Here is a 57,671-nt window from a genome sequence, read left to right on the forward strand (position 1 = left end):
TAGCCTACACTCGTTTACTCTTTCTGTTTTTACTTCGCATGTGGCAGAAATAGGCCCTGACCGCTTCTATCCATGGCTAGATCCTCTCTCCCATCTAAAAAGAGGGGGTTTTATACATATTAAAAAAAGTGCTAACACAATTATACTAAAATGTGCCAGCACTTTCTTCTTTTTATTCTCCTGTAAATACCGGTGGACGCTTTTCTAAAAATGCCGTAATTCCTTCTTTGTGATCGGCTGTTTGTCTCATCGCGTATTGTCCACGCTTTTCAAGCTGCAATGTTTGTTCTAGACTAGAGCGATTCACTTCGCATAAAATTTGCTTCGTTTGAATCATCGCTTTAATTGGCTTTTGCAACCACTCATTTATTTTTTGTTTCACAGCTCCTTGGAAGTTTTCACCGATTACTTCATCAATTAAACCAATATCTAACGCTTCTGTTGCCGGTAACTTCTTACCTTCCCAAATGATTTGTTTCGCCATATTTTCGCCAAGACGTTTTTGCAGGAAGAAATGACCTCCACCGTCTGGAATTAAAGCGATTCCAATAAAATTCATCGCAATGATGGATGAAATATCAGCCATTACATAATCCGCCGTTAACGCAATGCTTAATCCAAGACCTGCCGTTGGACCATGAATGGCACTAATCACAAGCTTCGGCATTGTATATAATGTAACAACAACTTCAGAAATCGCATTCATGATACCTTCAAATTTGCTTTCATCATTACTTGAAAGCATCGATTTAATATCGCCACCCGCTGAAAAACCACGGCCATTTCCGCATAATACGACAATATGAGCTGAACTTTCAGCAACTTCTTTCAGTTTTTTTGCCAATTCCTTTAACGTAGGCTCATCTAGCGCATTTAATACTTCTGGACGATTTACCATGACAGTTGCCACACGTCCTTCATATTGGACAACTACAGACTCTGCTTTACTTTTTACTTCCATTATATACCCCTCTTTCTTCCCTAAAGATTATACTTATATAATTATAGAAAGAGGTTCAAAAACCCTTCTTTTTTCTTAATTTTCTGTCTAATTATCGTGAAATTTGTATGTAATGCTGTATAAAACATATCATAATGAAGAAAAATAACTGAATTAGTGTACATTCTTCAGCTCTCTTCTTCTATTTACCATTAGAATGAAATGGTGTATTCTTAAATTTGATGTATCAAAATAAATATAGAAATTCATTCGCCTTCCTATATAATGAAGGCTTTTATGAACAGTCTATTCTAGAAATAGCACTGTGATAAAAGAATGAAGAAATGGAGGAAAACATGGTTAACAAGTTGAAACAAACGGATAACTACTTCCCACATTTCCTGTTACTATTCATTGTGTTTCAGCCAATTTTAGATTTGTTAACATCTTTTTCAATCTACATATTACACATGAGTGCGACAGTCGGAATTGTAGTACGTTTTGCCTTTATGCTTCTTATGCTAGTGTATCTTCTTCTCCACTTTAAAGAGCCTGGAACGAAGAAGTACATTCTTTATTTATGCTTACTTGGAATCGTACTTGCAGTGGGTCTTGCAAACAATATGATGGTCAAGTCCCCGGTCTCTTTTAGCGAGGAAGTTAAATTTATTTTAAAAAGTGTATATCCAATTGTGTTGCTGTTTGGATATATTATTGCCTTTAAAGAAATAAAAGATAAACAGTATGCTTATCATAAAGTCGTTACATATTTCTTATACACATCATTGATTTTAAGCATTGTTATGATTGTTTCGATTGCATCTGGAACAGATTTCCCAAGTTATCCTCACTCAAAGCTTGGTTCAAGAGGATGGTTCTTTGCTGGAAATGATTTAAGTGCGATTTTCGCAATTATGTTCCCAATCGTTGTACTGTATTCCATACAAAAAACAACTTCTTTTTCTAAAGTATATTACTGGATTCCAACACTGTTAGCGATGTATGCAAGTATTATGGTAGGAACAAAAGTAGGATATGGAGCCATTGTTTTTACACTAGGTGTTGCACTTCTATTTTCGTTTATTGAATATATCATGCAGCGTAAAAAAGAAGGAAAAGGATTTACGCCTCTTGTAAATGCGATCGTTGCTCTCGTTGTACTAGGGGGCTTAGTGATTGTTACACCGCTCACTCCTATTTCCAAAAATATGGGCATCCATTTACAGATGTATGAATATAAAAAATCAGTACGAGAAGAACAGGAAAGAAAAGAAGGTAAAGTAGTGAAAGAAGATCCTGATGAAGCAAAAAAACATGCTGAAGGTGAACTCACAAATTCTGAAGTAAAAAGTCTAATTTATAGTGACCGGGATAAATTCTTAAAAGTATACAAACAATATTATAAAGAAGCCCCTATGTCACAGAAACTATTTGGTATGGGGTATGCAGGAAACTATACAAAAAAAATTAAGTTAATCGAAATGGATTTCTATGATTTATTCTTCGCATTTGGAATCATCGGTTTTCTGATTTACCTGTTACCACTCCTATATTTTGGTATCCGGTTATGTATCCGCGTCATTTCAAATTTCAAACAAATATTAACCGTGAAATATATGCTACCTGCTAGCACAATCGTGTTATCACTTGGCATTGGCTATATGTCTGGACACGTATTAACAGCACCAGCTGTTAGTATTTTCTTCGCGGTTATACTTGCCTACTTAATTGTTGATTTAAAGGCAGACTGAAAATAAAGTAAAACTTTAATCAGCGGTGGCTTCATCTCCCGCTGATTATTAGCCCGCAAATAGCCCGGGATAAAGGGAATTAACATCTATTTCTATACTAGATGTTAATTCCCTTTATTAACGACAAATACTTATTTACATAACTTATGTGAAAGACTATATAATAGATATATCCTCTTTCACATAAGAGTTCATATAACAAAATCACATAACACAGTACATTTTTCATTTCTAACTGTATTGTACACAAAGTGAGGAGAGTCGCTTGGTATTTAGTAGTTCTATTTTCTTATTTATCTTTTTACCTTTCGTATTATTTTTCTATTTTATTGTACGCGCTGAACTACGTAACTTCGTGTTACTAGCATTTAGTTTAGTCTTCTATGCATGGGGAGAACCACGCTTTGTGTTCTTAATGCTCTTTTCTATCCTATTAAACTACTGCTTTGGTTTACTCGTACATTATTATGATCAACGTAAAAATATGAAAGTCACGTTTTTGATCATGGCTGTACTCGGGAATATTTTACTTCTTTCTTATTTTAAATATATTTCATTTTTCACTGACATTTTAAATCAAGCATTGCATCTATCTATTCATATAGATCCTGTTCCGTTGCCAATTGGAATTTCATTCTATACGTTCCAAGCAATGTCCTATGTCATTGATATATATCGTAAAGATGGAGAAGTGCAAAAAAACCCGCTCGACTTAGCATTATATATATCGATTTTCCCGCAACTTATCGCCGGGCCAATCGTTCGTTATAATATCGTTGCTGAGCAAATTAAAACACGCATTCATTCTTTTGAAAAATTTACAGAAGGCATTCAAATATTCATCCTTGGACTTTCAAAAAAAATCTTAATTGCAAACCAAGTTGGATTTGTCGCTGATAAAATCTTTGCCCTGCCCCCTTCTGAAGTGAGTGTTGGGACGGCATGGATTGGTATTATTGCTTATACACTTCAAATTTATTTTGACTTCTCAGGATACTCTGATATGGCAATTGGACTTGGGAAAATGTTTGGTTTTGATTTCCCTCAAAACTTCCATTACCCGTACATTTCAAAGTCTATTTCTGAGTTTTGGAGAAGATGGCATATTACACTAGGATCTTGGTTCCGCGATTACGTTTATATTCCGCTTGGAGGAAATCGCGTATCAAAACTAGCAAATTATCGAAATTTATTCATCGTTTGGGGACTAACCGGTTTATGGCACGGTGCCAGCTGGACATTCCTCGCTTGGGGATTATATTACGGGGTCATCATCTCTCTTGAAAAAGCGGGCCTTGAAAAACTATTACAAAAATTATGGAAGCCGCTGCAACATATATATGTATTACTAATCGTCATGGTTGGTTGGGTCTTTTTCCGAGCTGATAACTTTACATACTCTTTCCAGTATTTAAAATCAATGTTCGGCCTGCAAAACCACCCGCTTACAGATGACAATACAATGTTATACATACATGAATACGGGATTGTATTTCTGATCGCCTTTATCGCAGCAACGCCAATTTTAGCACGTATTAAAAATGTACTAGAACTCGCACCAAAAATGTATGTGTTTTCAATTCAAATTGTGCGTCCTGTAGTATTACTGACATTATTTATGATTTCGATCATGTATCTGGTCAATTCGACGTATAATCCATTTATTTATTTCAGGTTTTAACTTATGTAGGAAGGAAAAGTTATTATGAAAAAATTGGGGAACTTTGTTCTATTCATCGGTTTTCTCACCATTATCCTTTCATTCGGAATATTATCGTTGCTCAAGACAGATCGAGCGATTTCACCTGTTGAAAATCGCCAACTTGCCCAAAAACCAGCGCTAACAAAAGAATCGATTCGAACAGGCAGTTTCTTTAAAGATTTTGAAGCATACACAAACGATCAATTAATCAGCAGAGATGAGCTCATTAAAAACTATACGCTGGCTCAAATTAAAATGGACAAGTCTCTCATTAACGATATTATCCTTACCGACGATAAATGGCTGTTAAAAAACCCTGCATGGACACCGAAATATAAAGAAATTGACCAGTCCATGCCAGCCGTCAAGGAACTATCTCAGTTTCTAAAAGAACAAAACATTGAGTTTTACTTTGCTTTACCACCATCAAAAACGAATGCATTATCGTTTAAATTGCCTTCTCATATCCACACATATGCGAAGGAAGATGTAAATTACTTTCTCGATAAGCTTCCATCAGATGTAAAGCCAATTAAACTCATGGAACATTTCGAGAAACAGTATACACAACAAGAAATACAAGACATGTATTTTAAAACAGATCATCACTGGAATATGGATGGTGCTTTCCTAGGCTATCAATATATTATGAACACGATTAAACAAGAATCTTCTATATATAAAGGAAAAGAAATCGAAAAAGAAGATTACACACGCACATGTGCCAAAAACAAGCACCTGATCGGAAGCTTTAACAATCAGTTGTATCAACTCATTGATGCTACAGGAGAAAAGCTTTGTTACTACACGCCAAAAGACGGATTTCACTTTACAAATGTAACTGCAAAAGATGTAAATGGCACGATGTATCATTCATTAGATGAAATATACGGTGTAGAGAAACAGAAAGACACAACATCGTATGCAGGTTACTACACAAATGACTATCCTGAAATCGTCTTTGAAAACAACGATGCACCTAACGATGTCCATGCCTTAATTTTAAAAGATTCATTTGCAAATGCCATCGCACCACATTTAGCACAAAACTTTAAGCGAACATCCATCCTGGATCTTCGCCACTACCATGAAAAAGATGTCTACCAATACATAAAAGACAACAATATTAATATGGTCTTGTTTGTATATAGTGACTCGAATTTAAGTGGTGAGATGTTTAAGTTTAAGCAATAATCATAAGGCACGCCCCTTTAGAAATCGCTAAAGGGGCGTGTTTCTTAATGAACAAAAAACAAGCCCCGTGTAAACCATTACACGGGGCTTGTAAATCTAATACAGCAATTCTATTAGATTTCTTCTTTAATTACGTTGATTGTTACAGCTTTTGTACCATACTCAGTTGTTGGTGCAAATCTGTCTTTCACAACTTTAAAGATAATTGTACCTTTATCTCCAAATCCAGTTGTTACACCTTTGAAGACATCGTTTTTCGCATCTTTAGTTTCATCAGTTAAGAAGTTATATAAGTCCCTTCCTACGTTAGATATTGCATCACTTGACTTAACAGCTGTTACATAACCAAGTTCTGCATCACCTGCATCGAATACACCATTATCGTTGCGGTCAAGGTAAAGTTTACCTTGTTCTACATTTTCTGCATCTTTATATTCTCTTAGAGTTACATCATCAATGATACGTACTTTATGTTCTGTTGCGATGTTTAATTTGATGCCTTTTATAATATCATCTTTATCACTCTTCTCAACATTTAACACTCTATCAATGTCGACTTTACGTTTTTCAAATTGTTCAACTTCTACATCTTTAAATTGAACAGATGTAATTTGAATATTTTCTTGTGTAACAGTGATTGTTGCGTGTCCAGCTGTAGCACCATTTTTCGTTAAGATGACGTCTGTAACACCTGCTTTTTTACCTGTTACTTTTAAAGTTTTTCCATCAATTTCAGCTTTAGCAATATCTTCATTTCCTACTCGGAAATCATATCCTTTTAAGTCTGCTGCATCCGCATATACACCTTCTGTAGTGTAGTTAGATAATTGATATAATACTGTATTTCCTGCACCAAGTGTAGTATCTGCTGCTTGGTCTTTTTGGCCAGCTTTAGAAACAAGCTCTAATCTTGGAGCTTCATGACCGATGTTGCTCTTCGTTACTTCAACAAGAAGTGAACCGTATCCTTCACCACTTGCATTTGTATTTGGATTTTGGAAGTGGATTGTACCAGTTCCAACTTTAGCACCTTTAACTTTAATAGCAGATGTACCAATTGAACCTTCATTCGTTGTAGTAACATCTAAAGCTGTTACCACACCTGTTTGTGGGAATACTTCTTTAATAGCCCCAGAATTCGCACCAAATGGATCGCCGTATTGGTCAGTTGTTACAAATGTTACTGGTAACTCTTTACCTTCTACAACTTTTAATTGATCTGGGCTTGCTTTTACATTTGTTAATTTACGTGGATCCGTTTTTACAACAAAGTTAAACGTTTTTGTGACATCGCCCACTTTAACAGTAAGTGTTGCAGAACCAGCTGCTTCTGCTTTAATAATTTTCTGCTCATTATTATTAACAGAGATAACGCCTGGATTAGATGATTTGATGCTAATCGCATTACGATCAACAACTTTGTTCTCATTATTAATTTGAGCAACAACTTTCTGAATACCTGCTTTTTCACCAGCAACTAATGTTTTGCTGTTTAATGCAAAGTCTTGTCCTTTAAGAGCAGAATTATAACTTACACCATCACCAGCTGTGTCTACTGCAAATACAACGTCTTTAATTGCTGCTGCTTCTGCATCAAGGTTTTTCACTTCAATCGTGTTAGTGTTTGAAATTGTAATACCGCCGCGTTTTGTAACTTGTACTTCAACTTTATATTTTGCTTTTCCAATACCAACAGCTAGTTTACCAGTTTTTGACTCTGCAGTTTGGACTCCGTCTTCTCCTTCAAAAATTGAAGCTGGCGTACCATTTAAATTAGTTGCAACAAACTTCACATCATAACCAGCAAGATCTAAATATTCGATGTCAGCGTTACCTTTTTCTTCATTTAATTTAAATACAACTGATTGATCTGCACGATCATCATCAAATGTAAGTGCCTCTACGCGTAGTTTTTGCACTTCGTATACATACTTCACATTGAATGATTCGCCTTTAACTTTTACAGTAAGGTCTTTATTTGGAGCAACTTTACCACCAAGTGTTACAGTTGCAGTTTTTCCATCTTTACTTGCCTCAATCGCAATCGCTTTATTACCTTCAAGTGTAATATCTTCAGCAGAAAGATTGTTCAATCCTGTACCAGTTAATGTTAATTGTGCTGGACCAGAAACAGAAACGTCTGTTACTTTTGCAACACTATTATCTGGTTTCGCATATTTGCTATCTGCTTGCGCAATAAAATGAACTGCTTCTGCACGCGTTACAGATTTATCTGGCGCCCAGCCCTTATCAGTTCCTTTAGAAAGGCCTAATGCGATTAAAATATTTGCTTTTTCTTCACCCCAATGGCCTCTTAAATCATCAAATTTTGTTTCTAATGTGCCATTTACTTTATCTTTCAAGTCGTAAGCCCTTACGATCATTGCAGCCATAGAAGCACGGTTAATTTTACCATCTGGATAGAAGTTGTCTTTTCCGTCCCCTTCAATGACACCTGCTTTTTCAACTGCTGCAATGTATGGAGCTGCCCAACTGCCTTTTGCATCTTTAAAAGATGGTTTTGCATTTTCATCAATCGGTAAACCTAAAACAAGCGCCATAATTTTTGCAGCTGAAGCACGGTCTACCTCTTCCGTAGGAGAGAATGTACCATCTGGTTTTCCGTTAAGTGCACCTTTCGCTACTAAATAATCAATAGATTCAGCAGCCCAATGATCTGCTGGAACATCCGGGAATGTTTTACCTGCCGCTGCAACTGGAGATACAACCCCTGCCACCATTGCTGCCGTCATTGTACCTGCGATTACTTTTTTATAAGAGTTACTCTTTGCCATTTTGTTTAGTTCCCCCTTTAGGATTATCCTACTAGTTTCATCATATGTAATTTGAAAACTAGTTACTCACAACCTATTAAGTAATAAAACTTCAAGCAAAATGATATGAATTCTCTTGAACGATGATTTACATGATAAATTGCAATAAAAATTTAAACGAAAATTAGATGTAAAATTAAGGTTTTTTTACCATTTTGTTGAAACACGTTTATAGTACTACATCTACACAATTGTTTTCAATAATTTTTCTCAAAAGAAAGTTCGACATGTTTTTGCTATTCTGATAATTATAAATGTTATTCTACAATAAAATTCACTACACATCATTACGATGTATATAGCTTGATCATTAAAATGGACATTCAATTGTATATTGTATATAACTACCAACAAATCCAATAATACCATAAAGATTTACTTACAACCGACTTAAATTATTCCAAAAAAATCAATATTCAGACTTTATATTACATATCACCTTATTTATCGACATTTTTTTACATTTTTTCGATAAAAATCGATTTAAAATTTACAAAATTTTAACACAAAAAATTATAATATGACGCAGACATTCACTACTATTTCCCTAAAAAACTACTAATATGTTATTTATTCCCTAAAAATAACTATATTTATATATTATAATTAATACAACTAACTATATATCCATTTTGATTTTCCAACATATAAGTCGCGGCTATGAAGAACAAAAAGTGACCGCTACTTATTTTCTCTCTTTGTTTTCACTTGGCATGAGGCAGGAAAAGGATCTGACCGTTTCTATGCATGGCCAGGTGCTCTCTCCCATCTAAAAAGAAGGGGTTTATGTCAGGTTTTTAATTGATGTATACATTTATACTTATAAAGAAAGAGAGAGTTTATCTAGAAGATAAACTCTCTCTTGTATATACAAAGAAGTAATAAATCTCAAATTCCTTCTCTATTATCGAATTGCATTTACAACATCAAATTTCTTAAATGTAGCTGCTTTATTACCAACTAGATCTGATACTTCATAATCAGCAGTTGGTTTAATAGTAATTGTCTTCGCTACTTGATCACTATTTAATTCATCTGTTAAAGTAAGTTTAATTTGGTTATTTTTTTCCATTGCTTCCGTCACTTTCGCCGCATCAACTTGTACACCGTCAACGCATACTGCATAATCAGCTACTGGTGCTTTCTCTACAACAGATGCTGGAAGTAAATCTTCACTGAACGTTAATACAATATCTTTTCCACTTACTAATTCTGCTTTTTGTATAACTGGTGCAATATTCTCGTCTAGTTGTACAGATTCTGTTACTTTCTCTACATCAACGCCTGCCGCTGATTTCATTCCAGATACCGTTAGTTGATAGTCACCTGTTGCTTTAACAGATCCCTCTTTAAGTGTTAGCTCAACAGCTGCAAATGTTTCTTCATTTAACTTTAATACAGCTTTCTCAACTGCAGCACCTTCAAGTTTATAGTTCTCAGCGTTTGTCGCTAATTTCCCATCTACTTTACCGTTAAACGCTACAGTAATCACGTTTTTATCTTCACTCACGCTAGTTGTCAGCTTTGTTGGCGCTACTTCATCACCACTGCGCAGGAATTCAACTTCTTTTTCAGCACTTTGATTTTGTGCTTGTGATTGATCAGTTACAAATCCTTTTGGCAATTTAATTGTCCAATTCCCTTTGATTGCTTCTGTTAGAGGAATTTTTACAACTTTATTATCTTTGCTATCAATAACTGGTGTAGCTTGGAAAGAGCCATCTGCTGTTACATAATCTTTCACATAAGTGCCATGGAAACGTTGTTCTTTACTGTTACTTAATGTTACTGGTTCAGAATATGTTACTACTAAAACTTCTTTCCCATCTTCTGTAACAATTTTCTGATTCACTACAGTTGGAGCCACTTTATCAGTAGATACAACAAATTGTTTTGAATAGTCGTTTCCTTTATTTCCAACTAAGTCTGTTAAACTAGTAATATCAATTTTGTTCACACCATCTGTAAAGTTTTCTGTATATGTGTAAACAAGTCCCTCTGCATCCGGTGTTCCTGCTACTATCTTTCCATTAATTTTCACAGTAGACGCTTTTATTTTTTCAGAATATGTTACTTTTACTTGTGTATCCGAAATAACTTGAATACCCTTTACTTCTGGAGCAACTTTATCTTCTTTCTTTTCTACTGGTACTTCAACTGGATTTGGCGTAATAAAGTTACCTGTAAAGTCTTTTGCACCAACAAATGTAACTTTTACAGGAGTTGTACCTTCACCTGTTACTTTTGATAAATCAACTGTCGCAAAATCATTGCCTTCTTTAAACGTAACATCTGTAGCCGTTACGTTAGGATTATCTGTTGTTACTGTTCCAATTTCTTTTAAAGGCTCAGAGAATTTAATTTTTGCAGTATTGTTATCTGTGTAATCTACACCAGTCACAACAGGACGAGTTGTATCATTTGCTGTAAAGAAGCCGGCATGTGAAGTTACTTCTTTACCATCTAGCGTTTTCACACCAATAATTGTCGCTGCATACTTACCTGCAAAGATTTCATCTTCTCCAGCAGTAACTAGTAACGTTTTACCGTCTTCACTTAATTTTGCTGTTGCTTTTTCTAGATTGATAGCTTTCGCATCACCAACTGCGCTAAATACAACTGTATCTTTTAATGTTTCATTTTCTTTTGCCACGGTTTGCACATCAACTGGCTGTGTAAATTTCACTTCCACTTGCTTCGCATTTAATACATTTACAGCTTCAACTTTCGCTTCTTTTACTTCTTTTTTACCGTATTTCACATCAGTTTTTGCAATAAATTGCGCTGCTTCAGCACGAGTTACAGCTTTATCAGGAGCCCAGCCATTGTCAGTTCCGTTAGAGATTTCTAATGCAACTAAAATGTTCGCATCTTTCTCTCCCCAATGTCCTTTCAGATCATCGAATTTCGTTTCTGGATTCACAACTTTCGCGTCTAATTTGTAAGCTTTAACAAGCATAGACGCCATAGAAGCACGGTTAATTTTGTCTGATGGATTGAATGCACCCGCACCGTTACCTTTGATCACACCAGCTTTTTCAACTGCAGCGATGTAAGGGGCTGCCCAGTTGTCTTTTGAATCTTCAAAAGATGGTTTTGCATCTTTGTCAATTTCTAAACCTAAAGTAATTGCCATGACTTTCGCAGCAGAAGCACGGTCGATGTTTTCAGTTGGAGCAAAAGTGCCATCGGGTTTACCGTTAAGAGCACCTTTTTCTACTAAGTAGTTAATAGATTCAACACCCCAGTGACCTGCTGGTACGTCTGGGAATGATTTACCTGCTGCTGCAGCTGGAGTTACTACACCTGCTACCATTGCTGTTGCCATTGTACCGGCAAGTACTTTATTGAAAGTTTTTTTGTTCGTCATCTTATGTATGTCTCCTCTAGAAAGAATATTTTTTGAAAATTATGGATTTTATGTAGCGTAAAGGAAAAGCCCCGTAAAGCTATTTGCTTTTCAGGGCTTTTCAATAATATCTTTCAAGCTTATGAAATAACGTCTCGTTTAATTATTTAACAAGATTTGCTGCTGCTGCTGCTGCTGCGTCTGCTTTTGCTACTTCAGCCTTAACAGCTTCTACAGTTGTAGCTCCATGAGCTGCTCTGTCTGCATCTGCTACTTTGTCAAGTTCAGCTTGAACTTTAGTTACTACTGCTTCTGCAGCATGTAGGTTTGCTTCTAAAGCTGTTGTATCAGCATTAGCATCCTTTGCTAATGCCTCTTGTATAGCAGCATCAATTGCTGCTGCTTTATCATGTGCTGCTCTCATTGAAGTTTGTACTGCATTTCCAGCTGCGTCAATTTTAGTTTGTGCTGCTAATTTTGCATCTTCTAAAGCTTTTGCTGCTTCTGCTGCGTCCGCCTCTTGTTTTTCTTTTGCATAGCTAGCATCGTATTTGTACGCTGTAGCTTGAGTTGAAGAACCTTCTTTAGCTTTGTTATCAGCTAGGTCAAGTACTGCAATTACTTTGTCAGTACCTTTTTGGTCTTCTTCAGGAACAACAGTAATTGTAGCTGCTTGTGATACGTTAACGTTTTGAGCTAATGTTAATACAAGTTTACGTTCTGCGTTAGTACCAGTAGAAACTGTCTCAACTTTGTCAACTTTTACATCTGAACCGTTAACTTGAATAGCGAAGTCGTTCTTAGCTGCTGTAGCACCATCAGCTGAGAATTTAACATTTTCATTGAAAGTTAATTCTAACTTCTTAGTAGTTGTATTGTTTTGTACATCTTCAGTTCCTACATAGTAAATAGCAGAAGCTAATTCTGGTTTCACGTTATCTTTTACGTCAAATACTAACTCAGCTGGTGCTTTTGTTTGTAATGAACCTACAATTTTTGAACCAGATTGTGTTTTAACGTTTGTAGTGATACCAAATTTGTACTTAGTAGAGTTTTTGAATGTACCCTCTGGGAATGTTACACGTACAGTTTGACGGTCACCAACGAAGTCCGCTGTTGTACCTGCTGGTAATGCTTTACCATCAAGTGTGTAGTTTGCAACATCACGAGCTGAATCATCCATTTTTGTATTATATTTGAATGTGATTGTGTTTTTATCAATTACTGTGTTACCAGTAGTTGCTGTTTTATCAAATGTAAATTCAGTGTACTCGAAGTTAGCAGCATCTTTCTTACCAACTTTTACTGAGATTGCATCATTTTTGATAGTGTTTGCAAGGTAAGTTGCTACATTAGCACGCTCTTCTTTGTTTTTAAACTTGCCTGCTTTGAAGTCTACTGTGTATGGAGCAGCCTTCGCATCGAATTTAGGACCACTAATTGTTACAGTTTTACCATTAACTGTAGCAGTTAAGCCTTCGATAACAATACCTTCGTTATCACGAACAACGAAGTCACCTGCATTAAGAGCTGTTAATGGATTACCATCAAGATCTACTAAATTATTAGTGAATGTTACTAATAATTGTCCGTTATCTGCCATAGTGCTTTCAACTACTGGTTTAGTGTTTGATTTTCCTAATGTTACAGATTGAGTAGATTTTTTACCAATTAGACCATCTGCTGTGAAGTTTTCAACTGTTACGTTTAAGTTAGCAGATGTTTCACCGTTACGGTATAATGGGTTTTCGTCATTACCTTCTTCGTCATCAGTAACTGTTACCCAAATACCTGGTTTAGATTTGTATGTTCCTACAACTGCATCTACTAGAGTATCAGGTGTGCTAACTGTGCCATCATACTTACGAGTATCCATAGCGAATTCATGGTTACCTTTGTTTACAGTAACTTTAGAGTTTTGGTTTAACTCTACAGTTGTATTTGTGTAAAGGAAGAAACGGTTAGCGTTTACTGCTTCTACACCTGTTACTTCTGGAGTTGCTACTGCATCAGTAATTGTGTAAGTGCCTGATACAACGCTAGCTACTTTTGCATAATCTTTAGCAGTTTCAGCTACGTCAAAGATTACAACTTCATGGCTACCTTTTGTCTTAGCTGATTTTTCTTCGTCAGCATTTAGTGCAACTGTATATTTGTAGCTACCAGCTTTACCTAAGTATTCTGCATTGTCTTTTTTAGCATCAACAGGTTTTAAATCTGTAGCAGCTAAAGCAACGCCATCAACTTTAACTAAAGTTACATCTTTGTCTGCTTTGTAAGAGTTTACTGGGCGATCAAATGTAAGCTCTAAGTTGTTACCTTTTTTAGCTACAGATACTAAAGCAGGTGCTGCAGTTTCAGAGAAAGTCATTTCATTTGAAACAAATTTAGCAACGTTCTTTCCGTCTTTTGTTTTAATGTCATCATTTATTTGGATAACATATTTGTCACCATTTTGGAATGCAACTTTTGTTTGGTCAAGTAATAAAGTTGCAGATTTTCCATCTTCTGAAACAGTGATATTTTGAATATCTGTGATTTCATTGTTGTTAACTTTTAGTTGATAGTTTGCTGCTTTTTCAGCAGAATCTTTATCGACAGCTGTGTTGAATGTTACTTTAATTTCAGAAGCGTTAATCGCGCTTACAGATTCAACTTTAGCTTCTTTCGCTTGTTCTTTAGCGTATTTTGCATCAGTTTTTGCAATGAATTGAGCAGTTTCTGCACGAGTTACAGCTTTGTTAGGAGCCCAACCGTTGTCAGTTCCGTTAGAGATTCCTAATGCTACTAAGATGTTAGCATCTTTCTCTCCCCAATGTCCTTTAAGGTCATCGAATTTAGTTTCTGCATTCGGAGCGTCTAATTTGTAAGCTTTTACAAGCATAGATGCCATAGAAGCACGGTTGACTTTGTCGTCTGGCTTGAATGAACCTTGACCGTCACCGATGATTACGCCAGCTTTTTCAACTGCAGCGATGTAAGGAGCAGCCCAGTGGTTTTTTGCATCTTCGAAAGATGGTTTTGCATCTTTGTTAACTTCTAAACCTAAAGTAACTGCCATGATTTTCGCAGCAGAAGCACGATCGATTTCTTCAGTTGGACCGAAAGTGCCGTCTGGTTTACCGTTGATAGCACCTTTGTCTACTAAGTAGTTAATAGAGTCAGCTGCCCAGTGATCTGCTGGTACGTCTGGGAACGATTTACCTGCTGCTGCAGCTGGAGTTACTACACCTGCTACCATTGCTGCTGTCATTGTTCCAGCGATGATTTTGTTGTAAGACTTGTTCTTTGCCATTTTATGTATTTCCTCCTTTGGGAATTTAATACTAATTTCACAAATTGTGAAATTAGTAGACATCATGTGGTAAAAAATTTCTTTAACGGAAAATAAAAACTGCATTACCAAAATATGATTCACATACATAATACACCATTTTTGGACTTTTTCAAACATTTTTCAACATCAAAATTCGACAAAAAGGGTGTGATTCGTTCATCATATTTATCTATAACTCTATTTTCCTGTTCAAAAATATATTAAGAATTGGATTCGATTACATCCAACATTCTAACATTCTAAATATATCTATATGGTATTATATCAAACATACGCTTCCAATTGCAATATCTAATTATAAATATAATCCGACACGGTTCGACATAATGATATCTTATTTCGACATTTTACGATTTTATTATCACGTAAACCCTTTCATTTTCGACAAATTTCCTTCTTCTGTAAATTTTAAATACAGTTACGTAGTTTCTTAAAAAGATACGATGTTTTAAAACTTGTTTCGGCCTGTTTTACAGGTTCTTTTTTATTTATATATATCTATTTTATTTTCCAGCATATAAGTCGCAGCTATGAAGAACAAAAAGTGCCCTTCACTCGTTTGTTCGTTCTGTTTTTACTCCGCATGTGGCAGAAATAGGCCCTGACCGCTTCTATGCATCGCCAGATCCTCTCTCCCACCCAAAAAGGTTTTATGCTGATTTTTCAATTTGTACTTATATAGCTAAAGAGGCAGTTTCGTTGAAGAGGATATAATGAATCTGCTTATACGAAGGGGGAATCATTGTTTTGAGTGAAAAATGTATTAGATTTTACGAGTTCGGCAGTCCTATGTAAAAAGTAACCTACACTCGGTTGCTCTTTCTGTTTTTACTTCGCATGTGGCAGAAATAGGCCCTGTGACCGCTTCTATGCATCGCCAGATCCTCTCTCCCACCTAAAAAGAGGGGTTTTATGTCGATTTTTCAATTTGTACTTATATAGCTAAAGAGGCAGTTTCGCTGAAGAGGGTATAATGAATCTGCTTATACGAAGGGGGAATCATTGTTTTGGGCGGAAAATGTATTAGATTTTACGAGTTCGGCAGTCCTATGTAAAAAGTAACCTACACTCGTTTGCTCTTTCTGTTTTTACTTCGCATGTGGCAGAAATAGGCCCTGACCGCTTCTATGCATGGCCAGATCCTCTCTCCCACCTAAAAAGAGGGGTTTTAATTGATGTATATATAGAAGTGAAGAATAAATCGTGGCATCCTCAGAACCTAGAGTTCGTAAAAAAAAAGAGGGTGCCCTCTAAAAGCTCGATTTACTCTCACTTTTACGACACTCTCTTTTTTTTAAATCTTGGATAATATATTTTGATGCCTTTGAAATTTGCAGGCGCAGTTCATTTACTCGCTGTCCTAATCCATACTGCACATTTTCTGTTTGCTGAAGTTGTTTGATTGCCATATTATATAGCGTTTCAGCGGTCCAATCCCCATCTACATTTCCTATGATGGGCTGATTCACCTGTTGTAAAAATGAATCAATCTTTGGATCATATGAAATGCCGATCATTGGTGTATTTGCAACAGCGGATAAAATAAGGGCGTGAAGACGCATCCCTATTAGAAGAGAACACTCTGACAAAATAGATATTTTCTCATAAATATCCATTTGGTACGGGAGCATATGTGCTTCTTCTCCCATTAGATTGATAATGTCTCTCGATGCACTTTGGTCAAAAGGACCATGCATCGGTACAAAGAGAATGTGATACCCTTCTCTCTTCAGCTTTTTTAATGTTTCAGCCAGCTTTCTTAAGTAATCTTCTTTTGCATCCCAATACCGCACACTAACAGCAATTACTTTTCCTTGCACAGAATGTTTTTGTAACCAATTTGTTGTTCCTTCAGGCTGACACGCTAGTACTGGATCTGGAACAAGTTCAATATCTTTTTTTATACCAATTTCTTTTAAGTATAAAAAAGAATCTTCGTCACGAACTGATACATATTCCGCTTTCGATACATGCCACTTCACCAATAGACGATTTTGTCTCTTTGTAATCGGGCCGATCCCTTGCGCATAAATGTAATATGGCTTCTTCAAAAAACGTGCCAGGCGCATAATACCAGTATAGTATAAAATACTTTTAATGCTTGTCTTATCTTGCAGGAGGCTGCCACCGCCGCTAATTAAACCATCACTTTTTTTAATCTCTCGATAAATTGCTTTTATATCCCATCGATTTACTGCTTCTACACCGTACATTTTCCTCGTATAATCAGGGTCATTTGAAAGTACAACAAGTTCAAGAGTTGGTTCCTCTTCATGCAACGCTTTAATAATTGAATGCAAAATCGCTTCGTCCCCAACATTATAAAAACCATAGTATCCTGATAAAACTAACCGCACTCTTAATCTCCTCCAACATTCCGCAATCAACTCTTTTTATACTTGAACAAATTGCCATCAACTCCTCATCCGAAAAGGTTTGATAACGTAAGATTATTTTCTCGCTCAAACTATATAAATCCATTTTCATTTTTCGACATCTAAATCCTTGCGATGCAGAATAAATAGTACCCTACACTCGTTTGCTCTTTCTGTCTTTACTTCGCACGTGGCAGAAAAAGGCACTGACCGCTTCTATGCATCGCCAGATCCTCTCTCCCACCTAAAAAGAGGGTTTTTTGATGTATATATGAAACTCAGTAATATCCTTTACTAAAACTTTCTACACATTTTCGTTTATTATACTATTTGTAAGCAATAATACTCCCACCTCAAGATTCAGAGAAACAAGAAAAGTAGGTGGGAGCTAACTGCCTGCAAAAGCCCAATTGGCAAAATCCCCATCACGAATGGAAGCCTCTATATAAATCCCTGTATGCAGAATAAAAGGTAACCTATACTCGTTCGCTCTTTCTGTTTTTACTTCGCATGTGGCAGAAATAGGCCCTGACCGCTCCTATGCATGGCCAGATCCTCTCTCCCACCTAAAAAGAGGGGGTTTATGTCATTTTTTAATTTGATGTATATATCATTTACGCCAAAATGGGATTTGTTCTTTCGTTATCCATCTTAATTTCAAAGCACAAATTACATATAACAATGAAACAACACCCATTGCTAGGGCGCTAAATAACAACGCAACCAATCGTGAAGTTGTTACATTTACTATAGTAGATATCTCATATATCCCCGCTCCAAGAATACAAGATATAATAATTACAGATAAAAATTCCTTCATTTCAATTGAATAAGTAAGGTATTTTCGTATATAGATATAATTTACAATACAGATTACCATATATGTGACAAATGTACTATACGCCGCTCCATCTATTCCAAACTTTCCAACAAACGCTATATTTAATAATACTTTCATACAGCTTGCCCCAATAACAATCCATGCGGCTTGCATCGAGCGATTGATTCCTTGCAAAATTCCTGTTGATAATACCATAAATGATGTGAAATACGAACTACCAATCATGATAGCTAACATGCCGCTTCCTTTTGCATCTGTAAACAATCCAATATTTAATGGAACTGTTAATGCAATGAGCCATATTGTAAGTGGCGCAGTAATAACATGTGCGAATTGATTTGTACGCTGCACAGTCATCTTCGCTAGCTCAATATCCTTTTTTGCTAAAGCTGATGTTAATAACGGAATGAGTGGAAATACGATTGCACTTGCAAAGACGACAATTAGTTGCATAAACGCAAACCCGCGGCTATATATACCAAATTGCGCTTGCATTGTGATTGATGATTCATCTAACACATGTGGAATTGTTATAGAATCAATTAAATTTAAAAGAGGCATGGATAATGCACCAATCGCAATTGGAATCGATACGCGCAGTATCTTTTTCCCATCCCTCTTGAAGTCTTGAAATGAGTATGCTTTTGTCTTGTAACGATACGAACTTTTCACATATGTCCATCTTAAATAAAAGAGTGAAGAAAGAACACCTAGAAATGAGCCAACCATCGCTCCGCCCGTTATAACACTGCTGCTTTCCTTCATCATGACAAGTGCATAAGCGATTGTTAACATGAAAATCACGCGAACAAATTGCTCAATCACTTGTGATGAACCGGTTGGTACCATATCACCAAACCCTTGAAAGTACCCGCGATATACCGCCATATACGGTGCAAGTAAAAGCGCAAATGATGTAATCACTAATGAAAGCCTAGTCTCTTGTCCCCCAAGCATTTCCGCGATTTGATTAGACCATATGATGATAATGCTAAACCCTAACGTTCCACATACAATACCTATAATAGAAGCGGAAGTAAATAATTTAGCGATTCCTTCTTGATCATTTTTTTCGTGCAGCTCTGCAACCAATTTTGATATCGCAAGGGGAACCCCTGCTACTGATAAAGTTAAAGCTATCATATACACCGGAAAAACGAGGCGAAAAATTCCAAGAACCTCATCTCCTGCAATATTTTGTAACGGTATTTGAAAGAAACTTCCCAGCAGCTTCGATAAAAAGGTTGTAATTGTTAAAATGGCTGCTCCTTTTACGAACTTTTTATTCATTTTCCTTCTCTTTTCTTTCTATATATATTCCCAATCCATGCAGCTTCATCACAACATACCCTATATGTACAAGATGATAATCCTAAAGTACCACATGGTTTTTTCTTATAAGTTAGGAAGTAAAATTCACACTATTTTCGTTCCAATCGAACAAAGATAACTACCTATAAAGAACCTTATTGACGTATTCTTCCGTCATCAGGAATAAAGTCTTTTCATAAATAGAAGCTTCACCTTACCTCATTAAGTTATCATAACAAATTTCTTATATGTTGAATACTCTCTTTCTTTTTTTCCATTTAAAAAATCCAAATGACATAACCGCTGCAACATGGTCTTTTATATTTTTGCAATCTATATTTTTGTCCATTTTTCAACATATGAGTCGGTGATAGGCAAGATAAAACATGACATGCAACTTACATTTCCCCTTTGTTTTCACCTTTATATGCGGCAGGAAACGGCCCTGAACGCTTCTATGCATGGCTAGCCCCTTATTTTCTATGCCGGTCTTTCAACTTGTATTTATGTACTGTTCCATGATCGACATGTGCTATAATGAAGCTATTGTTGTTAGTAAGAGGAGTGTTACAAAGCATGCTAAAGTCAGTAAAAAAGCTATTAGGCGATTCGCAACATCGGAAAATAAAAAAATATGAACAACTTGTCGATGAGATTAATAAATTAGAAAAACAAATTGAATCATTGTCAGATGAAGAGCTGCGTCAAAAAACCACTGCATTTAAGGATATGCTTACAAGTGGAAAAACAGTTGACGATATAAAAGTAGAAGCATTTGCTGTTGTTCGTGAAGCTGCAAAACGTGTACTAGGGTTACGTCACTACGATGTACAGTTAATGGCAGGACTTGTATTATTAGAAGGAAATATCGCTGAAATGCCAACTGGGGAAGGAAAAACACTCGTATCTTCCTTACCAACTTACGTTCGTGCCTTAGAAGGAAAAGGCGTACACGTTATTACAGTCAACGACTATTTAGCAAAACGTGATAAAGAATTAATCGGTCAGGTTCATGAATTTCTCGGCCTACAAGTTGGATTAAACATCCCTAAAATTGAACCAGATGAAAAGAAACGCGCCTATGAAGCTGATATTACATACGGCATAGGAACAGAATTCGGATTCGATTATCTTCGCGATAATATGGAAGCTTCATCATCATATCAGGTGCAGCGCCCGTACCATTTTGCAATTATTGATGAAATTGATAGCGTCTTAATTGATGAAGCGAAAACGCCTCTCATTATTGCCGGCAAAAAATCGAGCAGTTCCGAATTACATTATTTATGTGCCAAAGTTATTAAATCCTTTCAAGACACACTTCATTATACATATGATGCTGAGACAAAATCGTCCAGTTTTACAGAGGAAGGGATTACAAAGATTGAAGATTTGTTTGACATCGAGAACTTATATGAACTTGAACATCAAACATTGTATCATTATATGATTCAAGCATTGCGTGCATATGTTACATTCCAACGGGACGTTGACTATATCGTACATGATGACAAAATTATGCTTGTTGACATTTTCACTGGGCGTGTTATGGATGGACGCTCGTTAAGTGATGGTTTACATCAAGCAATTGAAGCAAAAGAAGGCTTAAAAATTACAGAAGAAAACCAAACACAAGCATCCATTACGATCCAAAACTTTTTCCGTATGTACCCTGCATTATCTGGAATGACTGGTACAGCAAAAACAGAGGAAAAAGAATTTAATCGCGTATATAATATGGAGGTTATTCCAGTTCCAACGAACCGTCCTGTTATTCGTGAAGATAAAAAAGACTCGGTGTACATGACAGCTGATAGTAAATATAAAGCTGTACGTGAAGAGGTTACAAAGCATCATAAAACCGGACAGCCTGTATTAATTGGAACGATGTCCATCTTGCAATCTGAAATGGTCGCTCGTTATTTAGATGAAGCAAACATACCTTATCAATTATTAAATGCGAAGAGTGCTGAGCAAGAAGCAGACTTGATTGCAACAGCTGGACAAAAAGGACAGATCACAATTGCTACAAACATGGCAGGACGCGGAACTGATATTTTGTTAGGTGAAGGTGTTCACGAACTTGGTGGATTACATGTAATTGGTACAGAGCGTCATGAATCACGCCGCGTTGATAATCAGTTAAAAGGAAGAGCTGGTCGCCAAGGTGATCCTGGAAGTTCCCAATTTTTCCTTTCATTAGAAGACGATTTAATCCAGCGCTTTGCACAGGAAGAAATAGACAAACTAAAAAAATCATTAAAAGCAGATGATACAGGACTCATCCTTACACCAAAAGTCCATGATTTTATCAATCGTACACAATTAATTTGTGAAGGCAGCCACTTCGCTATTCGTGAATACAATTTAAAATTAGATGATGTGATTAATGATCAACGTAATGTCGTCTATAAACTTCGTAATCATTTCTTAAACGAAGAAACAAATATGATAGAAATCGCAACACCAATGATCGAGCATACAATCGATGCTATCGCAAAGAACTACCTTCTAGAAGGTATGGTGCCAGAAGAATGGGATTTCGATGCGTTAACAAACGAATTACAGGCTGTTATGTCAACAGCAGAGCTGCCGCTATTATCAGCAAACACGATTAACTCGATTGAAGAGTTACATAGTGTATTAGAAGTTTCACTTGCGAGTCACCGTGATAAAATACAAGCACTTGACGGTCACACAGAATTTGAGCACGCGTTACGTCAAGTTGGATTACATTTTCTTGATCAAAACTGGATGAACCATTTAGAAGCGATGAATCATTTAAAAGAAGGAATTGGTCTAAGACAATACCAGCAAGAAGAGCCAACACGTATTTATCAAAAAGAAGGTCTCGATATTTTCTTATACACATATGGCAATTTCGAAAAGGAAATGTGTTTATATATTGCACGGCATTTAACCGCTTCGCAAAACACATATTGAGGTGAATTTTTATGTTATCATTCTTAAAAAGAGCAAATAAAAAAGGAAAAGATACAACCGTTTCTAGTCATCAATTATTAGGACAAGAAGAAACTGCTTCTCAAAATAAAAACGTAAAACCTACGTTATATTTCCACCCTACTTGGGGAGAAGTTGCACAAGAACAAAAGTATATTTATCAATTCTTACATAAAGAGCTACCACAGTTACAAGAAAGTCAAATTTCTTTATCTGGAATTGAAATAGAGAAACAAGACAATGCATACAATGTAATCACCTTTATTCGCAGCAGTGTCTCAGAACCTATTCATTTAAAAAAATTCACATTACTTCTATTAAATAAAGAAGAGCAATTGTGCGCACGTAAAACATTCGATTTTTCTGTATTAGGCAATATTCCTTCAAATGTAAATATGCCATGGGTATTTACATTCGAACAAGAGACAATGACAACTGCGGCTCTCTCCCAAACTGACTGGGAACTAGCATTTGAACTAGAAACGCCGCATCGCTTAGATTTAGACCCGACATGGGAATCACAATTACCTGCAGAAAGTAAAGAAGCACTACAAAAATTAGTAGCGGACTTAGCACCTCTTAAAGAAGATGAAATTAACTTTTTAGGACTACAGGCAAAGCAAGCTGAAAATGGTGATCTTCATACAACCATTTTAATTCGTAACGGATGTAAGCAAACCATTCAGCTTGAACAGCTCCCGCTACAAATTTTTGATGCTTCAAAACAAGTTGTTGCAAACGGTGCATTTACATTGCCAAACCTTGAAATAAAGGCAAACACAACAAAACCGTGGTCTTTCATTTTCCCTGCCTCATTAGTAACGCAAGAAGATATGGACCTATCTACTTGGAGAGCAGTCGTACCACAAGAATAATGAAACAAGGCATGCTAGGAATCTCGTATTTCCTAGCATGCCTTTTATTAAGTGAAGCTTCCATCACCAATCGGGCTTTTACGGGCGGTTGATTAGAAATCGAAAATTTCATAAAAAAACACCATCCTTTCCTATTTCTACAGAAAGAATAGCGTTTTGTCAGTAGTATCCATGCTTATCCAGCTAATATTTTGAGATATCCCTAAAAAAATTTTATATCTCTATAGTTTTTTTTCGTTTTAGGGACAACCGGTTCTGTTAGCTTGATGGGCCCCTATTATTGTACACGTGCTCGTACACTTCGTTTTCTTATAATAATTTTCCATCGCGAAGTGTTAAAATCCGATCACATACATCAAGCATTTTTTCATCATGTGTAATCATAATCGCTGCTTTTTTATTTTTTTTCACTTCTTGTTTCATTAATTCAACGACTTCTCTTGCACGTTTTGAATCAAGACTAGCAGTAGGTTCATCAGCTAAGATTAAGTCTGGGTTATTCATGAACGCACGAGCGATAGCTACACGTTGTTTTTCCCCGCCTGAAAGTTGATTTGGATAATGATTGATTCGATGTGATAATCCAAATGTTTTCAGTAATTGTTCTGCAAACTTACTCGCTTCTTTTTTACCTTCTCCCTTTAACTTAGCGATATACAGAAGTTGTTCTTTCACCGTTAAGAAAGGTACGAGGTTTGCGAATTGGAATATAAATCCGATTTTTCTTAAGCGAATATCTGTCATCTCTTTTTCTGGTAATTTTGTTATGTCTTGATTAGAAATATAAATGTTTCCTGTTGAAGGAGAGAGCAGTGCACCTGCAATGGAAAGTAATGTACTTTTTCCTGAACCAGATGGACCAACAATGCCAATGAATTCTCCTTCCTTTACATCCAATGTAATTGGGTGTAAAGCTGTTACTTCCGCATCTCCTTCTCCGTATATCTTACTTACTTGATCAAGCTTTAATAATGAGGATGTATTTTCCCCTTTCACTTCCGTTACCATTACATGCCACCTCCAATTGCTTCTAATGCATCTACTTTCAATACATGATATAGAGAGAACAATGTACCTAATATACTAATTACAATAAAAACACCCGAAAATTTCGCGATTGTTGTTGCTGTTAATAAAAACGGCATACTAGCTGGTAAAACGGTCTGTACTGCAAGGACTAGACTGATGCTGACTACAAGGGCAATACTAGATACAAATACAGCTTGTATAACTAAAGCATTTGCTAAATATGAATTTTTTGTTCCAATTGCTTTTAATACACCTAGTTGGTGTGTTTTTTGTAATGTAATGACATAGAAAAAAACGCCAATTAATAATGCTGCAATGACAATTAAAAACGAAACAATCATCGTTAATGTCCTTTGTTGTTCTTTATGACCTGGAATACTTTGCAATACTTCTTTTTTATCCACAACTTTTGCATTCTTAATTTCTTTATCCGTATTTAAAGCGATTACACTATAATCTTTTTGATGTGGCTGTGCAATGCTACCCCATACCTCTTCATTCATGTAAACAACAGGTGTATGACTAAACATTTGATTTTCTGTAAATCCGACAACTTTGAACACTTTTTTGGAAATAGGGTCTACAAGTTCGTCTTCAAGATTTACTCCTTTTTCTTTAATAGATTCATCCACAACGATTTCATTGTTTTCTAAAGAGTTATTTTTCCCTTCAATTACTTTTGGAGCAATAAATGAATCTGGTTTACTTGAAAAAATAGTAACATCAACTTTTTTTGAACTTCCTTCTTTTTCAAATGTTGAAACTTTAATATGCATTGGAACTGCATCTTTTTCATCAACCTGTACCAATACATTATCAACATCCTCTTTTTTAATTTGAGAACGCAACAATTTACCCTCAGCATCATCTGATAATATAAATTTGTCTGCCTTCATTTCAATAATAGAAGAAGCACTGTCATGAGACAAACCATTTGCTAAACCTGATATCATAAGTACAAGAAATGATAACAATATCATAATGGTACCAATTAATCCGTATCGTAATTTCGATTGTTTTAATTCTTTAAGTGCTAAAAACATTAGTTTCGTTCCTCCTTGTTTCCCATCCCACTATGTTCTTTTCATAAAGAGGGCGCCGAAATATATAGGAACAAAAAAATAGCCCACGATTCAGCGCGAATTTGGTGGGAATTTGATATATTAAAGTTCGTTCCTTTACATATGATGTTCTTTTGAAAACGCGATAATTATGCTGAAACCTAAAAAGATAAAAATTGAACAGTCATTAGCAGGATTATAATCTTTTTATCATATCCTCCTTTATTTTTATTATAAAAAACACATATGACTAAAACGTTATATAATTATACTATCGATTTATTAAAACCTTTACAAGCGATATAATACAATTGAAACAAATTATGCATAATATAAAACGAAGTGAATTTTTTAAGTATTCTTTATCCTCTATTGCTCTTTTTTCTTTGAATTTTGAAGTTAGGAGTGTTTCCTCAAATTAAAACCGTATAACCAACAATATTGTATGAACTTTAAGATTACTGTAGAAATGAATAAAAAGAGCCTGCCCAAAAATAAAGTACATTATTTTTGAGGCAGGCTCTTTTATTATAAAAGGAATGTAGTTTCACTATTCCTACTAATATATATTGTTCATACGATACAAATTCAGCTCAAATTTATTTTACTAGTAAACGATCAATATGATATTGAGCTTCTAATTTACATAAGTCATCTATCTGTTTAACTTTGTTCTTCTTTAATATTTCTAGTTGTTCTTCTGTCGGTTCTTCATTAATGATTTCGTTAATTTTCTCATTTACTTTCGTTGCTAACGCTTGATGGAAATCTGGATGTTCTTTTAGTTCACCATCTACTTTATTAATCCAAGTCGATTTTGTGTATAAGTATTGTTTCCACTGTTCAACAAATTGTTGCATATCAAATTTTTCTTCGTTCCACTCAATCTCTTTCATATACTTTTCAAAAGAAGCAACAATTGAGCGCGTAATCCCAATTTTCACACCGTGTGGTAACTGTTTGTACATCAAATATTCCCTCCAGCTTAAAGCTCTTCCTTCCGAATAGAAAAGGAATCGTAAATTCGTATACTCTTTTATGATAGCACATTGCTAGTCTAAGATGTTACTATACTGCTTACAAAATCAATTGTCAACTTACATAAGCAATCATAATATAGTAATATCTCTATCCTATTGAAGGCCATACTAAAGGCTACACTTCTTGCTTTATTTATATAAATCTATTTTAATTTTTCGACATCTAAATCCCTGTTACGCATAATAAAACGTAACCTACACTCGTTTGCTCTTTCTGTTTTTACTTCGCATGTGGCCAGAAAAGGCCCTGACCGCTTCTATGCATGGCCAGATCCTCTCCCCCACCTAAAAAGAGGGGTTTTATGTCGTTTTTTTAATTAATATATATATAAATAAAGCAACGATCTTCACCCTGCTAAATTTGTTTATTTTTCCCATTTATATAATTCTATTATACTATATTATACTACGCTTGTACCATGTGTAATTTTTTCCTTTGCTCATCACTTGCCATCGTAAGCAGCGTCTTTTCAATGCGGGGCTGTATGTGCTCAAGTGTTATACTCGCTCCTGTTTTCTCCGTCTGATCCATAAAGTTTAATAATGCCATCGCTCCAGATGCATCTATATAATGTACATCATTCAGACGTAACGTCATATGAGACTTCACTTCTTGTAACGAAGAAAAAATATGATCCGCTGATAAGAAAGAAAGCGGCCCTCGAATCCTATATGTCGCTTCTTCCCCTTCTTCTTTGACAATACAAGCTTTCCGCTCTTTACACTGCAACATATATATAATAAAGGAAAGGATTATACCAAATGCCACAGCAATCATTAAATCAAACTTCACCGTAACAATCATTGTTACTAACATCACGATCGCATCACCTTTTGGTGCTACATGTATTTTCTTCATGCTATCCCAATCAAACATTCCGATGCCTGTTAAAATTAAAATACCTGATAATACTGCAAGGGGAATATATTGCACCACTGCACCGAGTCCCATAATGAAAATAAATAAAATCACGCTATGCACGCAGGCAGATAACGCTGTTTTCCCGCCGCTTCTTATATTCACAATCGATCTCACCGTTGCACCCGCACCTGCTAATCCTCCAAATAACCCGCTCACGATATTACCAATTCCTTGTCCGATCAACTCTTTATTACTTTTATGACGCATACCTGTTACATTATCCATCACAACGGATGTTAATAACGAGTCAATTGATCCTAATAACGCAATACTAAGTGCCGGTAAAATCATTTCCAGTACGACCGATCCGCTAAAAGCTGTTAAATGAAGTGACGGCATTGCTTCTGGAATTGTTCCAATCTTTTCAATGACTTTATTTAAAGAAATCGTTCCCAAAAAAGGTAACTGCACCGTAAGTCCTTGTAATACATGTGCAAATAATGGCAATGTTGCTGTAACGCCTACTAATGCAATTAGACTTGCTGGGATCGCTTTAATCCACTTTCCTGCAAGAATCATAACAAGGATCGTTAACAAAACAAGTAAAAAGCTATTTTTTACGTGCTTCATTTCACCTAAAATAATCAGAAGCGCAATTCCATTCATAAATCCTGAAACGACAGAATATGGAATGTAACGAATATACGAACCGAGCTTACATACCCCAAATAAAATTTGAAATAGCCCAGCCATCATGAACGCGATAAAACTCGCTTCCAATCCGTGAGTGGCAATAATCCCTGTCGCAATAACTGTAATTGGGCCTGTGGGACCTGTTACTTGTCCTGCTGTACCACCAAATAGTGCTGCAAATAATCCAGCAAAAATGGCACCGTACAATCCGACTAACGCCCCTTCAGACGTTCCTGTCGCTGCAATCCCAAATGCAATCGCAAGTGGCAGTGCAACAATCGCAACAGTAAACCCCGCTAAACATTCTTTTGCTATTTTTTGAATCATAAAAAATCACCCCTATATAATGTCCACGCTCCATTGTACATTGTAAAAGATTCATTCGTCAGGGGCTTTCAGCATAAATTCTTTACAGTCTCGTGAAGTAACCGCCTTCATCTTTCACTCTCTCCTCTTTTACATAAATCCATTTTCATTTTCCGACATCTAAATCCCTGATATGCAGAACAAAAAGTAACCTACACTCGTTTTCTCTTTCTGTTTTCACTTTGCATGTGGCAGAAACAGGCCTTGACCGCTTCTATGTATGGCCAGATCCTCTCTCCCACCTAAATGTCGGTTTTTTAATTGATGTATATATAGAAGATACATGACATCTCGCTCTTTCTATCTTTGGAAATATAAGTGACTGTGCTATAATGAACGGATTAAATCTTTTACTATATACTTGGAGGCACTAATGCTAACTTTTGAAGAAAAATTATCGATTATTGAATCTTTCCCGCAATTAGAAAGAAAGAACGTATCTTTAAAACGTGTAAACTTTCACTTTGAAGAAAGTCGCTTAGACAAAAAGAATGTGGTGTATCATTTACACCCAAATGGAAACGGATTTGTATATGCTAGTGGCATTAACGGATATAAAACAGACGATAAAGGTATGGTTAACATCCGTGAATTTTCAGCAGACGAACTACGTTCATTAATTCAAAAATCAATTGAACTGTTGTCTCAAGACCATGAAGAAGTAGTAGTGCAGGCTGCACCTGCTAAAGAAGAAGAATGGCACAATGAAGACGGCCATATTCTCACTCTTATCCAAGAAGATGATATGTGGAACGTGTACGCTGGGGTAAACTTAGACGGTACATTTAACTCTTATCCAGAAGCTGCAGAATACCTTGATGAAGAAGGTTTCTCACGCAAATAAAAAATGCCTTTCCGATTTGGAAAGGCATTTTTTTATTTTGTAACACCTTTTAACGATTCTCTCAGTACAAACTTTTGCAGCTTTCCACTTGCATTACGCGGAAGTTCATCTGCAAATACGTAGTGGCGCGGGCGTTTATAGTCAGCTAATTCATCACTTTCTTTGCAATATGTTTCTAAGTCAGCTTCTGTAATACTTTCATCTTTTTTAACAACGACCGCTACAACACGCTCCCCCCATAATTCATCTGGTTCACCAAGTACAGCAACATCTAATATACCAGGATGACTATGCAAGAAATCTTCAATTTCACGCGGATAAATATTTACCCCGCCGCTTATAACCATATCGTCAACGCGATCTGCTACAAATAAATAACCATCCTTATCGAAATAGCCTAAATCACCCGAATGGTACCATCCTTTATACATAGACTTTGCTGTCGCTTCTTCACGATTATGATATCCTGCCATCATAGTTGGTCCACGTGAAATAATTTCTCCTACTTCATATGGCGGCAGTACATCATCTGGTTCTGCTGGTCCCTCTTCATTTGGTTTTACAATACGAATTTCATGACTAAAGCAAGGCGTTCCTGCTGAACCAGCTTTCGTAATTTGATCTTCTTCTACTAAGAATGCGATAACTGGACCCATTTCTGTCATTCCATAAATTTGGACAAGATCGATATGCAGGCGCTCTTTACATTCTTTCACAAGTGCTGGTGCCATCGGAGCTCCGCCATATACGCCAACTTTCATCGACTGTAATTCATATTGTGATAAATCGTCTTGTAACAGCATATTCCACATCGTTGGCGCAGCGAAGAATGTTGTAATCTTTTCCTTTTGAATTGTATGTAACACCGTCTTTGTATCAAATTGATGTAAAATAATGTTTTTCCCGCCAACTTGAATACGTGGTATAATCCCAGCATTTAATTCCCCGCAATGATATAACGGCGCCACAACAAGTCCAATACTATCCCTGTTATATTTCAAGAAATACGTACTAATCATACTATGTTCAGCCATATCGCGATGACGGTGCATCACCCCTTTTGGTTGACCCGTTGTACCGCTTGTATACAGCATCGAACAATAATCTGTTTCCTCAACAACAATATCCACAGCCTCAGGTGAAGCCGCATTTACTTTTTCATGATAAGAAGCAGCGTAGGAAGGTGCATCATCTTCTATGTACCAAAAAGAACTGTTTGGGAAATCTCGTTCAATAGCTGCAATTGTCGGTTCAACAGCCTTTTCAAAGACAACGACTTTTGAGGATGCGTCACGGAGGATGTAAGCTACTTCTTTTGCCTTTAAGCGGAAATTAATCGGATTGAATATTGCACCAATCTTTGCACAAGCTAGGTAAACGTTCACAAATTCACGGCAATTGTATAAATAAACCGATACACAATCCCCTTTTTTCACGCCTTCCGCTAACAGGGCATGCGCCGTTTTATTCACCTGTTCATCCCACTCTTTATATGTCCAGCGAATATTCTTTTCTGGTTCCACTAACGCTTCTTTATTCGGATACTTGCCAACTGCTAATTCGAAAATTCTCCCAATCGTCATATACATGTCAAAATCTGCCCCCTTTTCACTTTCATAAATCTATCATTTCGTGCATAAGTTGACATTTCCCTCTACATTTTTACCTTCTTTTTCTGATCATTCTCGACATAGTTTTACAAACACAAAAAAAGACTGACACATAAAGACCCACAATATGTGGACCTTTAGGCCAGCCTCTTCCCCCGCTATTTGCGGACAGTAACACCTCCACTGATGGAAGTTTCATTTTATGAGAATAATTCTTCTAAAATTTTAAGCTTATCTTCTGTATATTTAATATAACCATCGTTATATGACTTTGGATCTTTCGGATTTGCAAAGTGCGTGATAGCCCCTGTTTGCGGATGAACAAATTTACTTGATGCACCGCAACCAAGTCCGATAATAGATTGTACTTCTTCCATAATTACAATATTATATATGCTTTCTTGAGATGGCATTGCATAACCGACATTTTCTAAGTTACCTAAAATATTCTTTTGACGGTATAAATAATACGGTACGTAATTATGATTCTTCGTCCACTCTTCTGCTTCATGCATCATCGCCGTAATCTCTTCGCGACCTGCCACTTTATACTTACGCTTATTTTGCGTCATTTCAGAAGCACGTTTAAATGATAACGTATGAACGGTTAATGATTCTGGCATTAACTTTTCTGTTTCATCTAACGTATGCTTAAATATTTCTAATCCTTCACCAGGAAGACCAATAATTAAATCCATATTAATATTGTTCATTCCCATTTCACGTGCTAAATGATACTTCTCAATCGTTTCTTCCACCGTATGATGGCGTCCAATTGCCTTTAGCGTTTCTTGATGGTATGACTGCGGGTTAATACTAATGCGGTCAATATTCCATTTATTTAACACTTCTAGTTTTTCCGGTGTAATCGTATCTGGACGACCTGCCTCAACAGTTACTTCACGTACCTCTTTCACATCCGGGAACGACTCATACATCTCTTCATACAACATGTCCATCTCTTCTGCTGTAATACTTGTCGGTGTACCACCGCCGTAATAAATCGTTGTAACCTTAACGCCTTTCTCTTTTAAGAACTTACCAATTTCACGAACTTCGTAGTGTAAGCCGCCTAAGAAAGAATCTACAGAGCCTTGACGCCCATTGATCGCATAAGCTGGGAATGTGCAATATGCACATTTTGTTGGACAGAACGGGATACCGATATAAATACTCACTTCTTCTTTCAAACGATATAAATCTGGAATAACCGCTAATTGGCAATCAACAATGCGCTGCAGAAGTTCGATTTTTTCTTCATGAATTAAATAGCTTTCACGAAGTTCTTTATGCGCCTCTTCCTTTGACATACCATTTTGAAGCATTTTGTGCAGAAGCTTTGTTGGTCTTACCCCCGTTAAAATGCCCCAGCTCTGTTCAATTCCTGTTAACTGCTGAAGAACAGAAAGATACACATAAGAAACAACATGCTTTACTTGCTTCATACGTTCTTTTTCTTCTGTAAAGGAAGATAAATCTTTCGAGAACGTTTCTTCATATACATTTCCTGTTTGGACGTCTGTTAAACGAGCTGACGCTGTCACATTTCCTTCTATTTGTATATCAACAATAAGGTTTGCTTCCTCTTTCTCAAATCCGATTGTGCTTTCTTCAAAAAATAAGCCGCTAATATTTTGCAGCGGACGTAAAAAACGATCATCTTGTAATGTTTTAATTGAAATTAACAACAATTATCACCTTTTCATTTGTAAACTCTCTTTAGTTTACTTGAAGGGTGACTACAGGTCAATACAGAAGGTTTTACCTCATTTTCCTGAAAAAAAAATCATAAAGCTTCTAGGTAAAAAACATTTTCTTTTTGTTGGGAGAGAGCATCTAGCCATGCGTAGAAGCGGTCAGGGCCTGTTTCTGCCACATGCGAAGTAAAAACAGAATGAGTAAACGAGTGTAGGTTACTTTTTATTCTGCATCGCAGGGAGTTAGATGGCGAAAAATGAAAATGGATTTATATATCAATGCATTTTGAAAAACCGGCATAAAAACCTCTTTCTTTTAGGCAGGAGAGAGCATCTGGCCTTGCGTAGAATCGGTTAGGGCCTGTTTCTGCCACATGCGAAGTAAAAACAGAATGAGCAAACGAGTGTAGGTTACTTTTATTCTGCATCGCAGAGAGTTAGATGGCGAAAAATGAAAATGGATTTATATATCAATACAAATTGAAAAACCAGCATAAAAAACACTTTCTTTTGGGTGGGCGAGAGCATCTGGCCATGCGTAGAAGCGGTCAGGGCTTTTTTCTGCCACATGCGAAGTAAAAACAGAATGAGCAAACGAGTGTAGATTACTTTTATTCTGCATAGCAGGGAGTTAGATGGCGAAAAATGAAAATGGATTTATATATCAATGCATTTTGAAAAACCGGCATAAACACCACCTTCTTTTAGGCGAGAGCATCTGGCCTTGCATAGATGCGGTCAGGGCCTTTTTCTGCCACATGCCATGGTTAAAACAAAGGGAGAATGCGAGTGCAGGTCATGCTTTGTTCTACATAGCAGCAACTTATATGTTGAACAATAAAAAAATACGAAACATAGCTACTAAGCCACATTTCGTATTTGTCTTGTCACCATTTAGGCGCCTGCTTATGATTTTTTAAAAATGGAAGTGGAAATTGTTTACGAAAATGTTCTTTAATCATATATTGTACTCCGTTTTCACTATTGGAACGTGTAATCCAGTCTGCTGCTTGTTTTAATGGCAGCGGCGCATTTCCCATTGCCACTCCCAATCCAACATTTTCAATCACCCCTAGATCATCTAAACTATCTCCAATCGCTACCATTTCATTCAAATGTATTCCGAGGTGTTCTCCTAACAACTGTAACCCGCGTAATTTTGATACATGCAGTGGCAGAATTTCTATTCTTCTTGTATCACATTCTATATATGCTATGTCCGTAAATGCTTTCTGCAAAGTTTTAAGCGCACGTTCTTTTTCGCCTCTACTCTGAAAGACAATATCAATTTTTGGCGCTGCAACAGGTTGATCACGTAATATATCCCCTAATGAATCGACAAACTGAACAGGATAAAATAGTGGATCCGTACTTGTTAATACGGTACGCGCAATTAAGTTTGGTGTATTTCGTTCACGGTTTCCGATAGAGAAACGTTCGTGGGAAATACGAATATTACATTCAAAATGTTCTAGCACTTGCACAATATTAAATGTTTTTTCTTCTGATAATCGCTTTTGGACAAGCGGTTTATCTAATGATGCTGAAATAAAAGCACCGCTGTGCGTAACTAATAGAGAATCTAGTTTCAATGATTTTGCTATTTTATGGGCAGATTGAAAATTACGATTCGTAAACAGTGTCACATATACATCTTTTCGTTTTACAAAATCAATAGCTTCTCTTGTTCCTTTCGGTATTCTCCCATTATTCTGCAAAAGCGTTCCATCTATATTAAGAGCCAATAAGCGATAAATCATGTCGCACTCCTCCTCTTAGCTGCTTTACTCTATCCATAATTTATGAAATACATTTGTTAAATAGAACGAGTTCGAATCACCGCTGTAAATTTGGTTTAATATATGTATATCATCAGTAAAGGAGCTACCCATATGAAAGCACCTCCATCTTTTTATGAAGGCGATACATTAGAAGTTGCGAAAAATTTACTTGGTCATAAACTTGTACATATAGTCGACGGGATAAAACGCAGCGGGTTCATTGTAGAAGTAGAAGCGTATAAAGGACCAGATGATAAAGCTGCACATAGTTACGGAGGAAGACGCACGGATCGGACTGAAGTTATGTTTGGCGCACCAGGGCATGCTTATGTCTATCTCATTTACGGCATGTATCATTGTTTTAATGTCATTACTGCTCCAATTGGTATTCCCCAAGGAGTTCTCATCCGTGCATTAGAGCCCGCCGATGGAATCGAAGAAATGAAAATTGCACGTTATGGTAAAGTCGACATTACAAAAGCACAATATAAAAATTTAACAAACGGACCAGGAAAACTATGCCGTGCCCTTGGCATCACTTTAGAAGAACGGGGATTATCATTACAAAGTAACAAATTATATATCGAATTAGTTCCAGAAACAGAACATCTCTCTTCACAATATGAAATTGCAAAAGGCCCTCGCATCAATATCGATTATGCAGAAGAAGCTGTTCATTATCCTTGGCGTTTTTATTTCCAAAAACACCGATTTATTTCTAAGTAAAAAAGAAGCCGAATTGGCTTCTTTTTTTACTCCGCACCTTCTGCAGTTGCAATATCATTTTCAAGATTTTCTCTCGACAAGTCTGCTGCCATAAAGTCAGCTGTTTCTGGAAGTGCTAAATGCATATGTGCTTTTTGACAAATTTGGATCGTACAGTTTTCTATAGTAAAATCAAAAACATGTCCGCCTCCGCTTCGTTCATCATCAATATAATGTAGATGGAAACCGGCTACTCCAATACCTTGCGCATAATCTGGTGTCCAAAATCCTGCCATCGTTCCTTTCGTATGAGAGAAAGAAAAAATCGGCTGTGATTTTGTCACCTCTACAAGCGGTGTATATGGTTTTTCTTGACGCGGAACGGTTCTTGTTCTTACTTCACAGAATGTTCCATCCATACGAATCGCATAAAATAAGTTTTTACTTGGCATTAATTCATGTAATAAAGATTCTACTTCTTCACGATTCATTGGACGATCAATTGTATAACTCATTTCTTTTTCAAAAAATGTTACAGTGGCAAACGGTGTTGTTTCTTCCGATGCTACCATTTCTGCAGAACCGTCAGAACGCAAATGATAAAATTCCCCATCAAAAGCAATCATTTCACCATCTAGTTGATCAAACGTACCGATGCCAAAATCGCCATGCTCTTTTAATTTATCAAAGTTGATAATGCCATCATATATACCATCCAATAAAGCTAGCATTGTTGATGTTTGATATACTTCATTATTCGTTTTCATCTTTTTCGCATCAATATCTAATAATTGTGCAATACTCATGTCTATTCTACTCCTTTACCACTAGTTCAATTGGTTTGGTAGTAATTTTTCACTTAATTTAATGTTATCGCGATAATCAATTGGAATATCTACAATTACAGGACCTTCTGCTTTCATTGCTTCTTGTAATACCCCTTCTAACTCTTCTGGAGAATTCACACGAAGTCCAATAGCACCGAAGCTTTCTGCATATTTTACAATATCAACATCACCAAATTCTGTCGCTGATGTTCTACCGTATTTCATCATTTGTTGGAAAGCAACCATGTCATATGTACCATCTCTCCATACAAGATGTACAATTGGAGAATTAAGGCGCACTGCTGTTTCTAGTTCCATTGCTGAGAATAAGAAACCACCATCTCCAGAAACAGAAACAACCTTTTTACCTGGTTCTACCAATGTCGCTGCAATTGCCCAAGGAAGTGCAACACCTAACGTTTGCATACCGTTACTAAACAATAAACGGCGTGGCTCATAAGAACGGAAGCATCTTGCCATCCAAATGTAATGGGAACCGATGTCACATGCAACTGTTGTTTCATCATCAATTAAAGAGCGAAGTGTACGAATGACTTGCAGTGGATGTGTAAGCCCTTGTGAATCACGAATTGGCACTTCCGCTTGCTCTGATAATTTCGCACGTAATTGATCTAAGATAGCTTCTGATTTTGTTGACAAGATAAGTCTTGGTAATTGCTCTGCAATACTATCTACAGTTAATGCAATATCACCAATTAATTCACAATTTGGTTGATAGTCATGATCGATATCAGCTTGATGGTCATCAAGATGAATAATCGTTCTGTCCCCTAACTTATTCCAAAACTTCGGATCATACTCAATTGGGTCATAACCAATTGATAGAACAAAATCAGCTTCTTCTAATAAAATATCGCCTGGTTGATTGCGGAATAATCCAACGCGTCCAAAGAAATGATCTTCTAATTCACGCGAAATTGCTCCGGCTGCTTGGTACGTTTCAACAACTGGCAATTGTGTATCAGCAATTAACTTACGAACTGCACTTGTTACTTCGTTTGTGCTTGCTCTCATACCAAGTAAGATGACTGGTAATTTTGCGGATTTAATTTGTTCTACAACTGCTGCAATTTTATGTATGGGAGCGATACCAAGATGCGGCTGAGAAAGCGCACCAATAGACGATACTGTCGTTTCAGCAGTCATAACATCTTGCGGAAGACTCACAAGCGTTGCTCCCGGATGAATAGAAGTTGCACTACGGAATGCATTTGTAAGTGCTTCTGGCACATTATCTGGATGCTCTACTTCTACGCTATATTTTGTGATTGGTTCGAATAATGCAGCATTATCCATAGATTGATGCGTACGTTTTAAACGATCTGTACGTGGCACTGCACCTGCCAAAGCAACAACGGGATCACTCTCTGCCGTAGCAGTAACAAGACCTGTCGCTAAATTTGATGTTCCTGGCCCTGATGTAACAAGACATACACCTGGTTTTCCTGTCAATCTTCCAACAGCGGCTGCCATAAATGCTGCGTTTTGTTCATGACGACAAACGATTAACTCTGGTCCACGCTCCTTTAGCACATCAAACACAGAATCAATTTTTGCACCCGGAATACCGAAAACATGTGTAACTCCTTGTTCGATTAAACAATCGACAACAAGGTCGGCTCCTTTTGTTGTTTTTGTTTTCACGTTGCTTGCTTTTACTTCTGTACTCAAACTAATCATCCCTTTATGTCAAAATCGTGTACAATAAAGCTATTTATGTAAATCGCACAATATATTACACCTTATTAATTAATGTAGTGTAATATATCTGATTATTATTATATTATAAATGTATTGCTTTTCCAACAATATGAATTTGACATTATTTTTACAACATAAAATGAAAACCCTTACATCTAATTTATTATATAAGAATAATATTATCTATAAATATTTTCATCCGTATTACATATTTTTAGGCATATTCTCCCTGCCTATAATTTTCTACAAGTAATAAAAAAGACGCTTCCCTCATATTCAGGAAACGCCTTTCTCATTACGCTTGTGTATATGTACTATATAATTCTTCAAGCGGCTTCATAATAATTTTGTTCACATCGCCAATTACAACGTTTAAGCGTTGTTCTGCTTCCATTAACTTTGTGATTTTTGGATTTTGTTGAATAAGCATTACTACTTCTTGTGCTTTTTTGTTATCTTCTTCTGTAATTTCTTGGCCTTGCATCATCTTTTGTTGTAAGCCAAGTTGCATTGTACGGAATTGATCAAATAATTGTTTTGAAGCCGCATCCGCTTGCACTTCCGCATAGCTTGCTTTTAACGCTTGGAAATCTGTATGTTCTGCAATTGCTTTTTGTAGTTCATATGCAACATCATGAATGTTTTTTGTCATTTTATTTTTCCTCCTTTAGCAGGCTAGCGTTTTTATTCACACTGACCCTTTTGAGTACCTGTTAGATACGCACATTCTTACAATATCAAACTATGCAAGAGATGTGAAGAAATTTCACTTTATTTATTAATTGATAAATAAAATGAAAACCTCTCTTTTTTGGGTGGGCAAGAGCATCCGGCCTTGCATAGATGCGGTCAGTTCCTTTTTTAGCCCCATGCCATGGAAAAACAGAATGAGGAAGCAAGAGTAGGGCTTCTTTTGTTTTCATAGCCATAACTGGGATGGGGAGAAACCCATATATATTGAAAACCTCTCTTTTTTGAGTGGGCGAGAGCATCCGGCCTTGCATAGATGCGGTCAGTTCCTTTTTTAGCCCCATGCCATGGAAAAACAGAATGAGGAAGCAAGAGTAGGGCTTTTTTTATTTCATAGCCATAACTGGGATGGGGAAAAAGCAACATAAATCATTCCTTACATAAGAAAAAGCAATATTACACCTTGAATAAGTCCAATTGTTCCTCCTAATAAAGCTCCTAAATATGTAATCATCTTCAGTTCACTTTTCGTAATGGATAATACAAGGTCTTCCAATCGCTCCGTTGAGAATGTCGATACTTCTTGTTGTACAATTTCCGCCAAGTGTAAATTTTTTAGAATATGTTCGACATTGTTTACACCCCATGCTAAACCTTTTTGGACTAAATTAGGAATAATTGTTTGTACAATATTTTCCCGGACTGGTTCACACACCTTTTGAACGGACTGATTTAGAAATCCTCCGACCATTTCCTCTATTTTAACTGTTGATAATATTGACTTTACAACCGTTTCTTTCGCTATAAAGGACTCCAGCTCCTTTACTTCTCTTCCCTTTAATTTCTGCCACTCTTTTTGCAGAACATCACTTAAAAGCTGCTTCGTCCCTTCTTGTCCTAGAAACTTAATCACTTCCGGCTGCAGGCGATCCACTACACTTACATTTCCTAAAAACATGCCTACTAAATTTAACAATGCACCTCGCGAAGCAAAAAAGTCATCAATCATTTTTGCAAGACGCTCTTTTCCCTCTTCGCTTTCAAAAAAGGCTTTCCCTCGTTCTAAAATAAATGATGCTACAGTTGGAATCATTTGTTTCACTTTCTCATGAACCGAGCTAGGCAAAGCTTGTTCCCATGTATATGTATAATATTGCGTTAAAAACATATCAACCTTTTCTGCAACAACACCTTCAATTTTTTTTGTTGCCTGCTCCTCCGCATGCTCCAATCCCCATTTTGCTAACACATCCCGTAATGACTGTTCATTCATCAACATTTTCTCTACTTCAACTTGTACCCACTTTATAAGCTCCTGCTGGAATTCTTTATTCGTTAATTTCTTCCCTATTCCTTCTGGGGTTAACAAGTGATCCACAACCATTTTTCCTAGTTGAACGGCAAGTTCATCACGGCGCTTCGGAATCAGACCTGGTGTAAATGGTACTCGAAACTTCCCAATATACACAGGTCGATGAGGGCGAAATAACATTTTTATCGCTAGATGGTTCGTATATCCGCCAATCACAGCACCTAATCCTGTTGTCGTTAACATATTCAACCAGACATTCATCACAATCAACCTTCCGTTTCTCCAAGTATATACACATCTTACTACATATGAGGACACTATCTCATCCTATCGCATTGCACATGAAAAAATAGCATATCATCATACGGACAACAGTATAATAATATAAAAACATATTTGCAATGTATATCTATCCATTTTGACTTTCCAACATATAAGTCACGGCTATGAAGAACAAAAGGTGATCGCTACTTATTTTCTCTCTTTATTTTCACTTGGCATGGGACTAAAAAAGGACCTGACCGCTTCTATGCATGGCCGGATTCTCTCTCCCACCTAAAGCTTTTTCAATTTGTACTTATATATAGTGCTACAAAAGCTTCAACGCTTTACGTATATTACACAAAGGAGTGTTTTCGTTGGTTCTTGGACTCTTAACATCTCACTTACACCATGAGCGAACTTATTACACCGAAATCGCTAAGCGAGCTCGTTTATATCACAACATCGTTGCTCAATTTACTCCGTCTTGCATCGATGCTAAAACCGATCTTGTTACAGGTCTTCTCTATGACACAGATACAGGGAATTGGGCCCAACAAACCTTCCCCATTCCTTCCTATATATATGACCGTTGTCAATTCCCAGAAGGCACGGAATTTCAACAGGCCAAGTCCATCATCCATTCACTGCACAAACGCTCTTCCACTATATTTTTAAATGGCCCACTTATTGATTCCAATGAAATCCGTGAGCATCTACTTACGAATAAAAGGCTGGCTCCTTACATGGCACACATAAAAAAAGGAAGTGTAAAAACAATTCTAAAACTGCTTCAAGAAGAAAAAGATGTGATTATAAAACCAGTAGATATACATTCTAATAGAACAACGTATCGAATTACCTATAAAGATAAAGCTTTTCATATAGAAGCATTACATGATCAAACCCGTTCACCGCTCATGTTCAAACACAAAAACGAGTTTTTATCATGGTGCAATCCATTCGTTCAATCAGATCATTACATCATTCATCTTATGTTATATCCCCCAGATCAATTAAAATACCCAGTTCACATTCGCTGTCTCTTGCAAAAAAACAAAGAAAAGACCTGGAAAGTAATCGAACAATGTATCCAAACAAGTAAACTTCCCTTACAATTCTTACTTCCTGCTATAAAGAACGCTACACTACATCCATTTACCAAAATACACTATTTGCTGTCACCTATTGGGGTTCAATTATTACAAGAAGCCTTACATGATATTACAACAGAAGTACCTAAAACACTTGATCCATTCTATCCTTCTCTTTTTGAATTAGAATTGTCTATCGTAATGGACAAAACAGGAGCTATTTGGCTTATGCATGTTGATACAAAACCGTCTTATACACCTTTTATGGAGCATAATCAAACACTAGCCGAAGAAATTTTTCACGGTCCGCTTCGGTTTAGTCGCTTTACACCATAATGAAGAGAGGAGGAACGATATTGGAAGATCATATGTACACATTACAAATTTCAACGGATCATCCAAACGCTATAACATTACCTTATATATTTTCTAACACGCCGTCCCTTCAATCGCTATCCTTTGGAACGCGCTCTATCGCATGTAAAGATATTACCATTCATTATACGTATACTCATGAAATTACAATTGGGGAGCAACTCGCAAAAAAACTTTTGCTTCCTCCCTCAGCTACTATTCATGCCTTCATTCAAAATCAAACACTTATATTCGGTCCATTAATTGGGATTTTCACAACTTGTTTTAGTGAATCAGCTTCTGAACCTCTCGGCGATCGTTCAATTGCTTTCAGCGATTTACTCACTCCACCATTCTCATTACGGCCATTCGTATTTTTATTTGGTGCCCAGCATATAAATTGGGAGGAAGAAACAATTGAAGGCTATTTCTTTAAAGAGGGAAAGTGGCTGCAATATCACATCCCTTTTCCAAACGTTATTTATGATCGATTACCAAATCGACAAGCTGAAACTTATAAACCGATTGCAAGAGCCAAAAAGCGATTACAAGTAGAATACACCATCCCATGGTTTAACCCAGGATTTTTTAATAAGTGGGATATCCATCAACTTCTTATAAATGAAAAATCCATATCTTCCTTGTTACCTAAAACAGAAGCGTTCCAGCATTTCGAACAAGTAGAAAGGTTCTTATCATCATACAAACACGTTTATATGAAACCAACGCATGGTAGCCTTGGACGAAACATTTATCAAATTTTTTATTCGCCTACAGACAACAAATACTATTGCCGTTATCGTGAGAACGAACAAAATAAATTTCGAAAGTACGATTCCTTAGAAACGCTTATTAACCATGTTTTAAAAGGACATGATTTGAAGAAATTTATTGTTCAGCAAGGCATTTCCTTGCTACATTTCGATGGGCAGCCCGTAGATTTTCGCGTTCATACAAACAAAAATCATTTTGGCACTTGGAGAGTCAGTGCCATCGCTGCAAAAATCGCTGGAAAAGGCAGCATGACAACTCATATGAATAGCGGCGGAGAAGTAAAACTTCTGCAAGAAATTTTTTCCGATGCAACGGAACAGATCCGAATTCTAAATAAATTAGCACATGTCGCTTTAAAACTGAGTTCCCTTTTAGATCAACATATAGCAGGAAATGTTGGAGAAATTGGCTTTGATATCGGTTTAGACAAATCTGAAAATCCATGGCTATTTGAAGCCAACTCAAAACCAGGTAGAAGTATATTTCAACACGAAAAATTGAAAGAACAAGACGAACGAACAAGACAATTATTTTATGAATATGCCATCTATTTAACAGTACACTCTCTCCACCATCCTCAAGAATTAGCACAAGAAAAGAAAACAAAACTTCCGTCAGTGAATTCTCTTTCCACTCCGCTGCTCGTTAACCCGCACGTAGCGGAATAAAACTTCCACCCTGCTGTAGGTGGAAGTTTTTCTTCTTATACAAGTTTCACTGTTATATCAGTTTCTGTATTACACGCTGCGCAATAGAAAACGTGGATACAATAGTGCTGAGAATTCCGCTCTGTTAAACCATCTACTTGAAGTAATAAATCTTGATCCAAATATGCGCTGTAAGTATCTAAGTAATCCACAATTTTTCCATAATCTTGGAGTAGACTCGCGCAAGTTGGACAAGAATATGTTTGAGCATCCAATGCATTACAAAGTGGACATATCGCCATCATCATTCCTCCATACATCATTTGCTTCTCGCTTTATAAACCCAAAAGCTTTAGAACTCAAATGATGTGTCACTTTCTATATATAAATCAATTAAAAAATCGACATAAAACCCCTCTTTTTAGATGGGAGAGAGCATCTATTCATGCATAGAAGTGGTCAGTTCCTTTTTCTGCCACATGCGAAGTAAAAACAGAATGAGCAAACAAGTGTAGGTTACTTTGTATTCTGCATAGCAGGGATTTAGGTGTCGAAAAATGAAAATGGATTTATATAGTTACAATTAGTGTGACCTTCTTTCACAAAAATACAACGTTTACTCGTTTTTCATACCTTTCTATTTTTTACAAAATTTACAAATTATTAATCCGCATATCTTTCTAGGTAACATCCATACTATGAATACACTCCTCATAAACGATGGATTAGCGCCAAAAGGGCAATCATCTGGTTCAAATCCAGCTAATCCAACCAAAAAATTTTCCATACTCTAAGGAGGATATATTCCTATGGCAAACCAAAATTCTTCAAATCAATTAGTAGTACCAGGAGCAACAGCTGCAATCGATCAAATGAAATACGAAATCGCTCAAGAATTTGGTGTACAATTAGGAGCAGATTCTACAGCTCGTGCAAACGGTTCTGTTGGCGGAGAAATTACAAAGCGTTTAGTAGCAATGGCTGAGCAAAGCCTTGGCGGATTCCACAAATAAATATATATGGCAAAAAAGGTCTCAGGGCATTCGCCCTGAGACCTTTCTTTCTATCCTAGCATTTGTAAAAATTTCTTTGTTCGTTCTTCTTTCGGATTTGTAAATACCTCTTCTGGTGTACCTTGTTCTACAATGACACCGCCATCCATAAAAATAACACGATTCGCGATTTGATGAGCAAAGCGCATCTCATGCGTTACAATTACCATCGTCATCCCTTCCTGTGCAAGTTCCTTCATTACCTTTAAAACCTCTTGCACAAGTTCTGGATCTAATGCTGACGTTGGTTCATCAAATAATAAAACTTGTGGTTCCATCGCAAGTGCACGAGCAATTCCTACACGTTGCTGTTGACCACCTGACAGTTGGAACGGGTATAAATCCATCTTATCACCAAGTCCAACTTTCTCAAGGAAATATGTCGCTTTTTTCTTCGCTTCTTCTTTCCCCATCTTTTTCACTGTAACAAGCCCTTCCATCACATTTTGAAGTGCTGTTAAGTGCGGGAACAAGTTATGATGCTGGAACACCATTCCTGTTTGAATACGAAGATTCACAATATCAGTTTTCGTTACTTTTTTCGAGAAATCTAATTCTTTCTCTCCAATGCGAATGTTACCAGCGTTCGGTGTTTCTAATACATTTAAGCAACGTAGAAATGTCGTTTTACCAGATCCAGACGGTCCAATAATAACAACAACTTCGCCTTTCTCAACCGATAAATCTATATGTTTTAGTACGGTATTATCTCCGAAACTCTTTTGTAAATGTTGAATTGAAATCATAAAAACAAAAACTCCTTTTATGAAAGGATTATTATTTTAGAGTATAACGTTCTGAACGTTTTTCTAATATTTGCTGCACAATAGATAATAAGAAACAAATCACCCAGTAAATAAGGCCTGCTTCAAAATAAACAATTAAGAATTCATAGTTCATCGCTGCGATTTCCTGCGCTTTTCGGAACATCTCCGTTACTAAAATTAACGATGCTAATGAAGTATCCTTCACTAAACTGATAAATGTATTGGAAAGCGGCGGAATTGATACACGTGTTGCTTGTGGTAAAATGATGCGTTTTAACGCTTGTGGATATGTCATCCCAATTGTATACGCTGCTTCCCATTGCCCTTTCGGAATAGATAAAATGGATGCGCGAATAATTTCAGATGCATATGCACCAACATTTAATGAAAATCCAATAATAGCTGCTGTATATGGGTCAATCTCAATTTTTAAAGTTGGAAGCCCATAGAAAAGAATAAACAATTGTACAAGAAGTGGCGTTCCGCGAATAATAGATACATAGATACGAGCGATCCATTGTAAAACGCGACTATTTGAAATACGCGCTAGCGCCGTCAATGTCGCTAATATAAGACCGATTACAAATGTGATAAGCGTTAATGGAATCGTTGCGAACAGAGCACCCTCCAAGAGAGGCTTGAAGGATGTCTGCATAATATCTCCCCATGTAGATAATCGATCTGCAATGAGTGCACTACTTAGATACATCTTCACCGAACCATTTTTTCGCTATTTTGTCATACGTACCATCTTTTTTCATATCTTCTAACGCTTTATCTACTTCTTGTACTAACTTATCGCTTCCTTTACGGAATAAGAACCCACTTTGTGATGCCTCTTTTTCTGTATCTGCAATTTTAATGTTTGCATCTTTTTTCGTTTGTAAATAGTTTAATACTGATAATTTGTCATTAATTGTGAAATCAACGCGTCCTGAATTAATGAGTTCCACTGCTTGACTAAACCCTTCTACTCCTTGAATCTTCGCACCATTTTTCTTTGCAAGATCAGCATAGTTACTTGTTAAAGACTGCGCTGCTGTTAAACCTTTTACATCAGTAAAGGAAGCTGGCTTATCTTTATCCTTTGCAACGACAAGAGCTGCCGAAGAAGAAATATACGGTTTAGAGAAATCATATTTCTTTTGACGATCTTCACGAATTCCAACTTCATTTGCAACCATATCAAAACGTTTTGCATCTAGTCCAGCAAGTAAGCTGTCCCATTGTGTTTCTTTAAATACTGGTTTCACACCTAGACGTTTTGCAACTTCTTCTGTTAACTCAACGTCAAATCCAGTTAATTTTCCACTTCCATCGTGGAATGTAAACGGCGGGTATGTACCTTCTGTACCAACAACGATTTCACCGCTTTGTTTTATTTGTTGTAATGCATCTTGACTAGCTGTATCTTTTTTTTCTGCTTTTCCACAGCCTGCTACAATACCAACTGTTAATGTAGCTACTGCAAGCACTGAAAATAATTTCTTCATCACGTTACTCCTCCAAGTATTCTGATAGGAATTTAAGAACTATATTGATTGTATGCAATCTCGGACAATTTTTCAATGAAAATGTTCGTCATTAGTGTATCCTTTTTCTTCATAATCAAACAGGATGATACAAAATCATTACATACAAAAAATAAGTAGCATTTTTTAATATAGCACTTATGAAGGAAAAGGTAAAACAATACTTCTTGTCTGTAGCAAAAAAGAACTTGCTGCCTCAGCAAGTTCTTTCAAGAATCTAATACACAATACCCAATCATCGTACACAATAATAAAAAGAAAGTAATATTAAACGTCACTGATAATTCTTCCATCCCTATTCCCCCTTTCCTCCAACATATCATATGGACAAGGAAAGGGATGGGAGCATTTGTAAACATTACTTTAAAATTTTCTGAACATTCTATGAATATTAAGCGCTTTGGCTTCCTTCCATCTGCGTTTTATACATGTCATAATAGCGTCCCTTTTTCCTCATTAATTCATCATGAGACCCTTTTTCAAGAATTGTACCTCGGTCGAGTACAATAATTTGATCTGCACTCTTAATCGTTGAAAGACGATGGGCGATAATAAACGTTGTTCTTCCTTTCTTCACAACTTCTAATGCCCCCTGAATCATCGCTTCTGTCTCGGTATCAATACTTGAAGTCGCTTCATCTAAAATTAAAATGGCTGGATCAAACGCTAACGCGCGTGCAAATGATATGAGCTGACGCTCTCCTGTTGAAAGTGTGCTTCCCTTTTCTGTAATTTCTTCATTTATATTGTTCGCAAAGCGCTCAGCCCCTACATCATGCAGCGCTTTTATAATTTTAGCTTTTGAAATGTTTGGATTTTCTAAACTTACATTTGAGGCAACTGTCCCGCTAAATAAAAATGGATCCTGCAAGACAATTCCCATATGCTCACGAATTGCCTGCTTTGGAATATGCTTTACATCATGCCCGTCAATCGTAAGTCTTCCTTTTTGAAACTCGTAAAACTGAAAAAGTACATTCATAATCGAACTTTTTCCAGATCCAGTATGACCAACGAGTGCAACTGTCTCCCCTGTTTTCGCCTCAAAAGAAATATTTTTTAATACTTCGTCTTTTCCGTTATAAGAGAATGAAACATTATCAAACCGAACATTCCCGCTAAGACGTGGTATACGCTCTTCTTGCAATACCTCTCCCTTTTCATCTAGCAATTCAAATACACGCTCTGATGCAACTCGCGCTTGTTCTAAATTTGCTAGTTGGTTCACCATGTTCGTAATAGGCGAAAAGAGTCTTGTTAAATAATCGACAAAAGCATACAGTACCCCTAAAGAAATAAAGCCTGCACCGCTTAATGAAGCACCGCCAAAGTACCAAATCACTCCTGTAAAAGCAATATTTCGTAAGACCCCTACTAAATTATGCGATGTTGCCGAATTTAAATTTAAAATCTTATTTTGATATTTAAAGTAATCTCCGTTTAATTCCTCAAATTCTCGCTTTGTTTCACGTTCTTGACGAAACGCCTGAATAATTGGCATCCCTTGAATGGATTCATTTACTGTTCCATTAATATCTGATAAACGAGAACGCATTTTATGATTGTATCCGGAAGCATATTTCCTATATAAAATAGCCCAAACGATTAAAATTGGTATAATAAGCAAACAAAACAACGCTAATTTCACATCGAGTAAAAATAAAGCAACAAAAATCCCAATAATGTAAATGAAACTAGAAGCAAATGTTGCAAGCACCGTGACGTATAAATCACGAATTGCCTCTGTATCATTCGTTACGCGCGATACAATTTTCCCCGCTGGCAAATGGTCAAAGTAACGAATCGGTAATGTTTGAATATGAGAGAAAACATCTTCACGCATAATTTGAATAATTTTATTCGATGCTTTCTGTAAGAAAAACTGCTTTCCATATGCAAATAAAGATACGACTACTAATAACGCAAAATAACCTCCGCCAAGCAGTAGTAATCGTTTTATTTCCGGCTTATAAAATGCATATATTTCTTGTGTTGTTAACCGCTTCGCTTTATACACTTGCGCAGCTTTCCCGCCTTGAATTGTAATCATATCTCCCTTTACAGAACGCGTTCCTTCAAGATTGATCTTATGAGGCACAAAGTAATATTGGAAGCCAGCTTGAATAACCCGAACTTCTTTCCCCTTTGTCTCTCCTTTTTCAAAGCGATCGCTTCGCTTATACCAAGTGCCGTTATACTTAACAGCATCTTCTCCTTCCGCCGTTTCATACCAAGGTTTCTCTATTCCAACAATATGATCATCTATCATCGTTTTCGCTACAAACGGACCTGCCAGCTCTGCAATAACGAAAATAAATAGCATAGCAAGTGCTGTAAAGATCGGCCCTTTTACCTTCATTGCATATTGAAATAATCTTTTTGGGGTGCTCATACGTTCACCTCACCTTCTACATTTTCACCTTGCTGTCTTTCAAACTGCTCTCTATACCATCCTGCATTTTGAACAAGTTCTTCATGTGTTCCTTCTTCGATAACCTCACCGTTATCCATAACAAGAATCCAGTCCGCATGTTGTACGGCTGATAAGCGGTGCGTTGTTATAATTGTTGTTTTTCCGCTTCTTTCCGTCCGTATATTTTCAATAATCGCTGCTTCAGTACGAGCATCAACAGCCGATAAAGAGTCATCTAAAATTAAAATTTCTGGATTTTGAATGACAGCTCTTGCGATTGAAATACGTTGTTTTTGTCCACCAGATAGGGAAACACCCTTTTCTCCAACAAGCGTCTCTAATCCATCTGGCAAAAACTCTAGATCCTTTTTGAACGCCGCAATTTCAATTGCCCTTTGAAGCTCTTCTTCACTTGCTTCTCTATTTCCAAATAGAATATTTTCCTTTGCTGTTTTTGAAAATAAAATATGTTCTTGTGGTACATATCCAATCCAGCTTAGTACGTTTTCAGCCGGAATTTTATCTAGAGCAACATCGGAAACTGTAATTTCTCCTTCTCCAAGTGGATACTGGCGAAGAAGTTGACGAACAAGGGTTGTTTTCCCGCTTCCTGTTTTCCCAACAATCCCAAGCGTCTCTCCTTGCTTTAATGAAAAAGAAACATTTTTTAAATTTGACTCAGCGGATCCAGGATACGAAAAAGAAACATTATCAAAATCAATATATTCCGGTTCCTGTACAGGCTTTGGCTGTTTCGCATTTTTCACATCTGGTTCATAAGCCAGCGTTTCATTTACACGATCTAGTGAAGCATTTCCGCGCTGCATTACATTGATTAATTCACCAATTGCAAACATCGGCCAAATCATCATTCCTAAATATACGTTAAAGGAAACAAGCTCTCCTAGCGTAATTTTTGATTGGAATACAAGAAAAGCTCCATACACTAAGCCAATTAAATAACTAAGGCCAACAAGCATTTTAACTGTCGGTTGAAATAATGCATCGATTCTTGCTACTTTCATATTTTTCTCGTATACATCATCTCCTAAATGATGAAACCTTGCTTCATCGGCGTTCTCTTGTACATACGCCCGAATTACACGTACGCCCGCAATCGATTCAAGTACTTTATCGTTCATATCTCCGAAAGCATCTTGCGCAACCGTAAATCGTTCATGTAACTTCTTCCCATATATATTCATCGCATACGCCATAATCGGCAGCGGGATAAGCGCAGCAAATGTAAGTTGCCAACTAATTGAAAAACCCATCATACAAACAATGGTAAGCATGTATAAACTGGAATCAACTAGTGTCAAAATTCCAAAACCAGCAGTCATAGCAATCGCTTTTAAATCATTTGTCGCTCTTGCCATTAAATCTCCTGTACGATTTTTATGATAAAAGGTCGGTGTCATCTTAAGTAAGTGCCCCATAAACTTTGAACGCATTGTTTTTTCAAGTACAAATGCACCGCCGAATAATTGACGCTGCCATATAAAGGTGAGCACATACCCGCCTATTGTTGCCCCAAATAAAATCCAAATATATTGCATAATTACTCCGCTTGTTAAAGATCCAGTCTTAATACGATCAATTGTTAAGCCTAGTACTTTCGGAGGGACTATTTCAATTATATTTACAATTAAAAGTGCTCCAATTGCGATACTATACCTTTTCCAATGTTCTTTAAAAAACCATGTTAACTTTTGTAATACTGAAAACAATATAACCTCTCCCTTCTCGTTCTCGTTTGACTCCCATTTCTTTATCCGCTATCTAAAATCATCTCGTTTACATTTCGAAACCAATACCATTTCATCACATTTTTTCACCTTCCAAATTTTTTTATTGAAACCATACAAAGTATGGAAACAAGCAAAGATAAAGTGAAACTTTAATCCGTGGGGGTTTTCTTCATCCCCCACGGATTATTAGCCCTCACCAATCGGGCTTTTACGGGCAGTTTATCTCCCGCCTTACTTCTTTAGAAAAGCGGAAGCGGCTCGCTCAGAATCGCAGGACGTTGGAGTCCCCGACAGAGAGGCGCTTTTTGCCTCGTACGAGGGGGCGAAACGACCGGAGATTCTAGCCGCTAGAGCTGAACAATACTTCCATCGAATTTCGAGGTGGGAGTATTACTGCCCGCAAATAGCGGGGTAGAGACAAAAAAACGCATACCGCCGCTTGACGATATGCGAAAAACGCATAAAAGCGTACGTTACGATATACGCAACGTACGCTTTTTGTAAGACAAAAAGAGTCTACCTCTCCGTACGGGTTGCGTAATGATATGAATGTTTTTCACCGTATACCACAGCTGAATCCATCACATTTACGATTACAATCATCACGCGCACCCCCTTCATTTATTTTCCATTTTTAATTTTATAACTTTATAGACTTTTCTGTCAATTGTTTTTTTCATTATTGTATAAAACAAACTTTTATCACAAAAAATGAAAGAAATACAATCAAGTTGCAATACGCTAATCTAACCTAAAAAATTGTTTATTGATACGATGCAAATTACCCTATATTTCACTTGTAAATACGGTTAACCGCCGTAAGAAAGGGCCTACAAAATAAAAATTATATACGAAATCGTTGTCATAAAAATTTCATTTGAAAAATATTTTCGAACGCCCTACAATCACCATATACTCACTCTTACAAGTTGCTATTTTGGGAGGACAAATCATGACAACTAGCAATACGTACAAATTTTATTTAAACGGAGAATGGAGAGAAAGCTCCTCTGGACAAACAATCGATATTCCATCTCCGTATTTACATGAAGTAATTGGTCAAGTCCAAGCAATTACTCGCGAAGAAGTTGATGAAGCAATTGCATCCGCAAAAGAAGCTCAAAAAGAATGGGCTGAATTGTCTCTTCAAGATCGCGCAAAATATTTATATACATGGGCTGATGAGCTTGTAAATATGCAAGATGAAATTGCCGATATTATTATGAAAGAAGTCGGTAAAGGTTATAAAGATGCGAAAAAAGAAGTTGTTCGTACAGCCGATTTAATCCGTTACACTGTAGATGAAGCACTTCATATGCATGGTGAAAGCATGATGGGTGATAGCTTCCCTGGTGGATCTAAATCCAAACTTGCAATTATTCAACGCGCACCACTTGGTGTCATTTTAGCAATTGCACCATTTAACTACCCTGTAAACTTATCTGCTGCAAAACTTGCACCAGCTCTTATTATGGGGAACGCTGTTATCTTCAAACCAGCAACACAAGGCGCAATTAGTGGTATTAAAATGGTGGAAGCACTTCATAAAGCAGGACTTCCGAAAGGACTTGTAAACGTAGCAACAGGACGCGGTTCTGTAATTGGTGACTACTTAGTAGAGCATTCTGGCATCAATATGGTATCGTTCACAGGTGGTACACATACAGGTACTCACTTAGCGAAAAAAGCAGCTATGATCCCGCTTGTTTTAGAACTTGGCGGTAAAGACCCTGGTATCGTTCGTGAAGATGCTGATTTACAAGAGGCAGCAAAACATATCGTGAGTGGTGCATTCTCATATTCTGGTCAACGTTGTACAGCAATTAAGCGCGTGCTTGTACATGAAAATGTAGCGGACGAGCTTGTTAGCTTACTAAAAGATCAAGTGGCTGCCTTATCTGTTGGTTCTCCTGAACAAGACAGTACAATCGTTCCATTAATCGACGATAAATCTGCTGATTTCGTTCAAGGATTAATTGATAATGCGGCAGAAAAAGGCGCGACAATTGTAATTGGTAACAAACGTGAGCGCAACTTAATTTACCCAACATTAATTGACCACGTAACAGAAGAAATGAAAGTTGCTTGGGAAGAGCCATTTGGCCCAATCCTGCCAATTATCCGTGTTTCTTCTGACGAACAAGCAATTGAAATTGCGAACAAATCAGAGTTCGGTCTGCAAGCAAGTGTCTTCACAAAAGATATTAATAAAGCATTTGCAATTGCTAACAAAATTGACACTGGTTCCGTTCAAATTAACGGACGTACAGAGCGCGGCCCTGACCACTTCCCATTCATCGGTGTAAAAGGTTCTGGTCTGGGAGCACAAGGTATTCGTAAGAGCCTTGAGTCTATGACACGTGAAAAAGTAACTGTATTAAACTTAGTATAATATTTCATTTTCGAAGCTGATCTACAAGGCCTCTTCTCTTTGCCTCTGTAGATTTAGCTTCTTTTTTATGTCTAAAATGAAATTTCTCCTCCCCGCTCTTAATGACAAATTGTTCACCATAGTCTGATTATTACTATAGCCATTGACGGATAAAAACACATTTGTTACCCTTAAATATGTTAATTTGATATATAAATCCTCATTCGTATCTCGGTGAGGTAGAGGTTGCAATCATTAAGAGTATCATTTCAGGAGATGTAGTGGCATCGATGAATGAATGAGAAAGGAATGATTGCCGAAGTAAGAACTGTCCACTGTACATTCTTGCTGGGTCTGTATTGAATAAGTGCAGAACTGTCACAAACAACTTGTTTGTGGAGAGCTATCGAGAGATATGTCGTGGGTTTCCTATAAGATAGAAAGCACGTAGCGACAATGACACGTGCTTTTTTTGTTTTGTATGAAGCTTACCATTCTTCCCTTGTTGGAAGACATACATATCTCCTCGCTTGACTTGGTTATACTAACTTTGGAGGTATTTTCTATGCAACAAAAAAAATGGGGCTTTTGGGTACTAACAGCATTTGTTGTCGGCAATATGGTTGGCGCTGGTATTTTCATGGTGCCAAGTACATTAGCACAAACAGCTAGCCCTCTTGGTGTTACTTTAGCTTGGTTAACAACAGGATTCGGTGTTTTAATGCTAGCTCTTGTTTTCGGTAATTTAGCAATTCGTCGTCCTGATTTAACAACAGGACCACAAAGTCATGCATATGCTTTATTTTCATCACCAAAAAAGAAAAAAATGGCTGGATTCAGTATGGTTTGGGGCTACTGGGTCGCAAACTGGGCCAGTAATGTTGCCATTATTACATCTTTTGCAGGTTACTTATCACTCTTCTTCCCAATTATGAAAGATACACGTCTCTTATTTTCAATCGGCTCTTTCAATGTGGAAGTGGGAAAATTGATTACATTCTCCATCTGTTCTTGCTTACTATGGGGAACACATATGATTTTAACAAATGGTGTAAACGGAGCTGGAAAATTAAACTTCTTAGCAACAACAACGAAAGTAACTGGATTCCTTCTATTTATTGTTGTTACTTTATTTGCATTTCAAGCTTCAAAATTTGGACAATGGTATACACCAATCATTGATAAAGAAGGCGTATCACACGGACTGTTTTCACAAATAAATTTAGCTGCTCTTACAACACTTTGGGCATTTATCGGTATTGAATCAGCCGTTCTTTTATCAAACCGTGCTAAATCTCCAAAAACGGTAAAACATGCAACTGTAGTTGGCTTATTAATAACTGTTGCCATTTATTTAGGAATTACGATTTTAACAATGGGTGTTCTTCACATTGATAAATTACAAGCTTCGGAACGTCCGTTAGCTGATGCATTAAATGCCGCAATGGGTCACGGCGGCGGGAAATTAATGGCACTGCTTGCTCTTACTTCCCTATTTGGCTCAATCTTAGGCTGGATTTTACTAAGTTCAGAAGTACCATATCAAGCAGCAAAAGAAGGCTTCTTCCCTTCCTTCTTTGCAAAAACAAACAAAAAGGGAAGCCCGATTCATTCACTAAGACTGACAAACATTATGTCACAAGTATTCTTGTTCTCAACGTTATCAGGAACAATCGCTGAAGCCTATACATTCGTGATCACTGTATCAACGTTAGCTTATTTAATTCCATATCTTGTCTCACCAATCTTCCAATTAAAACTCGTCGTAACTGGTGAAACGTATGAAAATGAACGTGGTTCAAGAATTATGGATGGAACGATTGCAGTCATTGCAATTTGCTATTCACTGTGGGTGATTAAAACTGGGGCATCTGATTTAAAAACATTCCTTCTTGGGATTGGATTATTTGTAATCGGCTTTGCCTTCTATCCATTAATGAATCGTGATCAGAAAAAAAATAACAAAAATAAAAACGGGCAAGTTGCTTAAAGCAATTTGCTCGTTTTTATTTAAATCCAAATTCAAAAACTGACTAAAACCCTTTCTTTTTAGGTGGGAGAGAGAATCCGGCCGTGCATAGAATCCTTTTTCTGCCCCATGCCAAGTGAAAACAAAGGGAGAAAAAAGAGAGGAAGTCTTCTTTTGTTTTCGAAGCAACAACTTGTACGCTGAAAAATATTTATGTATACATATCAATTCAAAAATTAACTAAACTCTTGTTTTTTAAGCGGAGGATGAAAAAAATCCACTGATTAAAGTTTCACTTTATATATTTTGGTATAAACGAGAAACCTTTATAATGGAAAATAGAGGTGAAAAACATGTCAATTGAAACACTATGGAGCTCTCGCTTTCAAAAACATCTTCAAAACGTTATCATGTACTTTGCGCGCATGATTAGCGGTCTACTATACAGTTTTATCTTTATCTCCTGTATTGGTGCATATTATTACGCAAAGTTTCTTAAAACAGCTCCTTCTAAAGGCATCTCATTATTCATCATTACAGCTCTGCTTACAATCATTATAACGAGATGCCGGGTTCGTACGTTTATTCAAAAGCCGGATGCTGTGTATTTACTGGCACTTGAAGAGAAATTAGCGTCATACTTTAAACAATCTCTTCTATATAATTATGTCATTCAGCTTTTTCCATTGCTATTCATATTTCTAATTCTCACACCGCTAGCAATGCAAACGCTACATACAAACATTCCTTTTTTATGTACGATCTTTTTTATACTCATGCTCATCAAAGGATGGAATATATACATACATTGGATATGGCGTGATCAACATAACGGCCAACTCTGGTTTATCGTTCGATTAACTTGTAATGCTCTTATTATTTACATGCTCTTTCAGTCCGTATCCATCGTTCTATTAAGTGCAATGCTATTACTCCTTACTTTTATACTTATGTATACAATAAAACAACCAACAAAACGAATTGGATGGGACTATATCATTCAGCAAGAAGAAAAAATGGACATGCACTTTTACCAATTTGCAAACTTTTTCACCGATGTTCCGCAGCTAAAAAAACAAGTGAAACAAAGAAAGTGGCTCACAAGTTGGATAGAACCTATATTACATAAAAAACAAGCTACCTTCTTCTATTTAAATACTTTATCATTTCTACGTGCTAATGATTATTTTGGTATATATATAGGGTTGACCATCATCGGTTCCTTCACTTTATATTTCATACCGAATGTATATGTAAAAGGCGCTATTACTTGCTGCCTCTTATATATGAGCTCTATGCAGCTTCGTTCTTTATGGAAATATTTTTCGGGAAATAATATTGTAACATTGTATCCTATCCCAACCGATGAAAGAATACGTCAATTTCTTACTCTTGTGTTTTCATTAGCAATCGTTCAGTTAACAATATTTACCGTTATCCTGCTTGTTTGTATCCCAGAGCTCTTACACGTTCTTACCATCGTTTTAATCGGTATACTCTTTATTAAATTTATTATTGTACCAAAAACAAAGAAAAGAATTTCCGCTTCATAGCGTATAACTTTCATCAATGACATTTTACGAAACAAATCATATCTATATAAATACAAATTGAAAAATCGACATAAAACCTTTCTTTTTAGATGGGAGAGAGAATCCGGCCATGCATAGAAGCGGTCAGATCCTTTTCCTGCCCCATGCCAAGTGAAAACAAAGAGAGCAAACGAGTGCAGTTCGCTTTTTGGTCTTCATGGCCGTGACTTATATGCTAGAAAATCAAAGTGGATATATGTAGTTGTTATCTAAACCATAAAAATAGAGGGTGATACACATTGATGAATGCGTATCACCCTCTTATATGTTTCTAAAAAATACTCGCTTTTAATTCATATTCACATTTTCTATTTCTGGTTTATGGATAGAGACAAACTCTTCTTTTAGAATAGAGTACATTTTTACATCTTGATGTCTTCCCTTTACGAACATCCCTTTTCTAATTATCCCTTCAAAAGACATTCCTGTCTTTTCCATTACTCGTGCTGAACCGATATTTTCTACAAAACATTTTGCTTGAATACGAACCAGATCCATATTGTTAAAGCCAAATTTAATAACTTCATTTGCGGCTTCTGTTACGATACCCTTTCCCCAATAATCTTGCGAAAGAACATATCCGATTTCAGCAACATTGTGTTTTACTTGCCACGAGACGAAATCAATAGTTCCGATAAATTTTCCGTTTTCTTTATATTCTATTCCCCAAGGGGAAACTTTCTTATTCTCGTATTGCGTTAGTATAAATTCAACAAACCCTTTAGTGTCAGATAATGTATTATGAGTTTCCCAAGTAACGTACTTAGATACGTCTTCATTAGAACCGTACGAATACATATCTTCCACATCTTCTAAAGTTATTTTTCTTAATATCAGACGCTCTGTTTCTAGTGTAGGTAAATTGCCGAATACTTTTTCAATCTCCATAAAACCACCTCTATCATTGTTAGTTATTACCATTATATATAAAATTTTCATAAAATAAAGAAAAATCCATAGCAGACGGTGTACTATATTTAATCCAAAATAATTTTTTCACTGGAACTACTTTGCATATTGCAAGGTGGACATACATTAATTTAATTGGAAAGGGATTTCCTCTTGTTCAAAAACCTAGGGTTAAGCAAGTACCCCAAAACAAAAAAGTGAACCTAATTCTCATCATTAACTATATTAAGGTGAATTTTTATTTTGGAGTTCTCTAAAATAGCGATTCAATAGCACTCAGATAAAGAAAGCTTCCCTCTTTCTATCGTTTACGCTATTTATTTTTCAATAAATCTTTATATGCAATAATCTTATTTTCAAGCATTTTCTCCGTGATTACTAAGTTTTCTATTTGAGCCTGAATAGATTTTCGATGATCTTCTAAAAGTTTTAAGCGTGTTTTAGTTGTGTGTTCTCCTTCTGTATATAATCGGGCG

The 57,671-nt window shown here is 36.6% G+C and carries 38 protein-coding genes and 1 riboswitch (1 of these 39 only partly in view); of the genes, 13 read left to right on the forward strand and 25 right to left on the reverse strand.

The window, feature by feature from the left end:
- Positions 1-172 precede the first annotated feature (172 nt).
- A complete protein-coding gene (locus ACIQ7L_RS05975) occupies positions 173-961 on the reverse strand; it encodes an enoyl-CoA hydratase (RefSeq protein ID WP_400567484.1) in 789 nt (262 codons plus the stop codon).
- Between the two features lie 335 nt (positions 962-1,296).
- Between ACIQ7L_RS05975 and ACIQ7L_RS05980 the strand changes: the two genes are divergently transcribed.
- The 3 genes from ACIQ7L_RS05980 (at position 1,297) to patB1 (ending at position 5,587) form a co-directional block, all read left to right on the forward strand.
- Entirely contained in the window at positions 1,297-2,691 is a 1,395-nt protein-coding gene (locus tag ACIQ7L_RS05980; RefSeq protein WP_400567486.1) for an O-antigen ligase family protein, read from the forward strand.
- 265 nt (positions 2,692-2,956) lie between these two features.
- Positions 2,957-4,372: an MBOAT family O-acyltransferase gene (locus ACIQ7L_RS05985; protein ID WP_400567488.1), complete on the forward strand. Its 1,416-nt coding sequence runs from the start codon at positions 2,957-2,959 to the stop codon at positions 4,370-4,372.
- A 24-nt stretch (positions 4,373-4,396) separates the two neighbouring features.
- Positions 4,397-5,587, forward strand: coding sequence for a secondary cell wall polysaccharide O-acetyltransferase PatB1 (gene patB1 / locus ACIQ7L_RS05990; RefSeq protein ID WP_400567490.1), 1,191 nt, complete (start codon positions 4,397-4,399; stop codon positions 5,585-5,587).
- Between the two features lie 113 nt (positions 5,588-5,700).
- On the opposite strand, the gene ACIQ7L_RS05995 is transcribed toward patB1, so the two are convergent.
- From ACIQ7L_RS05995 to ACIQ7L_RS06015, 5 genes are all read right to left on the reverse strand, one after another.
- Positions 5,701-8,382, reverse strand: a complete 2,682-nt coding sequence (locus ACIQ7L_RS05995; RefSeq protein ID WP_400567492.1) for an S-layer homology domain-containing protein — start codon at positions 8,380-8,382, stop codon at positions 5,701-5,703.
- Between the two features lie 943 nt (positions 8,383-9,325).
- Positions 9,326-11,791: an S-layer homology domain-containing protein gene (locus tag ACIQ7L_RS06000; RefSeq protein ID WP_400567493.1), complete on the reverse strand. Its 2,466-nt coding sequence runs from the start codon at positions 11,789-11,791 to the stop codon at positions 9,326-9,328.
- A gap of 142 nt (positions 11,792-11,933) precedes the next feature.
- Positions 11,934-15,065, reverse strand: a complete 3,132-nt coding sequence (locus ACIQ7L_RS06005) for an S-layer homology domain-containing protein (protein WP_400567494.1) — start codon at positions 15,063-15,065, stop codon at positions 11,934-11,936.
- 1,292 nt (positions 15,066-16,357) lie between these two features.
- Complete coding sequence (gene csaB / locus ACIQ7L_RS06010; RefSeq protein ID WP_400567496.1) at positions 16,358-17,464, reverse strand: polysaccharide pyruvyl transferase CsaB; 1,107 nt, start codon at positions 17,462-17,464, stop codon at positions 16,358-16,360.
- A gap of 628 nt (positions 17,465-18,092) precedes the next feature.
- Positions 18,093-19,613, reverse strand: a complete 1,521-nt coding sequence (locus tag ACIQ7L_RS06015; RefSeq protein ID WP_400567498.1) for a putative polysaccharide biosynthesis protein — start codon at positions 19,611-19,613, stop codon at positions 18,093-18,095.
- A gap of 597 nt (positions 19,614-20,210) precedes the next feature.
- Here ACIQ7L_RS06015 and secA2 point away from each other — a divergent pair.
- Positions 20,211-22,577, forward strand: a complete 2,367-nt coding sequence (gene secA2 / locus ACIQ7L_RS06020; protein WP_400567500.1) for an accessory Sec system translocase SecA2 — start codon at positions 20,211-20,213, stop codon at positions 22,575-22,577.
- Between the two features lie 11 nt (positions 22,578-22,588).
- Positions 22,589-23,470, forward strand: a complete 882-nt coding sequence (locus tag ACIQ7L_RS06025; protein ID WP_400567501.1) for an accessory Sec system S-layer assembly protein — start codon at positions 22,589-22,591, stop codon at positions 23,468-23,470.
- Between the two features lie 309 nt (positions 23,471-23,779).
- Here ACIQ7L_RS06025 and ACIQ7L_RS06030 read toward each other — a convergent pair whose 3' ends face one another.
- The 4 genes from ACIQ7L_RS06030 to ACIQ7L_RS06045 all read right to left on the reverse strand — a co-directional run bounded on the left by ACIQ7L_RS06030 (position 23,780) and on the right by ACIQ7L_RS06045 (position 28,482).
- Positions 23,780-24,478 (reverse strand): ABC transporter ATP-binding protein, encoded by a 699-nt coding sequence (locus ACIQ7L_RS06030; RefSeq protein ID WP_400567503.1) that lies wholly within the window; start codon positions 24,476-24,478, stop codon positions 23,780-23,782.
- Positions 24,478-25,542, reverse strand: coding sequence for an ABC transporter permease (locus tag ACIQ7L_RS06035; protein ID WP_400567505.1), 1,065 nt, complete (start codon positions 25,540-25,542; stop codon positions 24,478-24,480). Before ACIQ7L_RS06035 ends, ACIQ7L_RS06030 begins: the two co-directional genes overlap by 1 nt.
- Positions 25,543-26,159: 617 nt before the next feature.
- Positions 26,160-26,528, reverse strand: a complete 369-nt coding sequence (locus ACIQ7L_RS06040) for a hypothetical protein (RefSeq protein WP_335359856.1) — start codon at positions 26,526-26,528, stop codon at positions 26,160-26,162.
- A gap of 478 nt (positions 26,529-27,006) precedes the next feature.
- Entirely contained in the window at positions 27,007-28,482 is a 1,476-nt protein-coding gene (locus tag ACIQ7L_RS06045; RefSeq protein ID WP_400567507.1) for a SulP family inorganic anion transporter, read from the reverse strand.
- Positions 28,483-28,894: 412 nt separating this feature from the next.
- Here ACIQ7L_RS06045 and ACIQ7L_RS06050 point away from each other — a divergent pair, with 412 nt between their 5' ends.
- Positions 28,895-29,365 carry a hypothetical protein gene (locus ACIQ7L_RS06050; protein ID WP_400567508.1) on the forward strand — a complete coding sequence of 157 codons (471 nt, stop codon included), beginning with the start codon at positions 28,895-28,897 and terminating at the stop codon, positions 29,363-29,365.
- A gap of 32 nt (positions 29,366-29,397) precedes the next feature.
- Here ACIQ7L_RS06050 and ACIQ7L_RS06055 read toward each other — a convergent pair whose 3' ends face one another.
- The 3 genes from ACIQ7L_RS06055 to ACIQ7L_RS06065 form a co-directional block, all read right to left on the reverse strand.
- Entirely contained in the window at positions 29,398-30,954 is a 1,557-nt protein-coding gene (locus ACIQ7L_RS06055; RefSeq protein WP_400567510.1) for a fatty acid--CoA ligase, read from the reverse strand.
- Between the two features lie 221 nt (positions 30,955-31,175).
- Positions 31,176-32,666 carry a coproporphyrinogen III oxidase gene (locus ACIQ7L_RS06060; RefSeq protein WP_400567511.1) on the reverse strand — a complete coding sequence of 497 codons (1,491 nt, stop codon included), beginning with the start codon at positions 32,664-32,666 and terminating at the stop codon, positions 31,176-31,178.
- Between the two features lie 893 nt (positions 32,667-33,559).
- On the reverse strand, positions 33,560-34,432 hold the full coding sequence (locus tag ACIQ7L_RS06065) for a Cof-type HAD-IIB family hydrolase (protein ID WP_400567513.1): 873 nt from the start codon (positions 34,430-34,432) through the stop codon (positions 33,560-33,562).
- 132 nt (positions 34,433-34,564) lie between these two features.
- Here ACIQ7L_RS06065 and ACIQ7L_RS06070 point away from each other — a divergent pair, with 132 nt between their 5' ends.
- On the forward strand, positions 34,565-35,179 hold the full coding sequence (locus ACIQ7L_RS06070; RefSeq protein WP_400567515.1) for a DNA-3-methyladenine glycosylase: 615 nt from the start codon (positions 34,565-34,567) through the stop codon (positions 35,177-35,179).
- A gap of 26 nt (positions 35,180-35,205) precedes the next feature.
- On the opposite strand, the gene budA is transcribed toward ACIQ7L_RS06070, so the two are convergent.
- The 4 genes from budA to ACIQ7L_RS06090 all read right to left on the reverse strand — a co-directional run bounded on the left by budA (position 35,206) and on the right by ACIQ7L_RS06090 (position 39,979).
- Positions 35,206-35,964: an acetolactate decarboxylase gene (gene budA / locus ACIQ7L_RS06075; RefSeq protein ID WP_400567517.1), complete on the reverse strand. Its 759-nt coding sequence runs from the start codon at positions 35,962-35,964 to the stop codon at positions 35,206-35,208.
- 21 nt (positions 35,965-35,985) lie between these two features.
- Complete coding sequence (gene alsS / locus ACIQ7L_RS06080) at positions 35,986-37,677, reverse strand: acetolactate synthase AlsS (protein WP_400567519.1); 1,692 nt, start codon at positions 37,675-37,677, stop codon at positions 35,986-35,988.
- Between the two features lie 325 nt (positions 37,678-38,002).
- Positions 38,003-38,359, reverse strand: a complete 357-nt coding sequence (locus tag ACIQ7L_RS06085; protein WP_097898243.1) for a YlbF/YmcA family competence regulator — start codon at positions 38,357-38,359, stop codon at positions 38,003-38,005.
- A 474-nt stretch (positions 38,360-38,833) separates the two neighbouring features.
- Positions 38,834-39,979, reverse strand: coding sequence for a DUF445 domain-containing protein (locus ACIQ7L_RS06090; protein WP_400567521.1), 1,146 nt, complete (start codon positions 39,977-39,979; stop codon positions 38,834-38,836).
- Between the two features lie 368 nt (positions 39,980-40,347).
- Here ACIQ7L_RS06090 and ACIQ7L_RS06095 point away from each other — a divergent pair, with 368 nt between their 5' ends.
- Together ACIQ7L_RS06095 and ACIQ7L_RS06100 are read left to right on the forward strand one after the other, a co-directional pair.
- Complete coding sequence (locus tag ACIQ7L_RS06095) at positions 40,348-41,400, forward strand: YheC/YheD family protein (protein ID WP_400567523.1); 1,053 nt, start codon at positions 40,348-40,350, stop codon at positions 41,398-41,400.
- On the forward strand, positions 41,400-42,860 hold the full coding sequence (locus ACIQ7L_RS06100) for a YheC/YheD family endospore coat-associated protein (RefSeq protein ID WP_400567525.1): 1,461 nt from the start codon (positions 41,400-41,402) through the stop codon (positions 42,858-42,860). The genes ACIQ7L_RS06095 and ACIQ7L_RS06100 overlap by 1 nt, the downstream gene beginning before the upstream one ends.
- A 35-nt stretch (positions 42,861-42,895) precedes the next feature.
- On the opposite strand, the gene ACIQ7L_RS06105 is transcribed toward ACIQ7L_RS06100, so the two are convergent.
- Positions 42,896-43,141: a hypothetical protein gene (locus ACIQ7L_RS06105; protein ID WP_400567527.1), complete on the reverse strand. Its 246-nt coding sequence runs from the start codon at positions 43,139-43,141 to the stop codon at positions 42,896-42,898.
- A gap of 507 nt (positions 43,142-43,648) precedes the next feature.
- Here ACIQ7L_RS06105 and sasP point away from each other — a divergent pair.
- Positions 43,649-43,852 carry a small acid-soluble spore protein, SasP family gene (gene sasP, locus ACIQ7L_RS06110; protein ID WP_000013338.1) on the forward strand — a complete coding sequence of 68 codons (204 nt, stop codon included), beginning with the start codon at positions 43,649-43,651 and terminating at the stop codon, positions 43,850-43,852.
- 50 nt (positions 43,853-43,902) lie between these two features.
- Here sasP and ACIQ7L_RS06115 read toward each other — a convergent pair whose 3' ends face one another.
- The 5 genes from ACIQ7L_RS06115 to ACIQ7L_RS06135 all read right to left on the reverse strand — a co-directional run bounded on the left by ACIQ7L_RS06115 (position 43,903) and on the right by ACIQ7L_RS06135 (position 50,333).
- Positions 43,903-44,637, reverse strand: a complete 735-nt coding sequence (locus ACIQ7L_RS06115; protein WP_400567529.1) for an amino acid ABC transporter ATP-binding protein — start codon at positions 44,635-44,637, stop codon at positions 43,903-43,905.
- A gap of 31 nt (positions 44,638-44,668) precedes the next feature.
- The gene (locus ACIQ7L_RS06120) at positions 44,669-45,367 is read right to left on the reverse strand and encodes an amino acid ABC transporter permease (RefSeq protein ID WP_400567531.1); all 699 of its coding nucleotides are present in this window, start codon (positions 45,365-45,367) and stop codon (positions 44,669-44,671) included.
- Complete coding sequence (locus tag ACIQ7L_RS06125; RefSeq protein WP_400567533.1) at positions 45,354-46,151, reverse strand: amino acid ABC transporter substrate-binding protein; 798 nt, start codon at positions 46,149-46,151, stop codon at positions 45,354-45,356. The genes ACIQ7L_RS06120 and ACIQ7L_RS06125 overlap by 14 nt, the downstream gene beginning before the upstream one ends.
- 430 nt (positions 46,152-46,581) lie before the next feature.
- Entirely contained in the window at positions 46,582-48,582 is a 2,001-nt protein-coding gene (locus tag ACIQ7L_RS06130; RefSeq protein ID WP_400567534.1) for an ABC transporter ATP-binding protein, read from the reverse strand.
- A complete protein-coding gene (locus tag ACIQ7L_RS06135) occupies positions 48,579-50,333 on the reverse strand; it encodes an ABC transporter ATP-binding protein (RefSeq protein WP_400567536.1) in 1,755 nt (584 codons plus the stop codon). Before ACIQ7L_RS06135 ends, ACIQ7L_RS06130 begins: the two co-directional genes overlap by 4 nt.
- A gap of 973 nt (positions 50,334-51,306) precedes the next feature.
- Here ACIQ7L_RS06135 and gapN point away from each other — a divergent pair.
- From gapN to ACIQ7L_RS06150, 3 genes are all read left to right on the forward strand, one after another.
- Positions 51,307-52,746 (forward strand): NADP-dependent glyceraldehyde-3-phosphate dehydrogenase, encoded by a 1,440-nt coding sequence (gapN, locus tag ACIQ7L_RS06140; RefSeq protein WP_400567538.1) that lies wholly within the window; start codon positions 51,307-51,309, stop codon positions 52,744-52,746.
- A gap of 211 nt (positions 52,747-52,957) precedes the next feature.
- Positions 52,958-53,139, forward strand: a riboswitch (Lysine riboswitch).
- Positions 53,140-53,290: 151 nt separating this feature from the next.
- A complete protein-coding gene (locus ACIQ7L_RS06145; RefSeq protein WP_400567539.1) occupies positions 53,291-54,715 on the forward strand; it encodes an amino acid permease in 1,425 nt (474 codons plus the stop codon).
- Between the two features lie 332 nt (positions 54,716-55,047).
- A complete protein-coding gene (locus ACIQ7L_RS06150) occupies positions 55,048-56,247 on the forward strand; it encodes an ABC transporter permease (protein WP_400567541.1) in 1,200 nt (399 codons plus the stop codon).
- A gap of 327 nt (positions 56,248-56,574) precedes the next feature.
- Here ACIQ7L_RS06150 and ACIQ7L_RS06155 read toward each other — a convergent pair whose 3' ends face one another.
- Both ACIQ7L_RS06155 and ACIQ7L_RS06160 read right to left on the reverse strand, forming a co-directional pair.
- Positions 56,575-57,174, reverse strand: a complete 600-nt coding sequence (locus tag ACIQ7L_RS06155; RefSeq protein ID WP_400567542.1) for a GNAT family N-acetyltransferase — start codon at positions 57,172-57,174, stop codon at positions 56,575-56,577.
- A gap of 334 nt (positions 57,175-57,508) precedes the next feature.
- A protein-coding gene (locus tag ACIQ7L_RS06160; protein WP_400567544.1) for a MerR family transcriptional regulator crosses the window boundary here: on the reverse strand, positions 57,509-57,671 show its 3' portion. The gene runs 197 nt beyond the window's last position; the window shows 163 of its 360 coding nt (coding positions 198-360); the start codon falls outside the window, past its right edge; it ends in the stop codon at positions 57,509-57,511.

Source organism: Bacillus sp. NPDC094106 (assembly GCF_044764345.1).
Taxonomy (GTDB): domain Bacteria; phylum Bacillota; class Bacilli; order Bacillales; family Bacillaceae_G; genus Bacillus_A.

Excerpts from the sequence above, each read along its gene's own strand:
- budA (WP_400567517.1), bottom strand. The coding sequence starts at position 35,964 with ATGAGTATTGCACAATTATTAGATATTGATGCGAAAAAGATGAAAACG.
- ACIQ7L_RS06155 (WP_400567542.1), bottom strand. The coding sequence starts at position 57,174 with ATGGAGATTGAAAAAGTATTCGGCAATTTACCTACACTAGAAACAGAG.
- ACIQ7L_RS06030 (WP_400567503.1), bottom strand. The coding sequence starts at position 24,478 with ATGGTAACGGAAGTGAAAGGGGAAAATACATCCTCATTATTAAAGCTT.
- ACIQ7L_RS06100 (WP_400567525.1), top strand. The coding sequence starts at position 41,400 with ATGAAGAGAGGAGGAACGATATTGGAAGATCATATGTACACATTACAA.
- ACIQ7L_RS06005 (WP_400567494.1), bottom strand. The coding sequence starts at position 15,065 with ATGGCAAAGAACAAGTCTTACAACAAAATCATCGCTGGAACAATGACA.
- ACIQ7L_RS06015 (WP_400567498.1), bottom strand. The coding sequence starts at position 19,613 with ATGAATAAAAAGTTCGTAAAAGGAGCAGCCATTTTAACAATTACAACC.
- patB1 (WP_400567490.1), top strand. The coding sequence starts at position 4,397 with ATGAAAAAATTGGGGAACTTTGTTCTATTCATCGGTTTTCTCACCATT.
- ACIQ7L_RS06025 (WP_400567501.1), top strand. The coding sequence starts at position 22,589 with ATGTTATCATTCTTAAAAAGAGCAAATAAAAAAGGAAAAGATACAACC.
- ACIQ7L_RS06050 (WP_400567508.1), top strand. The coding sequence starts at position 28,895 with ATGCTAACTTTTGAAGAAAAATTATCGATTATTGAATCTTTCCCGCAA.
- ACIQ7L_RS06115 (WP_400567529.1), bottom strand. The coding sequence starts at position 44,637 with ATGATTTCAATTCAACATTTACAAAAGAGTTTCGGAGATAATACCGTA.
- ACIQ7L_RS06035 (WP_400567505.1), bottom strand. The coding sequence starts at position 25,542 with ATGTTTTTAGCACTTAAAGAATTAAAACAATCGAAATTACGATACGGA.
- sasP (WP_000013338.1), top strand. The coding sequence starts at position 43,649 with ATGGCAAACCAAAATTCTTCAAATCAATTAGTAGTACCAGGAGCAACA.
- ACIQ7L_RS06150 (WP_400567541.1), top strand. The coding sequence starts at position 55,048 with ATGTCAATTGAAACACTATGGAGCTCTCGCTTTCAAAAACATCTTCAA.
- ACIQ7L_RS06000 (WP_400567493.1), bottom strand. The coding sequence starts at position 11,791 with ATGACGAACAAAAAAACTTTCAATAAAGTACTTGCCGGTACAATGGCA.
- ACIQ7L_RS06105 (WP_400567527.1), bottom strand. The coding sequence starts at position 43,141 with ATGGCGATATGTCCACTTTGTAATGCATTGGATGCTCAAACATATTCT.
- ACIQ7L_RS06045 (WP_400567507.1), bottom strand. The coding sequence starts at position 28,482 with ATGATTCAAAAAATAGCAAAAGAATGTTTAGCGGGGTTTACTGTTGCG.
- ACIQ7L_RS06055 (WP_400567510.1), bottom strand. The coding sequence starts at position 30,954 with ATGTATATGACGATTGGGAGAATTTTCGAATTAGCAGTTGGCAAGTAT.
- ACIQ7L_RS06040 (WP_335359856.1), bottom strand. The coding sequence starts at position 26,528 with ATGTACAAACAGTTACCACACGGTGTGAAAATTGGGATTACGCGCTCA.
- gapN (WP_400567538.1), top strand. The coding sequence starts at position 51,307 with ATGACAACTAGCAATACGTACAAATTTTATTTAAACGGAGAATGGAGA.
- ACIQ7L_RS06065 (WP_400567513.1), bottom strand. The coding sequence starts at position 34,432 with ATGATTTATCGCTTATTGGCTCTTAATATAGATGGAACGCTTTTGCAG.
- ACIQ7L_RS05975 (WP_400567484.1), bottom strand. The coding sequence starts at position 961 with ATGGAAGTAAAAAGTAAAGCAGAGTCTGTAGTTGTCCAATATGAAGGA.
- ACIQ7L_RS05980 (WP_400567486.1), top strand. The coding sequence starts at position 1,297 with ATGGTTAACAAGTTGAAACAAACGGATAACTACTTCCCACATTTCCTG.
- ACIQ7L_RS06120 (WP_400567531.1), bottom strand. The coding sequence starts at position 45,367 with ATGTATCTAAGTAGTGCACTCATTGCAGATCGATTATCTACATGGGGA.
- ACIQ7L_RS06070 (WP_400567515.1), top strand. The coding sequence starts at position 34,565 with ATGAAAGCACCTCCATCTTTTTATGAAGGCGATACATTAGAAGTTGCG.
- ACIQ7L_RS06130 (WP_400567534.1), bottom strand. The coding sequence starts at position 48,582 with ATGAGCACCCCAAAAAGATTATTTCAATATGCAATGAAGGTAAAAGGG.
- ACIQ7L_RS06085 (WP_097898243.1), bottom strand. The coding sequence starts at position 38,359 with ATGACAAAAAACATTCATGATGTTGCATATGAACTACAAAAAGCAATT.
- ACIQ7L_RS06125 (WP_400567533.1), bottom strand. The coding sequence starts at position 46,151 with ATGAAGAAATTATTTTCAGTGCTTGCAGTAGCTACATTAACAGTTGGT.
- secA2 (WP_400567500.1), top strand. The coding sequence starts at position 20,211 with ATGCTAAAGTCAGTAAAAAAGCTATTAGGCGATTCGCAACATCGGAAA.
- ACIQ7L_RS05995 (WP_400567492.1), bottom strand. The coding sequence starts at position 8,382 with ATGGCAAAGAGTAACTCTTATAAAAAAGTAATCGCAGGTACAATGACG.
- ACIQ7L_RS06145 (WP_400567539.1), top strand. The coding sequence starts at position 53,291 with ATGCAACAAAAAAAATGGGGCTTTTGGGTACTAACAGCATTTGTTGTC.